The 54,842-nt window shown below is 65.2% G+C and carries 47 protein-coding genes and 1 pseudogene (1 of these 48 only partly in view); 19 read left to right on the top strand and 29 right to left on the bottom strand.

Annotation, left to right across the window (positions count from 1 at the left end; translation table 11 throughout):
- Positions 1-405 precede the first annotated feature (405 nt).
- From deoC to FJ424_RS01815, 5 genes are all read left to right on the top strand, one after another.
- Positions 406-1,452, top strand: a complete 1,047-nt coding sequence (gene deoC / locus FJ424_RS01835; protein ID WP_140660007.1) for a deoxyribose-phosphate aldolase — start codon at positions 406-408, stop codon at positions 1,450-1,452.
- A 228-nt stretch (positions 1,453-1,680) separates the two neighbouring features.
- The gene (locus FJ424_RS01830; protein ID WP_140659684.1) at positions 1,681-4,056 is read left to right on the top strand and encodes an aldehyde dehydrogenase family protein; all 2,376 of its coding nucleotides are present in this window, start codon (positions 1,681-1,683) and stop codon (positions 4,054-4,056) included.
- A gap of 342 nt (positions 4,057-4,398) precedes the next feature.
- Positions 4,399-5,130: an SDR family oxidoreductase gene (locus FJ424_RS01825; RefSeq protein WP_140659685.1), complete on the top strand. Its 732-nt coding sequence runs from the start codon at positions 4,399-4,401 to the stop codon at positions 5,128-5,130.
- Positions 5,131-5,145: 15 nt separating this feature from the next.
- Positions 5,146-5,331, top strand: a complete 186-nt coding sequence (locus FJ424_RS01820) for a hypothetical protein (protein WP_140659686.1) — start codon at positions 5,146-5,148, stop codon at positions 5,329-5,331.
- The gene (locus tag FJ424_RS01815; protein ID WP_140659702.1) at positions 5,331-6,176 is read left to right on the top strand and encodes a fumarylacetoacetate hydrolase family protein; all 846 of its coding nucleotides are present in this window, start codon (positions 5,331-5,333) and stop codon (positions 6,174-6,176) included. The genes FJ424_RS01820 and FJ424_RS01815 overlap by 1 nt, the downstream gene beginning before the upstream one ends.
- 98 nt (positions 6,177-6,274) lie before the next feature.
- On the opposite strand, the gene FJ424_RS01810 is transcribed toward FJ424_RS01815, so the two are convergent.
- From FJ424_RS01810 to FJ424_RS01785, 6 genes are all read right to left on the bottom strand, one after another.
- Entirely contained in the window at positions 6,275-7,273 is a 999-nt protein-coding gene (locus tag FJ424_RS01810; protein WP_140659687.1) for an ABC transporter ATP-binding protein, read from the bottom strand.
- 15 nt (positions 7,274-7,288) lie between these two features.
- Positions 7,289-8,347 carry a Gfo/Idh/MocA family oxidoreductase gene (locus FJ424_RS01805; protein WP_140659688.1) on the bottom strand — a complete coding sequence of 353 codons (1,059 nt, stop codon included), beginning with the start codon at positions 8,345-8,347 and terminating at the stop codon, positions 7,289-7,291.
- A 240-nt stretch (positions 8,348-8,587) separates the two neighbouring features.
- A complete protein-coding gene (locus FJ424_RS01800) occupies positions 8,588-9,427 on the bottom strand; it encodes a carbohydrate ABC transporter permease (RefSeq protein WP_140659689.1) in 840 nt (279 codons plus the stop codon).
- 8 nt (positions 9,428-9,435) lie between these two features.
- On the bottom strand, positions 9,436-10,365 hold the full coding sequence (locus tag FJ424_RS01795) for a sugar ABC transporter permease (RefSeq protein ID WP_140659703.1): 930 nt from the start codon (positions 10,363-10,365) through the stop codon (positions 9,436-9,438).
- 243 nt (positions 10,366-10,608) lie between these two features.
- Entirely contained in the window at positions 10,609-11,868 is a 1,260-nt protein-coding gene (locus FJ424_RS01790) for an ABC transporter substrate-binding protein (protein WP_140659690.1), read from the bottom strand.
- Positions 11,869-11,985: 117 nt separating this feature from the next.
- The gene (locus FJ424_RS01785; RefSeq protein ID WP_140659691.1) at positions 11,986-12,936 is read right to left on the bottom strand and encodes an N-acetylmuramic acid 6-phosphate etherase; all 951 of its coding nucleotides are present in this window, start codon (positions 12,934-12,936) and stop codon (positions 11,986-11,988) included.
- A 201-nt stretch (positions 12,937-13,137) separates the two neighbouring features.
- Here FJ424_RS01785 and FJ424_RS01780 point away from each other — a divergent pair, with 201 nt between their 5' ends.
- The 4 genes from FJ424_RS01780 to nagA are packed head-to-tail and all read left to right on the top strand — an operon-like array spanning position 13,138 to position 16,980.
- Positions 13,138-14,019: an N-acetylglucosamine kinase gene (locus FJ424_RS01780; RefSeq protein WP_140659692.1), complete on the top strand. Its 882-nt coding sequence runs from the start codon at positions 13,138-13,140 to the stop codon at positions 14,017-14,019.
- A complete protein-coding gene (locus FJ424_RS01775) occupies positions 14,016-14,795 on the top strand; it encodes a GntR family transcriptional regulator (protein ID WP_140659693.1) in 780 nt (259 codons plus the stop codon). The genes FJ424_RS01780 and FJ424_RS01775 overlap by 4 nt, the downstream gene beginning before the upstream one ends.
- A complete protein-coding gene (locus FJ424_RS01770) occupies positions 14,792-15,823 on the top strand; it encodes an SIS domain-containing protein (protein ID WP_140659694.1) in 1,032 nt (343 codons plus the stop codon). The genes FJ424_RS01775 and FJ424_RS01770 overlap by 4 nt, the downstream gene beginning before the upstream one ends.
- The gene (gene nagA / locus FJ424_RS01765; RefSeq protein ID WP_140659695.1) at positions 15,820-16,980 is read left to right on the top strand and encodes an N-acetylglucosamine-6-phosphate deacetylase; all 1,161 of its coding nucleotides are present in this window, start codon (positions 15,820-15,822) and stop codon (positions 16,978-16,980) included. The genes FJ424_RS01770 and nagA overlap by 4 nt, the downstream gene beginning before the upstream one ends.
- A 65-nt stretch (positions 16,981-17,045) precedes the next feature.
- Here the strand turns inward: nagA and FJ424_RS01760 are convergent, their stop codons facing one another.
- The 12 genes from FJ424_RS01760 to FJ424_RS01705 form a co-directional block, all read right to left on the bottom strand.
- Entirely contained in the window at positions 17,046-18,572 is a 1,527-nt protein-coding gene (locus FJ424_RS01760; protein ID WP_140659696.1) for a malonyl-CoA synthase, read from the bottom strand.
- Positions 18,573-18,759: 187 nt separating this feature from the next.
- Positions 18,760-19,497 (bottom strand): GntR family transcriptional regulator, encoded by a 738-nt coding sequence (locus FJ424_RS01755; protein ID WP_246677111.1) that lies wholly within the window; start codon positions 19,495-19,497, stop codon positions 18,760-18,762.
- A 256-nt stretch (positions 19,498-19,753) separates the two neighbouring features.
- Positions 19,754-20,428 (bottom strand): ribulose-phosphate 3-epimerase, encoded by a 675-nt coding sequence (gene rpe / locus FJ424_RS01750; RefSeq protein ID WP_140659698.1) that lies wholly within the window; start codon positions 20,426-20,428, stop codon positions 19,754-19,756.
- 392 nt (positions 20,429-20,820) lie between these two features.
- The gene (locus FJ424_RS01745) at positions 20,821-24,699 is read right to left on the bottom strand and encodes a hypothetical protein (RefSeq protein ID WP_140659699.1); all 3,879 of its coding nucleotides are present in this window, start codon (positions 24,697-24,699) and stop codon (positions 20,821-20,823) included.
- Positions 24,700-24,710: 11 nt separating this feature from the next.
- On the bottom strand, positions 24,711-26,672 hold the full coding sequence (locus tag FJ424_RS01740; RefSeq protein ID WP_140659700.1) for a hypothetical protein: 1,962 nt from the start codon (positions 26,670-26,672) through the stop codon (positions 24,711-24,713).
- A gap of 365 nt (positions 26,673-27,037) precedes the next feature.
- Entirely contained in the window at positions 27,038-27,970 is a 933-nt protein-coding gene (locus FJ424_RS01735; RefSeq protein ID WP_140659701.1) for an alpha/beta hydrolase, read from the bottom strand.
- Between the two features lie 216 nt (positions 27,971-28,186).
- A complete protein-coding gene (locus FJ424_RS01730) occupies positions 28,187-28,969 on the bottom strand; it encodes a carnitinyl-CoA dehydratase (RefSeq protein WP_140659946.1) in 783 nt (260 codons plus the stop codon).
- Positions 28,962-31,040 (bottom strand): acetate--CoA ligase family protein, encoded by a 2,079-nt coding sequence (locus FJ424_RS01725; RefSeq protein ID WP_140659947.1) that lies wholly within the window; start codon positions 31,038-31,040, stop codon positions 28,962-28,964. The genes FJ424_RS01730 and FJ424_RS01725 overlap by 8 nt, the downstream gene beginning before the upstream one ends.
- 64 nt (positions 31,041-31,104) lie before the next feature.
- A complete protein-coding gene (locus tag FJ424_RS01720; RefSeq protein WP_140659948.1) occupies positions 31,105-32,268 on the bottom strand; it encodes an acyl-CoA dehydrogenase in 1,164 nt (387 codons plus the stop codon).
- A 4-nt stretch (positions 32,269-32,272) separates the two neighbouring features.
- Entirely contained in the window at positions 32,273-33,418 is a 1,146-nt protein-coding gene (locus tag FJ424_RS01715) for a carnitine 3-dehydrogenase (protein WP_246677110.1), read from the bottom strand.
- A gap of 5 nt (positions 33,419-33,423) precedes the next feature.
- Positions 33,424-34,050: an HD domain-containing protein gene (locus FJ424_RS01710; RefSeq protein WP_140659949.1), complete on the bottom strand. Its 627-nt coding sequence runs from the start codon at positions 34,048-34,050 to the stop codon at positions 33,424-33,426.
- Between the two features lie 14 nt (positions 34,051-34,064).
- A complete protein-coding gene (locus tag FJ424_RS01705; RefSeq protein WP_140659950.1) occupies positions 34,065-34,988 on the bottom strand; it encodes a 3-keto-5-aminohexanoate cleavage protein in 924 nt (307 codons plus the stop codon).
- Between the two features lie 131 nt (positions 34,989-35,119).
- Between FJ424_RS01705 and FJ424_RS01700 the strand changes: the two genes are divergently transcribed.
- Positions 35,120-36,100, top strand: a complete 981-nt coding sequence (locus FJ424_RS01700) for a GlxA family transcriptional regulator (protein ID WP_140659951.1) — start codon at positions 35,120-35,122, stop codon at positions 36,098-36,100.
- Between the two features lie 48 nt (positions 36,101-36,148).
- Here FJ424_RS01700 and FJ424_RS01695 read toward each other — a convergent pair whose 3' ends face one another.
- Both FJ424_RS01695 and xylA read right to left on the bottom strand, forming a co-directional pair.
- The gene (locus FJ424_RS01695) at positions 36,149-36,373 is read right to left on the bottom strand and encodes a hypothetical protein (RefSeq protein WP_140659952.1); all 225 of its coding nucleotides are present in this window, start codon (positions 36,371-36,373) and stop codon (positions 36,149-36,151) included.
- Between the two features lie 171 nt (positions 36,374-36,544).
- Positions 36,545-37,870: a xylose isomerase gene (gene xylA, locus FJ424_RS01690; RefSeq protein ID WP_140659953.1), complete on the bottom strand. Its 1,326-nt coding sequence runs from the start codon at positions 37,868-37,870 to the stop codon at positions 36,545-36,547.
- A gap of 113 nt (positions 37,871-37,983) precedes the next feature.
- Between xylA and FJ424_RS01685 the strand changes: the two genes are divergently transcribed.
- Positions 37,984-38,346 carry a nuclear transport factor 2 family protein gene (locus FJ424_RS01685; RefSeq protein WP_140659954.1) on the top strand — a complete coding sequence of 121 codons (363 nt, stop codon included), beginning with the start codon at positions 37,984-37,986 and terminating at the stop codon, positions 38,344-38,346.
- 197 nt (positions 38,347-38,543) lie between these two features.
- Here the strand turns inward: FJ424_RS01685 and xylB are convergent, their stop codons facing one another.
- The 3 genes from xylB to FJ424_RS01665 all read right to left on the bottom strand — a co-directional run bounded on the left by xylB (position 38,544) and on the right by FJ424_RS01665 (position 42,132).
- Positions 38,544-39,998, bottom strand: coding sequence for a xylulokinase (xylB, locus tag FJ424_RS01675; protein ID WP_140650776.1), 1,455 nt, complete (start codon positions 39,996-39,998; stop codon positions 38,544-38,546).
- 82 nt (positions 39,999-40,080) lie between these two features.
- On the bottom strand, positions 40,081-41,400 hold the full coding sequence (locus FJ424_RS01670) for a tetratricopeptide repeat protein (RefSeq protein WP_181181949.1): 1,320 nt from the start codon (positions 41,398-41,400) through the stop codon (positions 40,081-40,083).
- A 108-nt stretch (positions 41,401-41,508) separates the two neighbouring features.
- Positions 41,509-42,132, bottom strand: coding sequence for a LysE family translocator (locus FJ424_RS01665; RefSeq protein WP_140650772.1), 624 nt, complete (start codon positions 42,130-42,132; stop codon positions 41,509-41,511).
- Positions 42,133-42,464: 332 nt separating this feature from the next.
- On the opposite strand from FJ424_RS01665, the gene FJ424_RS01660 reads away from it, so the two are divergent.
- From FJ424_RS01660 to FJ424_RS01635, 6 genes and pseudogenes are all read left to right on the top strand, one after another.
- On the top strand, positions 42,465-43,133 hold the full coding sequence (locus FJ424_RS01660) for a L,D-transpeptidase (RefSeq protein WP_246677114.1): 669 nt from the start codon (positions 42,465-42,467) through the stop codon (positions 43,131-43,133).
- Positions 43,134-43,368: 235 nt separating this feature from the next.
- Positions 43,369-44,535 (top strand): diphosphate--fructose-6-phosphate 1-phosphotransferase, encoded by a 1,167-nt coding sequence (locus FJ424_RS01655; RefSeq protein ID WP_140650767.1) that lies wholly within the window; start codon positions 43,369-43,371, stop codon positions 44,533-44,535.
- 14 nt (positions 44,536-44,549) lie between these two features.
- Positions 44,550-45,281, top strand: coding sequence for an MBL fold metallo-hydrolase (locus FJ424_RS01650; RefSeq protein WP_140650811.1), 732 nt, complete (start codon positions 44,550-44,552; stop codon positions 45,279-45,281).
- A 186-nt stretch (positions 45,282-45,467) separates the two neighbouring features.
- Positions 45,468-47,006, top strand: coding sequence for a DegQ family serine endoprotease (locus tag FJ424_RS01645; protein ID WP_140650764.1), 1,539 nt, complete (start codon positions 45,468-45,470; stop codon positions 47,004-47,006).
- Between the two features lie 113 nt (positions 47,007-47,119).
- Positions 47,120-47,730: pseudogene (locus FJ424_RS01640) on the top strand (molybdopterin-dependent oxidoreductase).
- Between the two features lie 23 nt (positions 47,731-47,753).
- On the top strand, positions 47,754-48,500 hold the full coding sequence (locus FJ424_RS01635; protein ID WP_140650761.1) for a ferredoxin reductase: 747 nt from the start codon (positions 47,754-47,756) through the stop codon (positions 48,498-48,500).
- A gap of 13 nt (positions 48,501-48,513) precedes the next feature.
- On the opposite strand, the gene FJ424_RS01630 is transcribed toward FJ424_RS01635, so the two are convergent.
- Genes FJ424_RS01630 through FJ424_RS01605 form a run of 6 tightly spaced genes read right to left on the bottom strand, consistent with a single transcriptional unit; the run spans position 48,514 to position 53,806 of the window.
- Positions 48,514-49,986: a nucleotidyltransferase family protein gene (locus tag FJ424_RS01630; protein WP_140650759.1), complete on the bottom strand. Its 1,473-nt coding sequence runs from the start codon at positions 49,984-49,986 to the stop codon at positions 48,514-48,516.
- Positions 49,986-50,663: a glycosyltransferase family A protein gene (locus tag FJ424_RS01625; RefSeq protein WP_140650756.1), complete on the bottom strand. Its 678-nt coding sequence runs from the start codon at positions 50,661-50,663 to the stop codon at positions 49,986-49,988. The genes FJ424_RS01630 and FJ424_RS01625 overlap by 1 nt, the downstream gene beginning before the upstream one ends.
- The gene (locus FJ424_RS01620) at positions 50,663-51,415 is read right to left on the bottom strand and encodes a glycosyltransferase family A protein (RefSeq protein ID WP_140650753.1); all 753 of its coding nucleotides are present in this window, start codon (positions 51,413-51,415) and stop codon (positions 50,663-50,665) included. Before FJ424_RS01620 ends, FJ424_RS01625 begins: the two co-directional genes overlap by 1 nt.
- Before the next feature lie 46 nt (positions 51,416-51,461).
- Positions 51,462-52,214, bottom strand: coding sequence for a glycosyltransferase (locus FJ424_RS01615; protein ID WP_181181946.1), 753 nt, complete (start codon positions 52,212-52,214; stop codon positions 51,462-51,464).
- Positions 52,183-53,259 (bottom strand): serine kinase, encoded by a 1,077-nt coding sequence (locus tag FJ424_RS01610; RefSeq protein WP_140650751.1) that lies wholly within the window; start codon positions 53,257-53,259, stop codon positions 52,183-52,185. The genes FJ424_RS01615 and FJ424_RS01610 overlap by 32 nt, the downstream gene beginning before the upstream one ends.
- Before the next feature lie 37 nt (positions 53,260-53,296).
- On the bottom strand, positions 53,297-53,806 hold the full coding sequence (locus FJ424_RS01605; RefSeq protein ID WP_246677109.1) for a PqqD family protein: 510 nt from the start codon (positions 53,804-53,806) through the stop codon (positions 53,297-53,299).
- Between the two features lie 536 nt (positions 53,807-54,342).
- Here FJ424_RS01605 and FJ424_RS01600 point away from each other — a divergent pair.
- Together FJ424_RS01600 and FJ424_RS01595 are read left to right on the top strand one after the other, a co-directional pair.
- Positions 54,343-54,549, top strand: a complete 207-nt coding sequence (locus tag FJ424_RS01600) for a DUF680 domain-containing protein (RefSeq protein WP_140650748.1) — start codon at positions 54,343-54,345, stop codon at positions 54,547-54,549.
- 71 nt (positions 54,550-54,620) lie between these two features.
- A protein-coding gene (locus FJ424_RS01595; RefSeq protein ID WP_140650746.1) for a DUF680 domain-containing protein crosses the window boundary here: on the top strand, positions 54,621-54,842 show its 5' portion. It continues 12 nt past the right edge of the window; 222 of the gene's 234 nt are visible here — the first part of the coding sequence; its start codon is at positions 54,621-54,623; the stop codon falls past the right edge of the window.

Below are 54,842 nucleotides of genomic sequence, written 5' to 3'. Positions count from 1 at the left end.
CGCCAACTTCATGGGCTTCGTCAAACTCGCCGCTATCGCCATCTGGCTCAAATAGTTAAATCGTCACCACCGCCTAGGGCGGAGCAAGGAGCGGAGCGACGCGCGCAGACCCTAGAATCCATGCCGTTACGCCAAGGCGTTGCGGCGGTTACAGAATTCTGCACCGTTGCACTCTGCGGCAGAGGTCACGGCATGGATACTCCGGTCAAGCCCGAGTATGACGAAGGGATGGGCGTTGCCGCCAATCTCCAACGCCGGGAGCGCCTACCCAGCATGATGTTTTGACCATACGGTCAAAAATCTGCTGCCTGAGCCGCCTTTTTCCGCTATGACCCACTGAAGGACTCGTGAAGCATCGCTTCGCGGGTTATCTTCGGCTGAGGTCGCTGAGTGAAAGGGCAGGAGATGAGCACGATCCGCGAAGCAGGCGCTGGCGCGTCCAAGGTGATGCCGCTGCCGGCGCGCGCTGCCGCCAACACGCCCGTGCCGCTGGAGCACGGCATTGCCCGCAACCCCGGCATGAAGCTCGATCTCGGCTTCCTGGAATCGGTGCGCAGCGTCAACCGCTCGGCGCTGGAGCGCCGCGTCGCGACGTTGACCAAGCGGCGCTCGATCAAAGCCGACAACCAGGCGGCCTGGCTCCTGCGAGCCATCGCCTGCATGGATCTGACAACGCTGAACTCCAACGATACCGACGAGCGCGTGCGCCGGCTCTGCGCCAAGGCGATCAATCCGCTCCGCAAGGATATCGTCGAGGGTCTGGGCATATCAGGCGAAACCATCCGCCCGGCGGCGGTCTGCGTCTACCATCCCTTCGTCGCCACCGCGGTTGACGCCGTGCGCGGCACCGGCATCCATGTCGCCGCCGTCTCGACCGCTTTCCCGCACGGCCTTGCGCCGCTCTCGACCCGCCTGCAGGAGATCGAGGCCTCGGTGAAGGACGGCGCCGAAGAGATCGACGTCGTCATCCCGCGCGGCCTGGTCTACGGCGCCAAATGGCGCGAGCTGTTCAACGAGATCGTCGCCATGCGCGCCGCCTGCGGCGATGCGCATCTCAAGGTCATCCTCGGCACCGGCGACCTCGCCACGCTGCGCAATGTGATGCTGGCCTCCATGGTGGCGATGATGGCGGGGGCGGACTTCATCAAGACGTCGACCGGCAAGGAAAGCGTCAACGCCACGCTTCCCGTCGGCCTTGCCATGGTGCGTGCCATCCGCGCCTATTTCGAGGAGACCGGCTACCTGATCGGCTTCAAGCCGGCCGGCGGCATCTCCACCGCCAAGGTGTCACTGGACTGGCTGGTGCTGATGAAGGAAGAGCTCGGCCGGCCCTGGCTCGAACCGGACCTGTTCCGCTTCGGCGCGTCCAGCCTGCTCACCGACATCGAACGCCAGCTCGAACATCATTTGACCGGCCACTATTCGGCCAACCACCGCCACGCGATGGCGTAGGGCGAAGGCCTTGAGCGCCGAGTTCCTTCGCGCCCCCCTCTGTCCTGCCGGACATCTCCCCCACTTGTGGGGAGATTGGCTGTCATCGATGATTTCGCCAATCGCCGACGTTGCAGGACGGCAGCCGCCAGGCGTGAAGGCTGATCTCCCCCCTTGTGGGGGAGATGTCCGGCAGGACAGAGGGGGGCGCGAAGGATCGCCTGCCAAGACGATTACCAGGAGCATGTTATGAACGTCCTCGAACGCTACCACGCCATGGAATACGGTCCGGCGCCGGAAGCCCGCAACGAGGCCGATGCCTGGCTCGCGGCACGCGATTTCTCCAAGGCCCTGTTCATCGACGGCGCCTGGAAAGCGGCGGCCAGCAGCAAGACTTTTGAGACCAGCGAACCGTCCTCCGGCAAGCTGCTTGCCAAGGTCTCGGATGCGGGCGCCACCGATATCGATGCCGCGGTCGCGGCCGCCGCCAAGGCGTTGCCGAAATGGAGCGCCAGTTCAGGCTACGCCAGAGCAAAAGTCCTCTACGCCATCGGCCGCGCCATGCAGCGTCACCAGCGCCTGTTCGCGGTGCTGGAATCGATCGACAACGGCAAGCCGATCCGCGAGAGCCGCGACATCGACGTGCCGCTGGCGATCCGCCACTTCATCCACCACGCCGGCTGGGCGCAGGCGCTCGAGAAGGATTTTCCCGACCACAAGCCGGTCGGCGTCGTCGGCCAGGTCATCCCGTGGAATTTTCCGCTGCTCATGCTGGCCTGGAAGATCGCGCCGGCGCTGGCCGCCGGCTGCACGGTGGTGCTGAAGCCGGCCGAATTCACGCCGCTCACCGCCATCCTGTTCGCCGAGATCTGCGAGCGGGCAGGCGTGCCGAAAGGCGTCGTCAACATCGTCCAGGGCGGGCCGGAAGCGGGTGCCGCCATCGTCAACCACCCCGGCATCCAGAAGATCGCCTTCACCGGCTCTTCGGAGGTCGGCAAGATCATCCGCAAGGCGACGGCCGGCTCGGGCAAGAAACTGTCGCTGGAGCTCGGCGGCAAGTCGGCTTTCATCGTCTTCGAGGATGCCGATCTCGACAGCGCCGTCGAGGGGCTGGTCGACGGCATCTGGTTCAACCAGGGCCAGGTCTGCTGCGCCGGCTCGCGCCTCCTGGTGCAGGAAGGCATCGCCGAGGCACTCATCGCGAAGATCAAGGTGAGGATGGCGCGGCTGCGCGTCGGCAGCCCGCTCGACAAGAACACCGACATCGGCCCGTTGGTCGACCGCAGCCAGCTCGACCGCGTCAAGGGCCTGATCGCCGAGGGCGCGAAACAGGGCGCAGTCTGCTGGCAGCCGGACGCCGCGCTGCCGACAACCGGCTATTATCATCTGCCCACGCTTGCGACATCTGTTTCGCCGGCTAATATTCTGGCACAGGAAGAGGTCTTCGGGCCGGTTCTGGCGACGATGAGCTTCCGCAACACCGAGGAAGCGATCGAGCTTGCCAACAACACGCGCTACGGCCTGGCCGCTTCGGTGTGGAGCGAGAACATCAATCTCGCGCTGCACGTCGCGCCGCAATTGAAGGCCGGCGTCGTCTGGGTCAACGGCACCAACATGTTCGACGCCGCCTGCGGCTTCGGCGGCTATCGCGAAAGCGGCTTCGGCCGCGAAGGCGGCCGCGAAGGCATGTTCGAATATCTCACCGCCAAGCTGCCGGTCGGCCCGGCCATCAAGCCGGCCGCGGCCGGATCGGCCCAGCCGGTCGAGCAGGCCGACGGCACGGCCATCGACCGCACCGCAAAGCTGTTCATCGGCGGCAAGCAGGTGCGGCCGGACGGCAATTACTCGTTTGCCGTCGCCAGCGCCAAGGGCAAGCTGGCCGGCGAAGTCGGTCTCGGCAACCGCAAGGACATCCGCGACGCCGTCGCCGCTGCCCGTGCCTGCAAGGCCTGGCCGGATGCGACGGCCTATAACCGCAGCCAGGTGCTCTATTATCTTGCCGAGAATCTGTCCGGCCGCGCCGACGAGTTCGCCGCACGCCTTGTCCAACTGACCGGCGTCGCCGCCAAGGCTGCGCGCGAAGAGGTCGAGCAGTCGATCGAGCGGTTGTTCCTCTATGCCGGCCTCGCCGACAAGTTCGAGGGCCGTGTTCACCAGCCGCCGGCCCGTGTCGTGACGCTTGCCCTGCATGAGCCGGTCGGCGTCGTCGGCATCGTCGCGCCCGACAATCAGCCGCTGCTCGGCTTCATCTCGTTGGTGGCGCCGGCGCTCGCCATGGGCAACGCCGTGGTCGCCGTCCCGTCTGAGCGGCATCCGCTTTTGGCGACCGACCTCTACCAGGTGATCGAATATTCCGACATCCCGGCCGGTGCCATCAACATCGTCACAGGCCGCAGCGCCGAGCTGGCCGGCGTGCTGGCCAAACATGACGACGTCGACGGGCTCTGGGTGTTCGCCGACGCCGAGACCTGCGCCAAGGCGGAGGCCGACTCCATCGGCAACCTCAAGCGCGTCTGGACCGGCAATGGCCGCACGCTCGACTGGGCGTCAAGCGAAGCGGCCGGCGAGGCCTTCCTGCGCCACGCCATCGAGGTCAAGAACGTCTGGGTTCCCTATGGCGACTGAAGCCCTTTGCACGAGGCGCGTCCGCAACCTTGCGGCAACGATAGTCGGCGCCGGAGCCGGTCTGGCCGCTGTCGCGAAGGTGATGGCGTTCGGGCTTGACGCTCGGACCAGCGTTCTTTAACGAGAAAAAACATCTTTATCTGTGAAGCGGGACTTAGGCCGCACGATGCTGGCGGTCTGGCACATGACGCCGGGGCTGGCCATCGATAGAGGCGGACGCATTAAGCATTCCAGGAAAAGTGCGAGCGGTTTTCCGTCCGGAATTGCGTCAAAACAAGGAGATAGAGTGTTTCGCCGTTTCCGTGAAACGGCGAAACACTCCAGGCAGGCGAGGAGAAGAACATGGCGTATCTGGCGGGCAAAATGGTCGTGGTCACCGCGGCGGCGCAAGGCATCGGCCGGGCTAGCGCGCTGGCCTTCGCCAAGGCAGGCGCGACCGTTCACGCCACCGATATCAACGAGCCGTTGCTGGCCGAGCTGGGCAAGACGCCCGGCATCAAGCTCCGCAAGCTCGATGTGCTGAACGACGCGGCCGTCGCGTCCGCCTTCGCCGAGATCGGCCGGGTCGATGTGCTGTTCAACTGCGCCGGCTTCGTCCATGGGGGTTCGATCCTCGAGATGAAGGACGAGGATCTCGACTTCGCGGTCAACCTCAATGTCCGCTCGATGATCCGCACCATCCGCGCCGTGCTGCCCGGCATGCTGGAGCGCGGCGACGGCTCCATCATCAACATGGCCTCGCTGGCAAGCTCGCAGAAGGGCGTGCCGAACCGTTTCGCCTACGGCCTGACCAAAGCAGCCGTGATCGGCCTCACCAAGGCGGTCGCCGCCGACTATGTCGCCAAGGGCATTCGCTGCAACGCGATCTGCCCGGGCACGGTCGAAAGCCCGTCGCTGCAGGACCGCATGCATGCGCAGGGCGACTATGAGGCGGCCCGCGCGGCCTTCATCGCCCGCCAGCCGATGGGCAGGCTTGGCACGCCCGAGGAGATCGCCGACCTCGCCGTCTACCTTGCTGGCGCAACCTACACGTCGGGGCAGGCCTATAATATCGACGGCGGCTGGTCGATCTGAAGGATCGGAAAGGGCTTGGCAGGAGATCGGGGTTTCGCATCGATCAGTCTGAAAATCCCTTTCGCCAGATCGCCCGATGCGGCGTTCGCGCTTGCCGGGGATCAGATCGATGGCTACGGTCCGCCCGGCTTTCGCAACGTCACCCCAATCGAAACGAATTTTGCAAAAATGGCTTCAGGCCGCACCTTAGGAGAAGAATGATGAAGTTGTTGCGCTATGGCGAAGCTGGCAGCGAAAAGCCCGGCCTGCTCGATGCGGATGGGACGATCCGCGACCTTTCGGCTCATGTCGCCGATATCGCCGGCACGACGCTCCATCCGACCTCGCTGGAGATGCTCTCGAAGCTCGATCCGAACTCGCTGCCGGTGGTTTCCGGCAAGCCGCGCCTGGGCGCCTGTGTCGCCGGCACCGGAAAATTCATCTGCATCGGCCTCAACTATTCCGACCACGCCGCCGAGACCGGCGCCACCGTGCCGTCGGAGCCGATCATCTTCATGAAGGCAAGCTCGGCCATCGTCGGGCCGGATGACGACGTTTTGATCCCGCGCGGCTCGGTCAAGACCGACTGGGAGGTCGAGCTTGGCGTCGTCATCGGCAAGACGGCGAAGTATGTCTCGGAGGAGGACGCGCTGGATTATGTCGCCGGCTACTGCGTCGCGCACGACGTTTCCGAGCGCGCCTTCCAGGCCGAGCGACAGGGCCAGTGGACCAAGGGCAAGTCCTGCGACACCTTCGGCCCGACCGGCCCGTGGCTGGTGACCAAGGACGAGGTCGCCGATCCGCAGAACCTGAAAATGTGGCTGACCGTCAACGGCAAGACGATGCAGAACGGCTCGACCAAGACCATGGTCTACGGCGTGAAGTATCTGGTGTCATACCTCAGCCAGTTCATGTCGCTGCATCCCGGCGACATCATCTCCACCGGCACGCCGCCCGGCGTCGGCCTCGGCATGAAGCCGCCGGTGTTCCTGAAGGCCGGCGACGTCGTGGAACTCGGCATCGAAGGGCTCGGTCAGCAGAAGCAGACGTTCAAGGCGGACGAGTAACGCAGACTTTCCGTTCTCTCCTTTTGATATTCCGGAAGTGAGAAGGTGGTTCGCGCCTTTCCTCTCCCCCCTCCGGAGGGAGAGGAAAGAAACTCCGCCTACTTCAACACCTTCCCACCCGCCCCGAACCGATACGTCTTCGCCGCATCCGGCGTCGCATAGAGCGTCGCGCCCGGCTCGGCGTTGTAGACGCCGAAGATGCGCACCGTGATCAGCCCGGCCTTCTCGCAGTCGAGATAGAGGTTGGTGTCGGCGCCGAGATGCTCGGCATGCACGACCGTGCCTTTCCAGGCGCCGGACTTCGTATCGACCGTCAGATGCTCCGGCCGCACGCCGACGGTCTTGGCCGTCTCGCCGAGCCTGGCGCCGTCGATGAAATTCATCTTCGGCGAGCCGATGAAGCCGGCGACGAATTCATTGGCCGGCGAATTGTAGAGCTCCATCGGGCTGCCGATCTGCTCGATGCGGCCGGCATTGAGCACAACGATCTTGTCGGCCAGCGTCATCGCCTCGACCTGGTCGTGGGTGACGTAGATCATCGTCGCCTTCAGCCGCCGGTGCAGCTGCGCGATCTCCAGGCGGGTGTTGACGCGAAGCGCGGCGTCGAGGTTCGACAGCGGCTCGTCGAAGAGAAAAAGCTTCGGCTCGCGCACCACGGCGCGGCCGATGGCGACGCGCTGGCGCTGGCCGCCCGACAGTTCCGCCGGCCGGCGCTCGAGATAGGGCTCTAGCGACAGCATCGCCGAAGCGATCTTGATGCGCCGCTCGATCTCGGCCGCCGGCGTGCCGGCCTGCTTCAGGCCCAGCGCCATGTTGTTCTTCACCGTCAGATGCGGGTAGAGCGCGTAGGTCTGGAACACCATGGCGATGCCGCGTTTCGCGGGCGGCGTGACGGAAACGTCCGCGCCGTCGATCAGCACACGGCCGGAGGTCGAGTCCTCAAGCCCGGCGATGACGCGCAGCAGCGTCGATTTTCCGCACCCGGACGGGCCGACGAAGACGACGAACTCGCCGTCCGTCACCTCGAGGTCGATGCCCTTCAGAACCTCGACCGGCCCGAAAGCCTTCTTCACATTCTCGATCTTCAGCGAGCCCACGGCTTCGTTCCTGTTCTAGAGTTTGACGACGTTGCCGCTGCGCACGCTCTCGTCGGCGGCGAGGCAGACGGCGAGCGACTTCACGGCATCGTCCATGTGGCGGGTGAGGTCGATATTGTCGCGGATGGCCTTGAGCAGGAAGGCTTGCTCCAGATCGCACAGCTCCTGATGCCCCGGCTCGGCTTCCATCGACAGCAGATCGTCTTCCCTGACGAATTTACCGTCCGGTCCGGTCTCGGCGCTGTGCAGCCGGATTGTCGAGGTCTTGGTGTGGGTGTCGATGTCGTCGGACTTGACGCCCTCCTTCATCACGATCGACACGCAGCCCTTGGGCGACATCACGTCCTTCACGAAGAAGGCCGTCTCCGAGATCATCGGACCCCAGCCGGCCTCGTACCAGCCGACCGAGCCGTCCTCGAACAGCACCTGCAGGTGGCCGTAATTGTACATCGACGGCGCCACCTCCTCGCTCAGCCGCACCCCCATGCCGCGCACTTCGACGGGCTTCGCATCGGCGATCTGCAGCATCACGTCGAGATAGTGCACGCCGCAGTCGACGATCGGCGACGTCGTCTGCATCAATTGCTTGTGCGTTCCCCAGCTGTGGCCGGAAGACTGCTGGTTGAGGTTCATGCGGAAAACATATGGACCGCCGAGCTTGCGCGCCTCGGCGATCAGCCGCACCCAGGACGGATGGTGGCGCAGGATATAGCCGATCACCAGTTTCCTGCCGTTGGCCTTGGCGGCGTCGACGACGCGCTTTGCGTCGGCAACCGTCGTCGCCAGCGGTTTCTCGACGAAGACATGGCAGCCGGCCTCGAAGGCCCTGATCGCATAATCGGCATGGCTGTCGGAATAGGTGGCGATCGCGGCGACGTCGGGCTTCTCGTCGCGCAGCGCCTCGTCGAACGAGCGTCGGATGTCATAGCTCGAAAGCCCCTCCGGCAGCGGCACGTCGGAACGGTTGACGAGTGCGGCGATCTCGAAGCCCGGATTGGTATGATAGGCCAGCGCATGGCTGCGGCCCATATTGCCGAGCCCGGCGACGACAACGCGAAGGGGTTTATCGCTCACAGACTGCTCCACTTTCTCTTGAGACGGTGTCACCCCACCCGGCGCTATGCGCCGACCTCCCCATCAAGGGGAGGTAGGGCGTTGGCGTGAACATCCCCATCGCCGAAGAAGCTGCTATGAACCGAGGACACTGGCGGTCGAAAATAAAGCGGCGGCCTTCTACCTCCCCTTGATGGGGAGGTCGGCGCGAAGCGCCGGGCGGGGTGAAGCGCAGCCCTATGGAGAGATGGCTGCTACGGCTCACTTGACGGCTCCGGAAGTGATGCCGCGGATCAGCTGCCGCGAGAAGATGACATAGAGGATCAGCACCGGCAGGATCGCCAGCGACAGCGCCGCCAGGATCGCGTTCCAGTTGGTGACGAACTGGCCGAGAAAGAGCTGCGCGCCGAGCGTCACGGTCTTGGTCTCTTCCGAAGGTGCCAGGATCAGCGGGAACCACAGATCGTTCCAGATCGGGATCATTGTGAAGACGGCGACGGTCGCCATCGCCGGCCGCACCAGCGGCAGCACAAGGCGGAAGAAGATCGTGTATTCCGAGAGCCCGTCTATGCGGCCTGCGTTCTTCAGGTCGCTGGACACCTGCTTCATGAATTCGGACAGGATGAAGATCGCCAGCGGCAGCCCTTGCGCCGTGTAGACCAGGATCAGCGCCGTCAGCGTGTTGACCAGCCCGCTCGCCACCATCAATTGCAGGATGGCGACGGTGCCGAGCCTGATCGGGATCATGATGCCGAGCGCCAGGTAAAGACCCATCAGCGTGTTGCCGCGGAAGCGGTATTCCGACAGCGCGAAAGCGGCCATCGCCCCGAACAGCAGCACGAAGAACAGCGAGGCGACGGTGACGATGAGGCTGTTCTGGAAATAGTGGAAGAAATCGCCCTGGCCGAACACCGTGGTGTAGCCGATCAGGTCGAAGGTCTTCGTCGTCGGCGGCGTCAGCGGCGCGCCGAAAATGCCCGCGCGAGACTTGAACGAATTCATCACCACCAGGATCACCGGGAACAGCGCGATCGCCGTGTAGGTCAGCAGGATCGCATGCGCGCCGATGGTGCGGGGAAGCGAACGGGTGGCTGTGCTCATGGCGCGCCTCAGAACTGGTAGCGACGCAGGCGCGTCTGCACGAGGAACAGGTAGACGCAGACGCCGGCGAGGATGATCAGGAACATGATCGTGGCGATCGCGGCGCCCATGTTGGGGTCGCCGACCTGCAGCTGGAAGCCGAAGAAGGCGCGGTAGAGGAAGGTGCCGAGGATGTCGGTCGAATAATTCGGTCCGGCGAGCGCGCCTTGCGCGGTGTAGATCAGGTCGAAGGCGTTGAAATTGCCGACGAAGGTCAGGATCGAGATGATGCCGATCGAGGGCAGGATCAGCGGCAGCTTGATCTTCCAGAACTGCGCCATGCCGGTGACGCCGTCGCATTCGGCCGCCTCGATCACTTCTTCGGGGATCGACAGCAGCGCCGCGTAGATCAGCATCATCGGGATGCCGACAAATTGCCAGACCGACACCAGGCTGAGCGCGGTAAGCGCATATTGCTCCTTGCCGAGCCATGGCGTGAACAGGCTCTTCAGGCCGACGAAATCGAGCAGATGCGGCGCCACGCCCCACAGCGGCGACAGGATCAGCTTCCAGGCGAAGCCGACGATGACGAAGGACAGGATCGTCGGCACGAAGATCGCCGTGCGGTAGAAGGCGGTGAAGCGCAGCCTGGGGCTGGAAAGCAGCGCCGCGAGCAGGATGCCGATCGGGTTCTGCACCAGCATGTGGATGATGAAGAACCAGACATTGTTCCGCAGCGCGTTCCAGAAATTCACCGACCAGTTCGGATCGCCGAACAGCGTGCGGAAGTTGCCCAGTCCGACAAAGACCTGGGACTGGTCTATGTTGCGGAACAGCGAGAGCTGCAGCGTGCCGAACAGCGGCAGGATCATGAATGCGGTGTAGACCAGCACCGCCGGCGCCAGGAAGACGCCGACATGCCAGCGGATCGGTCTTTTCGGTCGCGTTTCTGCAGCCATGAGTTCGGTAGCCATGAGTTCGGTTCCCCGCCGTCTCTGGGTTCCAGTTCAGGTGATGCTAGCTGATGCCCCGATGCACGGCTTGGCTGTCCCCTTCGAGGAGAAAGACAAGGCCAGCGACAGATCGGCTCCGTCTTCCCCGCAAGGTGAGGGTAAGACCGGGAGGCTGCGCCGACAATCGCTATCTGGAACTGTTTGAATGCCGGCCGGGCCCGCGCCCGGCCGGCATCGCAATCGATGCTCCTACTTCGCCGGCTTGTACCAGCTGTCGAGGCCGTCCTGCAGCTTCTTGGCCGCGGCTTCCGGCGTGTCGGTGCCGTTGATCACATTGGCCGATTCCACCCAGGTCTCGTTCTCGAGGTTCGGCGTGCCGCGCGACAGGATCTGGTAGGTCGAGCGGATCGTCGACTTGCACTTGTCGCGCCAGGAAACGAACTCCTGCGCCAACGGGTCTTCCATCTTCACCGGCGAGGAGTTCAGGCTGAAGAAGCCCGGCAGCGCGTTGGCGTAGATGGTGGCGAAATCCGGCGAGGCCACCCAGGACAGGAAGGTCTTTGCCGCATCCGCGTGCTTGGAAGCAGCGTTCAGGCCCATGCCGATGTCGGTATGGTCGGAGATGTAGCAGGTGTCGCCGGCCTTCTCGACCGGCGGCGGGAAGGCACCCATCTTGAACTGAGCCTGGGTGTTGAACAGGCCGATTTCCCAGGATCCGGCCGGGTAGATGGCTGCGCGGCCGAGCGTGAACAGGTTCTGGCTGTCAGGATAGGTCTGCGCCTCGAAGCCGTCGCCGAGATACGGCTTCCACTTGGCCAGTTCCTCATACGGCGCGACCCAGTCCTTGTCGGTCAGCTTCTGCTCGCCCTTGATCAGGGCCGCGCGGCCGTCCTCGCCCTTCCAGTAGTTCGGGCCGATGTTCTGGTAGCCCATGGTCGCGGCTTCCCAGAGGTCTTTGGTGCCCATCGCCATCGGGATGTAGGTGCCGTCGGCCTTGATCTTGTCGAGCACGGCGAAGAACTCGTCGCGAGTAGTCGGCACCTTGAGGCCGAGCTTTTCGAAGGCGTCCTTGTTGTAGATGAAGCCGTGGATGACCGAGGCCATCGGCACGCAGAAGCTCGACTTGCCGTCGTCGGTCTGCCAGGCGGACTTGGCGACGGGCGAGAAGTTCTCCATGCCCGGCAACGAGCTAAGGTCGGCGAGGTTGCCCTTCTTGAACAGCTCGAGCGACTTGTCGAAGGGGCGGCAGGTGATCAGGTCCCCCGCCGAGCCGGCGGCGAGCTTGGCGCCGAGGGCCGCGTCATACTCGGTCGGGGCCGAAGGCGCGAACACCACCTTGATGCCGGGGTTCTTGGCCTCGAAGGCCGGGATCAGCTTGTCCTTCCAGATGGTCAGGTCGTCGCCGCGCCAGCTTTCGATGTTGAGCGTCACGTCCTCGGCCAGCGCCATCCCGGTCGTGCCGAGGATGCTTGTGCCGAGCAGAAGGGCTGTCAGTAGTTTGGTCTTCATCTTCAGTCTCCCTGTTGACCTTTTTCAGGTTCCGTTTTGATGAGAACAGGGGCTCAGCGCCCCTTGCTCCCCTCGCAAGCCCGTTTCACCCCGATGGAAATCGGGATGAAACAGGCCCTACTTCTTTGTTAGGGCATGATCTTTTCCGAAAAGCGGGTTCCACTTTTCGGGATCATGCCCCAGCGCGGAAAGCGCCGGCCGAAGCTTCTGGCCGGTTCCTTCCAGTATCTTCTCGGCCGCGTCGGCGTTGGCGGCGCCGGCGGCGAGCAGAATGGCGGTCTTGACGCCGCCGCCGCTTTCCTCGAGCAGGCGGGCCGCGTCGTCGCGGCTCTTGCCGCTGATGGCGGCGACCATGCGCACGGCGCGGTCGCGCAGCTTGATGTTGTCGGCGGTCAGGTTGACCATGTAGCCGTCATGGACATGGCCGAGATGGATGGCGGTCAGAGTCGACAGCATGTTGAGCGCGATCTTCTGCGCGGTGCCCGCGCCCATGCGCGTCGAGCCGGCGATCAGCTCCGGAGGCGTTTCGAGCAGGATGGCGACGTCGGCTTGCTTGAACAGCGCGGCGCCCCGGTTGTTGGCGATGGCGATGGTGGCAGCGCCCCGGCGCCGCGCGTCCTGCAGCGCCTGGACTGCATAAGGGGTCGAGCCGCTGGCGGAAATGGCGATCAGGCAGTCGCCCTTGCCGATATCGGCCGCTGCGACGGCCGCCGCCGCTTCCCCGGTGTCGTCCTCCGGTCCGCCGGCCAGCGTGCGGAAGGCCTCGTCGCCGCCGGCGATCAGGATGGCGATGCGGTCGCGCGCAATGCCGAACGTGCCGGGCAGTTCCAGCGCATCGGCCAGCGCCATAAGGCCGGAGCTGCCGGCCGCCGCATAGGCGAGCCTGCCGCCGCTCTTCAATTGCTTCGCGATGAGTTCGGCGGCAGCGGCGATTGCCGGAATGGCGCCGTGCACGGCCTTGCTGGCCTCGATCTGGGCATTGGCCAGGAACGCCAGAATGGCTTCGGGAGCCTGGACATCCAGCCCCTCGGCATTCTGGTGGAGCGCTTCCGTGCGCGTCTCGGCCATCCGTTTTCCTCCCAACTGAGCGAACAATACCAAAAAAATACCACTTGTCCACACGCATTAACGAATTTCAGGTAAGGGAAGTCGCTTGCCGGCAAATTATCGTGGGTTTTCAATAAAATACGCCTTAATCTTTTTTGAACCGAAGTTAACTCTTGGCTATTGGTATTTTATTGGTATTATCCCGACCGAGGAGAAAATCGCGTGAAATTCGTGCTTGGCATCGATGGCGGCGGCACCAGCTGCAGGGCGGCCCTTGCGACCGTCGACGGCGCTGTCGTCGGCCGCGCCAAAAGCGGCGCCGCCAACATCCGCACCGATCTCACCGGCGCCCGCGCCAACATCGTCGAAGCGGCCAGACAGGCTTTCCTCGCCGCCGGCCACGATCCGGAGCTGATCCCGCGGACACCTGCCATCCTTGGTCTTGCCGGCGCCAATGTCGGCACCTACCGGCAGCAGCTCGAGGCAATCCTGCCTTTCAGCCAAAGCCGTGTCGAAACCGATGCCGAGATCGCGCTCGAAGGCGCGGTCGGTTCCGGCGACGGCGCCATGGCCATCCTGGGCACCGGCACAGCCTATATGGCGCGTAAGGGCGGAAAATCGCGCGCCATCGGCGGCTGGGGTTTCCAGGTCGGCGACCAGGGCAGCGGCGCCCGCATCGGCCGCGACCTGCTTGAGCAGACGCTGCTTGCCTATGACGGCATCCGTCCCGGCTCCCCCTTGACCGACGCCATGCTCGCCGTCTTCCGCAACAATCCGGAAGACGTGGTCGAATTCACCACCAACGCCAAGCCGGGCGATTTCGGTGGCTTCGCGCCAAAGGTCTTCGACCATGCCGAAAAGGGCGATCTCGTCGCCAACTGGATCCTCGGCAAGGCGGTGGCCGATGTCGAGGCTTCGCTCGGCGCGCTCGATCTCGCCGAAGATGCCCCGCTTTGCCTGCTGGGCGGCCTGGCGCCGCTTTACGCGCCGCGCCTGTCGGCGCGCTATCAGGCGCTGCTGAAAGCTCCGCTCGACGACGCGCTCGGCGGCGCCGTGCAGATGGCCTTGCGCGTCTTCGCCAAGGGTTCGGAGGTCGGCCGATGAGCGCCGCCGACCAGATTTTCGCCATGCTGAAAGAATCCTCGCAAAGCGGCGCGCCGCTTTACCTGCAGCTCAGGCGCAGCATCGAGGAAGCTGTCAATCGCGGCTTGATCGGCCCCGGCGACGCGCTGCCGTCCGAGCGCGACATCGCCAGCAAGGCCGATATCTCGCGCGTCACCGTGCGCAAGGCGGTGCAGGACCTGGTCAAGGGCGGCATCCTCGTCCAGCGCCACGGCTCGGGCACCTTCGTCGCGCCGCGCATGGAGCGCGTCGAGCAATCGCTGTCGCGGCTCACCTCCTTCACCGAGGACATGGCGCGCCGCGGCATGAACGTGCGCTCCGTCTGGCTGGACCGCGGCCTCTATGCGCCGTCGCCGGATGAGATGATGGTGCTGGGCCTGTCTTCGACCGAGCTGGTGGCGCGCGTCGCGCGCCTGCGCATCGCCAACGACACGCCGCTGGCGATCGAGCGCGCGGCGCTCTCGGCCAGCGTCCTGCCCGACCCCGAGGCGATCGGCTCCTCGCTCTATGCGGCGCTGGGCACGACCGGCAATCGCCCGGTACGCGCCGTGCAGCGCATCTCGGCCACCAATCTCGGCGACGCCGATGCGCGCCTGCTGGAAGTGCCGCCGGGGGTTGCCGGTCTGCAGATCGAGCGCATTTCCTATCTGGCGAGCGGCAAGGTGATCGAGTTCACCCGCTCGGTCTACAGGGGCGACGCCTATGATTTCGTCGCGGAACTCCGGCTGACCGGGCCGGGAGAGGAGATCCGGCAATGATGGCAAACACCACCCATATGCGGCGCGAGATCGATGAGATCCCTGAAGCCGCCGCCCGCCTTCTCGACGGCTCGGCTTCGGCGCTGGCCGAGGCGGGCCGCGGCCTGCGCGAGCGGGATCCCCATTTCGTCGTCACCGTGGCGCGCGGCTCGTCCGACCATGCGGCGACCTTCATGAAATATGCCGTCGAATTGACGGCAGGTCTTGCGGTCGCGTCGGTCGGGCCGTCGATCGCGTCCATTTACGGCGCGAAGCTCAGGCTGCGCGGCTCCGCATGCCTGGCGGTCTCGCAGTCGGGCAAAAGCCCCGATATCGTCGCCATGGCCGAAACGGCAAGAGCCGGAGGAGCGCTCACTGTCGCCATCACCAACACGGCCGACTCGCCGCTGGCGCGCGCCTCGGACTATGCCATCGACATTCTGGCGGGGCCGGAACGCTCCGTCGCGGCCACCAAGACCTTCGTCAATTCGGCCGTCGCCGGCCTCGCGCTGATGGCGCATGCGACCGACGACCAGCCGTTGCTGAAGGCGCTCGAAGGCCTGCCTGGCCATTTCGAGAAGGCGATCGCCTGCGACTGGATGGCGCTCGCCGGCGCGTTGGAAAATCCGCGGTCGCTGTTCATCCTCGGCCGCGGCCCATCCTTCGCGATCGCCAGCGAGGCGGCGCTGAAATTCAAGGAAACCTGCGCCATGCACGCCGAGGCCTACAGCGCCGCCGAGGTCATGCATGGGCCGTTGGCGCTGGTCGGACCCGGCTTCCCGGTTCTGGCGCTTGCCGCGCGCGATGCGTCCGAACCCTCGGTCGCCGAGGCGGCCGACGGGCTGACGGCCAAGGGCGCGGCCGCCTTCATCACCTCCGACAAGGCGAAGGCCGCGAAACTCCTGCCGCATGTCGCCACCGGCCACCCGCTGACCGACCCGCTGCCGCTGATCGTGTCCTTCTACGGCTTCGTCGAGGCGTTCGCGCGCCATCGCGGCCTCGACCCCGACACGCCGCGCAACCTGCGCAAAGTGACGGAAACCGTATGAGCGACCGTTTCGCACTCGCCGGCGCCCGCATCTTCGACGGCGCCGATTGGCATGACAACGCCGCCCTTGTCGTCAAGGGCGACGCGGTCGAGGCCATCCTGCCCGCAGGCGCGATTCCGTCCGGCGTTCCGGCGGTCGAGACCGCTGGTGGCCTGCTGGTTCCTGGTTTCGTCGACATCCAGGTCAATGGCGGCGGCGGCGTGATGCTCAACGACCATCCCGACGTCGCCTCGATCGAGACCATCTGCCGGGCGCACGCGCCCTTCGGCACCACCGCGCTGCTGGTGACGCTGATCACCGACACGCCGGCGATCACCGCCGCCGCCATCGCCGCCGGCGCCGAGGCGGCGCGGGAAAAGGCGCCGGGCTTCCTCGGCCTGCATCTGGAAGGGCCGCATCTCTCCGTAGCCCGCAAGGGCGCGCATGATCCGGCGCTGATCCGGCCGATGACCGATACCGACCAGGCCGCGCTCATTGCGGCGTGCAAAGAGCTTCCGGTGCTGCTTACCACGATCGCCCCGGAATCGGTCGAACCGTCCCGTGTCACGGCGCTGGCCAAGGCCGGCGTCGTCGTCAGCCTCGGCCATAGCGATACCGATTATTCGACCGCCAGTGCCTTTGCCGGCGCCGGCGCCACGGTGGTGACGCATCTGTTCAACGCCATGAGCCAGATCGGCAACCGCGAGCCGGGTCTGGCGGGCGCTGCGATCGACACCGGCGGTCTGTACGCCGGCATCATCGCCGACGGCATCCATGTCCATCCCGCGACGATGATCCTGGCGCTGCGCGGCAAGCAGGGGCCGGGCAAGATCGTGCTGGTCACCGACGCCATGGCAACGATCGGCACCGACATGACGTCGTTCACGCTGAACGGCCGCACCATCTACCGCAAGGACGGCAGCCTCAGGCTTGCCGACGGAACGCTTGCCGGCGCCGATCTCGACATGATTTCCGCCGTCCGCTTCGTCCACCGCGTCGTCGGCCTCGACCTCGACGAGGCCTTGCGCATGGCCTCGCTCTATCCGGCCGAAGCCATCGGCCAGGCGCATCGCCTCGGCCGTTTCGCCAACGGCACCGCCGCCGACATTGTCGGCCTGTCGGAGGGGCTGGATGTCAGGAATGTCTGGATCGGCGGCAAGAAGGTTTTTGGGGCGTAACCTCCGCGATTTTCGTCATCCTAGGGTCTGCGCGCGTCGCTTCGAGGCCTGCGGCTCGATAATCGTTAGCCGGCTCCGCGCGCCGCATAGATATCCTTGTACGTCTCGCGCAGCACGTTCTTCTGCACCTTGCCCATCGTGTTGCGCGGCAGCTCGTCGACGAAGATCACCTGCTTCGGATGCTTGTATTTCGCCAGCCGGCCGGCGATGGCGCCGGCAATGTCGGCCGCGCTGATCGCCGATCCCGGCTTGCGCACCACGACCGCGGTGACGCCTTCGCCGAAATCCGGATGGGCGACGCCGATCACCGCGCTTTCCCCGACGCCATCAAGCGCGTCGATCTCGCTCTCGATCTCCTTCGGATAGACATTGTAGCCGCCCGAGATGATCAGGTCCTTGCCGCGCCCGACGATGTGGACATAGCCGTCGGCATCGATCAGGCCGAGGTCGCCGGTGATGAAGAAGCCGTCGTCGCGAAACTCGGCCCTGGTCTTTTCGGGCATGCGCCAATAGCCGGCAAAGACGTTCGGGCCCTTGACCTCGATCATGCCGATCTCACCCTGGGCCAGCGGCCTGGCCGTCTCGGGATCGGTGACGCGCAGCGAGACGCCGGGCAAGGGGAACCCGACCGTGCCGGCGCGCCGCTCGCCGTCATAGGGATTGGACGTGTTCATGTTGGTCTCGGTCATGCCGTAGCGCTCGAGGATGGCGTGGCCAGTGCGCTCGCGCCAGGCCTTGTGCGTCTCGGCCAGGAGCGGCGCCGAGCCGGAGATGAAGACCCGGATGGCGCTGGCCGCTTCGCGCGTCAGGCCGTGCTGCTGCAACAGCCGTACATAGAAGGTCGGCACGCCCATCAGCGCGGTCGCGCGCGGCATCAGCGACAGGATGCGCGCCGGGTCGAATTTCCGCTCGAAGAACATTGTCGCGCCGGCCATCAGGATGACGTTGGTGGCGACGAACAGGCCGTGCGTGTGGAAGATCGGCAGCGCATGGATCAGCACGTCGTCGGCGCCGAAGCGCCACTGCTCCACCAGCACGCGGGCATTGGAAGCAAGGTTCTCGTGGCTGAGCATCGCGCCCTTGGAACGGCCGGTCGTGCCGGACGTGTAGAGGATAGCGGCAAGATCGTCCGGCCCGCGCGCGACATCGCTGAAATCCGTCGCCTGCCGCGAAGCCTGGCTGGCGAGCGTTCCCTGCCCGTCGCGGTCGAGCGTGAGCACCGTCGCGCCGATCGATGCGGCAAGCGGCTCGACGCCCGAAAGACGGTCCGGATCGCACACGATCAGCCTTGGCTCGGCGTCGCGGAAGAAATAGTCGAGCTCCGGCAGCGTGTAGGCGGTGTTGAGCGGCAGGAAGACCGCGCCGGCGCGTAACGAGGCGAGATAGAGCAGCGCCGCCTCCGGGCTCTTCTCGACCTGGACGGCGACGCGGTCGCCGGGCTCGACGCCGGCCTGCGCCAGCGCATGCGCCAGTTGCGCCGACTTCGCCAGCATGTCGCCATAGGTGATCGAACGGCCGTCATCCGTCTCCATCAGCAGCCGGTCTGGCGCCGGCATATGGGAACGGAAAGCGCCGAAGAGATGATTGGTCATGAAATGTCCTCTGGAGCAATTCGAGGAAAGGCGGTTTTCAGTCCGAATTGCGTCAAAACAAGGAGTTAGAGCGGTTCGCCGTTTCCATGAAACGGCGAACCGCTCTAGGCGTACGCCGGATGGCTCATGCGTTGCGCTGCCCGAGCGAATATCAGATTTGGCGGTCGGAGCAAAAACGGCGCGGCAGTTATCTGCGGCGCCCTTTGCTGAGGCCGGCCTTCGGATCATAACCTTGCGCGAAGCGTTCCATGCACATCGCCGCGGTGAGGCGGTAATGATTGAGAAGCGCCTCGACCGCGCCGTCGGCGTCGCCATCCAGCGTGCGCTCGGCAATCATGCGGTGCTCGCCAAGATCGTCGCGTCCCATGCCCGGCGCGTTTTGCGAGATCAGGCGGTAGCGCGAAGCCTGATCGGAAAGCTGATCGCAAAAGCCGATCAACCAGTGCGACCGGCATGCCGCGATCAGCGCGCGATGGAAGGCGCGGTGCAGCTTCTCCCATTCCGGATTGTTGGTTGCCGGGTCTTCCGGTAGGCGGCGCTCGGCGCGCGCGAGGCGGTGCAGGGCCAGCACCAACTGCTCTTCCCATTCGGCGGTGCGGTGCGCAATGGATTCGCGCAGCGCTCGCTCCTCCAGCCAGCAGCGCGTACGCGTCAACTCCTCCAGCTCCGCGGCGCTGACCGGCATCAGGAAGAAGCCGCGTTGGTCGTGACGGCCGAGCAGGCCTTCGGCGGCCAGGCGGTTGAGCGCCTCGCGCACCGGCGAAGCGCCGGCGCCATAGCGGGAAACGACCCATTCGACACGCAGTTTCGTCTCGGACTCCAGAGCTCCGCGCAGCAAGTCGTCGCGGAGTTGCTGGTAGACCGAACTGGCAAGCGTGCTTTTGGCGCCCTTGCTCTCGCCCGGCTCGGTGTTTCCGTTTGTCAATCGAACTCCTGTTGCTTTGCCCCTGGTTTGCCAGGGCCCCGCGGCGAAGCAATTCCCGTACATATATCATACAGCCGGGCAACGGCGCCTCAAGCGGAAGATGACGATATTCGACCTTAAGACAGGTCGGGCCGTCTATTCATTGAATAAAGTAGAATCTCTGGGAAAAGCCGATAATCTTGCGTCGCTTCCTATATCGAACAGTCGTTCAATTGCCGCGGTCATGCAACTCGGGAGAGATGGGGCAGTTATACGTTTAACCGACGGCTCTGTCGGCGGCCTTTCGAATTGCTTCGATATTTGCCCTGTAGGCTTCGACGCCGCCCTTGAAGACGGCGGCGCCCGCCACCAGCACATTGGCCCCGGCCGCGGTCACCAGCGGCGCCGTTTCGGCCGAAACGCCGCCGTCGATCTCGATGTGGATCGGCCGGCTGCCGATCAGCGCCTTGACCCGTTTCACCTTGTCGACGATCGCCGGGATGAAAGCCTGTCCGCCGAAGCCCGGATTGACGGTCATGATCAGGATGAGGTCCAGCCGGTCGAGCACATATTCGATCGCCGTTTCCGGCGTCGCCGGGTTGAGCGAGACGCCGGCCTTCTTGCCAAGGCTCTTGATGGTCTGCAGCGAACGGTCGAGATGCGGCCCGGCCTCGGCGTGAACCGTCATGCCGTCGCAGCCGGCTTCGGCGAAGGCCGCCAGGTAAGGATCGGCCGGCGCAATCATCAGATGGCAGTCGAAGAAGGCCTTGGTGCGGTTGCGGATCGCCTTGATCACCGGCGGGCCGAAGGTGATGTTGGGCACGAAGTGGCCGTCCATCACGTCGAGATGGATCCAGTCGGCGCCGGCCGCCGCGACGGCCTCGACCTCATCGCCGAGCTTGGAGAAATCCGAAGCCAGCACCGATGGCGCGATCAGGGTCTTCTTGCTCATGGCGCAAATTCTCCCGTCAGTCCTGCGCGCGTGGCCGCGCCTGTCAGCGCGATTGCCTAGAGCAATTCCAGGAAAAGTGCGAGCGGTTTTCCGTCCGGAATTGCGTCAAAACAAGGAGATAGAGCGTTTCACCGTTTCCGTGAAACGGTGAAACGCGCTAATGCATGTCGCGCAGAAGTGTGCAGCGGTTTTGCGATAACGACATGCATGAAAACAAAGGCTTAAAGCGCGTCGCGTGAATCCGCTTCAGTGCGACGCGCTAGACCATGATCCGGCCAAGGGGAAGCATGTTCTCGACAGTCGAATCGGTCCGCTTGCCACAGGGCAGTCTTCGATGTGGAAAAGAAAACCCGCCGGATCGCTCCGGCGGGTCTGGGTCTTCAGCCGCAAGATTACGGCTTGAAGTTCTGGATGTTGGCGCCCGCCGGATCCTGCGGCACGCGCCGCGGCTGGCGCTGCGGCACCAGTTGCTGCAGCACGTTCGGGTTGAGCAGGATGCCGGGGTTGATCTCGACGCCCGGCCGCCTGCGGATCGGCGTGCAGTCCGGGAACCGTCCGGCCGTGCCGACCGGGCAGCGCCGCTTGGTCAGCACCGGTTGGCACTGGCCGTCGATGTAGCGCGAGCCTGGCGCGCATTCCTGTTGCGGCTTGCGGCAGGCGCCGTCGCGGATTTCGGTCCCACGCGGGCAGACGCAGTCGCCCCGCTTGTTGTGGACCTGACCGCGAATGGTGCACTGCTCCTGCTTCGGCTTTGGCGGCCTACAGGCCTTGCCCCGCACCTCCAGGCCGTCCGGGCAGGCGCAGTTGCCGTCGGCGTCGCGCACCTGGCCGCGAATCGGGCATTGCCTCGACACGATCGGCCGGCAGGCGCCGTCACGGACTTCCGTGCGGCTCGGGCAGACGCAATCGCCATCGGCGTTGCGGGACTGGCCCCGGATGCGGCACTGGGCGGGCGGCTGCCTGTCGGGCACGCAGGCCTTGGCCACCCGGTCGAGATGCGTGCCGTCCGGGCAGGTGCAGCCATTGCCGTTCGAAGTCGGCACCGCGCCGCGCACCGTGCATTTCGGCGGGATGACCTGGCAGACGCCGTTGACCAGTTCGCCGCGGCGGCAGACGCAATTGCCGTCCTGGTCGCGATACTGGCCGGGACGCAGCGTGCACTGCCGCTCCTGCGGCTCTTCGCCCCGCACGCATTTGCCGTTCTCCAGCTCCGTGCCGCGCGGGCAGACGCAGCGTCCGTCCGCTGTCCGGATCTGGCCTTGCAGCAGGACGCAGCGCGGCGGCACGGGCAGCGGCAGGAGCTTGGTGCCTCCACCGCCTGAGCACTGGCCGTTGCGGAAGGTGGTGCCGTCCGGGCAGACGCAACGGCCGGCCGAGTTCAGCACCAACCCGTCCGAGCACTGGTTCTTCACCTCATGCCTGATGGTGAAGGGGTGGCATGAATAGGCTTTGCCGCGATCGCCCTGGTTGGTGGTCAGGTCGCGCGACAGCACGTCGCCGCCGCCGTGCACCGGCGTGTTCGGAGGAAGCACGCCGACGCAGTTCTGTCCGGTGACCGTTCCCTGCAGATCGGCGAGGCGCCCGTCCTCGGGAAGGATCACGGTGACGTGGTGGGTGTGGCTTTCGCCGGCGCCCAGCGTCAGGTTGGCGATGCAGGATAGAGGCAGCGTCGTCGGCTCCGGCGAGCAGCCGAAGGGCGGGTCGATCGAGGAGATCTGAACGCCTTCCAGCCGGCCGAGACCCTCCACGCCGATCGCATCGCCGATGCGGACTGGACCGGAGAAGGGGTTCGGCCCATCATTCGTGATGGTGATCTCGAACGAGCAGGGTTCTCCCGGCTGGCACTCGGCATCGCCGGTCTTCTCGACGCGGATGGTCGAGGCGCCGCCGCCCTTCGCGCAAGCCTGGCCGATCGGGTAGACGATATCGTCGCCCGGCGCCGGCCCGTAGGAGCCGCGCGCGCAGTTCTCGAACGCGCCATTGCCGCTCACCGTCACGTCGAAGTGCCTGGAGGTTCCGGGTGTCATCACGGCGCCGGGAATCTGGCACGACAGCGTGTTGGCAGGCACTGGTCCGCAGTTCCATTCCGGGCCGTCCGGGGCCACGGTCTGGATCTGCACCGGCGCACCGCCCGACACCAGGGTCGCGGCATCGTTGACCCGCACCGGTCCGGTGGGGGCGGCGGTGCCGGCATTGCTGATGGTGATGCGGCAAGCGACCATTCCGGCGCGCACGAGCTGATCGCCGCCGCAGGTCTTGGTGATGCGCAGGCCAGGCTGGCCGCCATTCGGATGGCGGATGCGCTCGATGGCGCAGGCCTTGTTGTTGGCGAGGTCGACCTCGCCGGGAATGGCCTTCACCTCGGCGCAGTTCTCCACCGTGTCCGGCCGGTAGTTTGCCGGCATCACCGCCTTGACGACGATCGGCGTCGACGCGCCCGCAGGCAGCGAGATGCCGGCATTGTCGCAGCGGAACTGTCCGGGCCCGTTCGGGCCACAGGTCCAGGGCGGGCTCGGCCCGAAGGTCGACGAAGTCGGCGCGCCGCTGGGGTAGGTGTCGATCACCGTCAGCGGCCCGTTATAGGTGCTGGTGCCGTTGTTGATGATGTCGATCACGAAGGTGCACACGCCGTCCGGTGTGCAGACCGGTACGCGGGCGCGCTTCTTCAGGATCAGGTCGACCTTCTTTTCGACCGGCGGATTGCACTGCGGATCGCGGTCGCCACGGCGGCAGATCGGGATCGAAGCGCAGCCGCGGTCGTTCTGCTGGCTGCCGAACAGCGGCTTGCCGCTGGCCTGGTAGTCATAGGCGGCGCAGTTGCGCAGCACGCTGCCCTGCCACCCGCCCGCCGGCTTGAAGCCGAGCTTGAGGTTGACGGAAGCGCCGGGGTTGAGCGTGGTCGGCGGATAGGTGCAGGTCATCGGCGTCGTGCCGGGCACGCAGACCCAGGGCGCGTTCGGCCCGGAGGTCAGCACGGAGCCTGCCGGCAGCATCACCTCGTCGAGCACGATCTTGCCGTTATAGGGCGCGTCGCCGACATTGGTGACGGTGATGGTGAAGTCGCAGCCGCCGGCCATCGTGCAACGCGGCACGTCGGCATGCTTCTCGACCTTGAGGTCCGGCTCCTTGTCCTTCGGCGGGCATCTCAGATCACGCGGGATGACGATGTCTATCACCTGCGTGCAGCAGAGCCCCCAGCCTTCCTTCGGCCCAACATAGGTCTCGATGCCGGTGACGATGAGATGGATGACCTCGCCGGGCGAGGCGCCGATGATCTTCCAGTTCAGCACGCCGCCGCCGACCGGTACCTTTTGCGTGTCGGGAACGATGGTGATGCCGGGCGTCGTCGTGGACACCTGCACCCACTTGCCGCCCATCTCCGGGCCGACCGGCATGTGGTAGATGAAGGCGCCGCCGCCGGGCACGCAGTCGACCGTGCCGTGCTCGACCTTGAAGCATTCCTTGCTGGGAGGTGGCGGCGGGTTGCACTTGGTGACGTCGATATGGATCGTCGTCTTGGCGCCAGTCAGGAAGTCGCCGTCGTCCGGCTTGCTCGGATCCTGCGACGGGATGACGGTTCCCGGGCCGCCTCCCATTGTCACCTTGATCTGGCCCTGGTTGTCGACATTGGCCGGCGCGGGAAACGCCGCCAGGTCGATCTTGGCCAGGATGCGGAAGGTGATGGTGCGTTCGTTCGGCGCGCCCGAACCGTCGAGATCGTCGGAGGAAATCCGGAAATCGGACACCGTCGCCGTATCGTCGGGGTTGGCCGAGCTGCTGATCGTGGCCGCCGGCAGCGCTCCGCCGCCGGCGTCCGTGCCGTCGCCGGTCACATTCACGTTGACGATCTTCAGGCCGTGCGCAAGCTGGTCCTTGAAGTCGATCCTGGCGTTCTTCAGTGCGTTGGCCAAAGCCGGATTGGCGAAGGCTTGCGCATTGCCGCGCAGGCCGAAGGTCAGCGTGTAGTAGACATAGTCGCAGCCGCGCTGGCCGCCCGTCTTGGTGAAGAAGGGCACGATGCGGCCGGGTTCGGGGTTGACGATGCGCGGATTGTCCAGATCGAGCCTGGGCTCCGGTCCGGCGACTTCGGTGAGCTTGGCCGGCCCGGTGTCTTCGGCAAGCGCCGGCAGCGCCGGCATCATGGCGACCGCGATACCGGCCGCCATCAGCCAGCGCGCGCCGCGCCTGGCGTATGACAGGGGTTTCATGATTGTCTCCATGACGGTTTTCGTGTTGCGCGAGGCGAGGTGGGAAAGGGTGAGATTGCTCATCTGTCCCTCCCTCAACGTTCGCAGCTGACGGCTGGCGTTCTGAGCGGCAGCGTCATCTTGCAGCAAGGGTAGTAGCCACCCTTGTCCTGGTCGGACTTGCGGTAGAAGCAGAGCCCGACATTGACGGTGTCGCCAGGATAATGGCCGGTGATGTCGATCGTGTAGGGTTTGCCCGGGACATGCGACATGGGGGTTGTCACCCCGACGCCGGGCGTCCTGGACTGCGCCTTGATCGAATCGCCGCCGAAGCCGGCATGGTCATGGAGATAGAGTTCGGCCCGAAGTCCGCGCGGCGTGCAGTAGTAATGCACGTCCTCGACATCGACGCAGGGCGGCAGATTGCCGGGCGGCGGGAAGTCGGGCGGATAGAACGGAGGCAGATAGCCGCCGGGGATTTCCTCATAATAGCCGGCGCGGCCTTCGCACGGGCGCCAGACCCTGACGTCGCCGACATGGCCTTCGACCTCCGGGTCTTCGAAATAGCCGTCGAAGTCGACGAACCACGAGCCGAAGGGCGGAACGTTCGCCGGCTTGACCAGCGCGCTCGGCGTCAGCTGCACGCCATGCACGGCAAGCGGCCCGCCGGCGGCGAGGCGCTCGGCAAGTTCCGGGTTGTCGCGCAATTTGTCGCCGGTGTTGACGACGGTGTCGGTGCAGACGCTGGTGTCGATATTGCCGTCGGCATCATAGCCATACTGCAGGTCGACGCCGCCGGCCGACTGGCGGTTGCCTTGCGGGAAGCCGACCGCATATTCCTGCGGCACCTCGACCCAGGCCGATTCCGTCGCCGGATCGTCCGGGTCTTCCTGCCAGTAGCGGATCAGCTCGCCTTTGCCGGAATCGGCGAAGCGGCTGTAATCGTAACGGTTTTCGACCGGGCCGCGCTGGGCGAGATACATGAGGCCGTTGTTGTCGAAGGCTATGTCGGTGACGGCGTAATCCTTCTCGGCCTTGACCGTCAGTTCCCAACGCGGATCGCCCGCGAACGTGCCGTCGCGCGCAATGCCGACCGACCAGATCTCGGATTTTTCGCCGACCGAATAATAGAGCCGGCCGCCGTGATAGGAGACCGCCCAGACACGGCGCTCGTCCTGCGTATAGCCCCAGGTCTCGGGGTCTTCGGTATCGAAGGCCGCGCCCTGGATGTCCATAACCGCGCCATCGTCGGCGACGGGGCCAAGCCCATGCGCCGGGCGGCCGGCGACGCCATGGTCGAACGTGTCGATCAGATGGCCGTCGGCGTCGATGCGATGGATCAGGCCGGTGTCGATATCCGAGGCGAAGAACTGGCGGTGGATGGGATCGAAGGCGAGGTTGCCGATGCCCGGTCCGCTATTGGTGTCGATGTCGGCGAATTTCGAGACGGCGCCCGTGATGCCGTCGATCTTCCAGATCGTGCCTGGACCGCCGCCATTCTCGGTGCCGAACTGGCCGCCCATGAAGGTGGCGCCGGCGGCGCCGCGACGCTGCCGCTCCGGACGCCCGTCGTCGTCGGCGTCCGGCGTGACAATCTCGACGCCATGCAGCGAGGTCGCGGCGGCATAAAGATTGGGAATGCCCGACGGCACGCCATCGCGTACGCCGTCGTCATAGGTCAGTCCGAACACCTCGCCGATCTGCCCAGCCGTCACCTCGAAGGGCGGCGGCGTGAAGACGAGCTGGCCCGAGGCAGGCCCGCCGAGATGCGAGACGTCGAAAATGCGCAAGGATGCCCGCGAGGTGTCGATGAAGGTCTCGTCGACCGGATCGGTGCCGGGCGGCAAGCCCTGGTCGAAATCGGGGATTATGGTGCCGGGGAAGCCGGTGACCGCCATCGATCCAGGATAGATGATCTGGGTTTCCTGCGCCTTCGCCACGCCGCCGAGCCAGAGGCTGGCGGACAGCGCCACGGCAAGAATTCCGCTGGTGGATGCTATTGCGCGGCGCAGACGGCCGCCACGAGAACGCAGAAACGAGCCGCGACCGCCAGACATTGAACTCCCCCCGAAGCCGCAGGAAGGAACATCCGGTCTTGTCGCGCCAACCAGGGCAAGGCGCGGCGTTGCGGCACGTTCTTCCCCGATCGAATTGTCTGCTTTCCTCGTCGTGACGATACGCCTGCGCCTATGCAGGGTCAACGGAATCAGCCGAAAGCCCAGCGCGTCCACCCCTTCCCGAAGGCGGTGATCGCGCTGGACTCCCGTTGTTCCCGGAGACCGCGTAGTCTCTGGGTTTCTGGTCATGGGGCTTTCCCTTTCCGGGCCGCACCATTGCGGCGCCTGGCCATCAGTCGCTGTCAGGCAGGGAAAGGTTCATTTGAGGGATAGCGGGGCGGAAAGCGTTGCCCAGCCGCCGGGCGTCACCAGATCCAGTCGCCCCGGCCAAGCGCCGATACCGCCTCGACGATGCGGGTGAAGCTCGTCCGTGCCCGGCCGACCATGTGCCGGGCCCTGAGATAGCCATGCACAAGGCCAGGCTCCTCGAACCAAGTGGCGCGTCCGCCGGCCGCGACGATGCGGTCGCGATAGGCCTCGCCGTCGGACGACAGCGGGTCGCATTCGGCGGTGATCAGCACCGTCGGCGGCAAATTGGCGAAATCGGCGTCGGCGAGCGGGTAGAGCGTGATATCGCCGGTCCGGTCCACGCCGCCGGTGCGGATATGCTTGTAGAAATCGAGGTCGCGCACCGTCAGCATCGGCGCCTCGGCATGGGTGACGTAGGAGCCACGCGAATGGTCGCCGCCAAGGCCGGGATAGATCAGCATCTGGCCGGCCGGCTTCTTCGCATGGCCGCGCGTAGCATGCGCTGTCGCCGCGCAGAGATTGCCGCCGGCGCTGTCGCCACAAAGCACGACAGGGCGGTCATAGGTCCTGGCGGCCCATTCGAAAGCGTCCATCGCGTCATCGAAGGCGGCCGGATGCAGATGTTCCGGCGCCAGCCGGTAATCGACCGAGACCACCTCGAAGCCGGTGCGGGCGCAAAGCTCGGCGCAGACATCGTCATGGCTGTCCAGCCCGCCCAGGATGAAGCCGCCGCCATGGAGATAGAGCACCATGGCGGCATTGTTCGGCGTGGCGTTGCGATAGATGCGGATCGGGATGCCGTTGGCGATGCTTGTCGTCTCGGCGGTCACGCCTTGCGGGTAGCCGGCAAAGAACTCCCGGCACATCCGGTCATAGATCGCGCGCTGCTGGGTTATCGTGTAGTCGATCGTGTCCGGCGGATAATAGGAGTTGGTCTTCTCGATGAAGGCCCAGGTCTCGGCATCGATCAGCGTTTTGTAGTCGGTCATTGCGGTTGGACCGACTGGAGAGGTTCAGCCCGGTCACCCCCCTCTGGCCTGCCGGCCATCTCCCCCGCAAGGGGGGAGATCGGATGTCGCATTTGCCTTCGCCAATCTCCAGCGGGGGAAGGTGAGCGCCGGCGCCGACACTGCCAATCTCCCCCCTTGCGGGGGAGATGCCCGGCAGGGCAGAGAGGGGTGCCTCGCGCCGTCATCTCCGCAGCGTCACTTTCCCTTCCAAACCGGGTCGCGCTTTTCCGCGAACGCCCGGAATCCCTCCATATTGTCTTCGGAGCCATAGAGCGCGTCGACCGTCGGCAACTGCCGGCGTGTCACCTTGTTCATCGCGTCCTGGAAGGTCAGCGCCTCGGCCACGCGCGCCGTCTCTTTGATCGAGGCGAAGACCAGCGGCGGGCCGCTGGCCAAGAGCCTTGCGATCTCCCAGACGCGCTCTTCGAGCTTGTCCTTGGGCAGCACTTCGTTGACCAGGCCCCAGCGGTGCGCCTCGGCGACATCCATCCAGCGGCCGGTGAACAGGAGGTCCATGGCGATGTGGTAGGGGATGCGCTTCGGCAGCTTGATGGTGGCTGCGTCGGCCAGCGTGCCCGCACGGATCTCCGGCAGCGCGAAGGAGGAATGGTCCGAGGCGTAGATGAGGTCGCAGGACAGCGCCAGTTCGAAGCCACCGCCCACCGCCATGCCGTTGACGCAGGCGATCACCGGCTTGTTGAGGTCGCGCAACTCCTGCAGCCCGGCAAAACCGCCGACGCCGTAATCGCCGTCGACCGCGTCGCCGGCGGCGGCCGCCTTCAGGTCCCAGCCGGCGCTGAAGAACTTGTCGCCGGCGGTCTTGACGATCGCGACGCGCAGGTCGGGATCGTCCCGGAACGCCCTGAAGGTCTCGCCCATCAGCCGCGATGTCTTCAGGTCGATGGCGTTGGCCTTCGGCCGGTCGAGCGTGACCTCGAGGATCGTGCCCTCGCGGCGGGTAGTGATGATTTCAGTCATTCTTCTTTTCTCCAAGCACCAGCAGGGCATCCGCGATCCAGGCGCCCTTGCCTTCGGCACAGACGATCAGCGGGTTGATGTCGAGCTCCTCGATCTCGACTTCGTTCTTCTGGACGAAGTCGGCAATGCCGGCGATGGCGTCGATGGCCGCCTGGACATCGGCCTTCGGCCGGCCGCGATAGCCTTCGAGCAGCGGATAGAGCTTCAATCCATGCAGCGCCGCCTCGATGTCGTCGCGCGTCGCCGGCAGCATCAGGGTCACGCTGTCGCGCAGAAGCTCCACCAGCACGCCGCCGGTGCCGAGCGTCATCACCACCCCGAACATCGGATCGCGGGTGAAGCCGACGATCAGTTCGGCGACGCCGTCGCGCACCATGCGCTCGGCATAGAGCCCGGTGCCGAGCGGCAGAAGGTCATGCGCGGCGGCGCTGACGGACTCGGCGTCCCTGAGGTTCAGCCTGACGGCGCCGACTTCCGACTTGTGCGTGACGCCGAGCGCCTTCAGCGCCACCGGGAAGCCCAGCGTCATCGACGAGATCACCGCCTCGACCGCGTTGGAAGCGCGCTCGCCCTTCGGCACCGGCAGGCCGGCCTTGATCAGCCTTTCCTTGGCTTCGGCCTCGTCCGGCGTCACGTGTCTGGCTTCCGACGCGCCCGCGGCCGTGGTGTCGATCGGCTGCGCCTGCGGCTCGCGCCAGGCCCAGCCGATGAAGGCGGCGGCCTGGGCGGCGTCCATGGCCTCCGAAATGCCGAACAACGGCACCATGCCGCGCGCCATCAGCCCGGCGGTGTATTCCTCAGGCAGGTTTTCCGGCAGTGACGAGACGATCGCGCCTTGCGCCTTGTTGGTCTTCAATGCCGCCTCGAAGGCGCGCAGCGTCGCCCACCAGTCGACGTCCGAGCAACGGTCGGGGCGCGGGAAGTCGAGCACTAGCATGTTGAGGTCGAAACCGCCCGACACCATGGCGGTGAAGGTGGCCGTCATCGCCGGCTCGTTGTTCCAGATGAAGGTGTGATAGTCGAGCGGATTGGCAACCGCGACCAGCGGTCCGAGCGTCGATTTGACATGCGCGCGATGCTGATCGATAAGCGCGGGAAAATGCACCCAGCGGCCCTCGGCGCTGTCGGCCATCACGGAGGCTTCGCCGCCGGAGCAGCTCATCGAGGAAAGCTTGTAGCCGGGCAGCGGTCCGGTGATGTGCAGCAGCTTCAGCGCTTCGATGAAGGCCGGGATGGAATCGACACGCGCAATGCCGAGCCGCTTCAGGAACGCGCCGGAGGCGGCGTCCGAGCCGGCCAGCGAGGCGGTATGCGAGACGGTCGCCTGCCGCGCCTGCTCCGAGCGGCCGACCTTCATGGCGATGATCGGCTTCTCCAGCTCGCGGGCGCGCGCCGCCAGCCTTTCGAAGCCGGCTACCGAGTCGAAAGCCTCGATATGCAGGCCGAGCGAGGTGACGCGCTCGTCCTCGATCAGGCCGAGCGCCATTTCCGACAGGCCGGTCTGCGCCTGGTTGCCCGCCGTCATCAGGAAGGCGATCGGCAGGCCGCGTTTCTGCATCGTCATGTTGATGGCGATGTTGGAGGATTGGGTGATGATGGCGACGCCCTTGCCGCCCTCGGCCAGGCGGATGCCGCCATGCTGGTCGGGCCACAACAACGCGCCGTCGGCATAGTTGATCAGGCCATAGCAGTTCGGGCCGATGATCGGCATCTGGCCGGCGGCGGCAACGAGTTCCGCCTGCAGCCGCTCGCCATCCTCGTCATAGGCCTCGGTCTCGAGGAAGCCGGCGGCGAAGCAGACGGCGCCGCCGGCGCCGCGCTCGGCCAGCGCCTTGATCACCTCGATGGTGAGGTGCCGGTTGACGCCGACAAAGGCGGCGTCCGGCGCTCCGGGCAGGTCGGCGACGGAGCGGTAGGCCTTGCGGCCGGCGACCTCGTCCTTGGTCGGATGCACCGGCCAGATTTCGCCGGCAAAGCCCATCTTGATCGATTGCGCCACGACGGCGGCGGCCTGCGCGCCGCCGAACACGGCGATCGATTTCGGGCGCAGGAGACGTTCGAGTTTATGCATGGCCATCTTTTCGTTTGAGCGCGATCTTTCCCCAAAACCGGTCCCGGTTTGGGGTAATCATGCTCTAAGCTCCGAACGGACGCAGCAGCGCCCGCGAAATAATATGTCGCTGAATCTCCGACGTGCCTTCCCAGATGCGCTCGACGCGGGCATCGCGCCAGATGCGCTCTAGCGGCAGGTCGTCCATCAGACCCATGCCGCCATGGATCTGGATGGCTTCGTCGGCGACAAAGGCCAGCATCTCGGTGGCCTTCAGCTTGGCCATCGCCATGTCCTGGTCGGTGACGGTGCCCTGATCGTACTTCCAGCCGGCTTCGAAGACCATCAGGTCGGCGGCCTTGAGCTCCGTCGCCATGTCGGCGAGCTTGAAGGAGACGCCCTGGAACTTGCCGATCTGCTGGCCGAACTGCTGGCGTTGCGCGGCATATTCGATGGCGTGCGACAGCGCTCGCTCGGCGCGGCCGAGGCAGGTTGCGCCGACCTGCAGGCGCGTGGCGCCCAGCCACGAATTCGCGACGTCGAAGCCCTTATGCACCTCGCCGAGCACCTGGGATGCCGGCAACCGGCAATCGTCGAAATCCAGGATCGAATTGGTGTAGCCGCGATGCGAGACGTTGCGGTAGCCGTCGCGCACCGAAAAGCCCTTGGTGCCCTTGTCGACGAAGAAGGCGGTGATCTTCTTGCGCTTGCCGCGCGGCGAATCCTCTTCGCCCGAGGCCATGAAGACGATGGCGAAGTCGGCGATGTCGGCATGCGAGATGAAATGCTTGGTGCCGTTGAGCACCCAGTCCGAGCCGTCCTGCACGGCGGTTGCCTTCATCCCGCGCAGGTCGGAGCCGGCGCCCGGCTCGGTCATCGCCAGGCAATCCCACTTCTCGCCGCGAATGCAGGGGAAGAGGTATTTCTCGCGCTGCTCCGGCGTGCCGGCGAGCAGGATGTTGGAAGGCCGCGCCACGCAGGTCCAGTGCAGCGCGTAATTGGCGCGGCCAAGCTCCTTCTCGTAGAGCAACCAGCTTACTGTGTCCAAGCCGGCGCCACCGACATCGGCCGGCATGTTGGCGGCGTAGAGCCCGGCCCCGATCGCCTTGGCCTTCAATTCGTCGATCAGCTCGCGGCGCAGCACGCCGGTGCGCTCCACCTCGCGCTCATGCGGATAAAGCTCGTTCTCGACGAAGGCCCGCGTCGTCTCGACGATAAGCTTCTGTTCTTCCGAAAGACCGAAATGCATCGCCTCAGCCCTTCTTCTTGCTCTTCTTCGCCTTGTCGGCCTTGGCGGGTTTTGCAGCCTTTGCAGGCTTTTCAACCTTTGCCGGCTTTGCGGCCTTCTTCGTCGGCTTGGCGGCTTTGGCCTTAACGGCGGTCTTGGCGGCCGGTTTCGCCGCCAGCTTGGCGAGCTGCTTTGTATAATCCTTGTGCAGCGCGCCGGCGCCCCAGCCCTTGCCCTTGTTCTGCTTCGACAGCGCTTCCATGATGGCGACCAGATTGTCGTCGCGGATCTTCTCCAGCTCGCGGATCGACAGGCCGTGCGCCTGCTCGTCCGACTGCGTGGCGATCAGGTCGACAAGCTCGTCGTTGAACTCCGGCACGTCCATCAGCTTGGTCCACGGCCATTTCAGGCAAGGTCCGAACTGCGCCATGAAGTGGCGCATGCCGGCCTCGCCGCCGGCGACGCGATAGACCTGGAACATGCCCATCTGCGCCCAGCGCAGGCCGAAGGAATAGCGCATGATGTCGTCGAGTTCCTCGACGGTGCAGATGCCGTCCTTGACCAGCCAAAGCGCCTCGCGCCAGGCGGCTTCAAGCAGGCGGTCGCCGACAAAGGCCTCGATCTCCTTGCGCACCACCACCGGCTTCATGCCGATCGAGGCGTAGAGCTCCTTGGCCACTTCGATCGCCTCGGGGAACGTCTGCTCGCCGCCGACGATCTCGACCAGCGGCAACAGATAGACCGGGTTGAACGGATGGCCGACAACCAGCCGCTCCGGATGCTTCTTCATCGCCACCTGCATGTCGGTCGGCTTGATGCCGGAGGTCGACGAGCCGACAATGGCGTTGGCCGGCGCATGCGCGTCGATCTCGGCCAGCACCTTGTGCTTGAGGTCGAGCCGCTCCGGCACGCTTTCCTGGATGAAATCGGCATCGGCCACCGCCTCGGCGATCGTCTTGGCGAAGGTGAGCTTGCCTTCCTTGGGCAGGCCGCCGGGCAGCATCTGCTTGTAGGCGCGGCGCGCGCCCTTCATCACTTCGCCCACTTTACGCGACGCTTCCGGATCGGGGTCGAAGATCGACACGTCGATGCCGTTCAAGAGCAGCCGCGCCACCCAGCCGGCGCCGATGACACCGCCGCCAATGGCGGCCGCCTTGTTGATGATGCTCATGCTTGTCAGGCTCCGGTTCTCGTCTTGGCTGTATCGGGGTTGGTGAGGGCCACGCGCTCGCCGGCGCGGATCACCGCCGGGTCGTAGGCCTTGCGGGCGAACACTTCGAGCACGAAGGGCCGGAAGAACTCGACCGGCAGCGTCTCGTAGTCGGGGTCGAAGCTTGACTGGTCCCAGCGCTCGCAGAACCGGTCGCAGTCGTCGAAATAGACGTGTCCGGCGAAGCGGTCGCGGGCATGCCGGTTGCCGCCCAGGTGATGCGCGTAATAGAGGCGCTGGAAGTCGCCGTGCTTTTCCACCACCCAGGTGCATTGCTCGCGCACGAAGGGCTTCAGGATCGCGGCCGCATATTCGTCGTGGTTGTAGGGCGCGTAGATGTCGCCGATGTCGTGCAGCAGCGCTGAGACGATCCAGTCGGTGTCGGCGCCATCCTGCCAGGCCCGCGTCGCCGCCTGCAATGAATGGCCAAGCCGGGTGATCTTGTAACCGGAAAGCCCTTCGTCGAGCTGCACGAGCGCGTCGAGCAGCCGGTCGCCGGTCTTGGCGGCATAGTCGATCTCATGGGCGGTCAGGAATTCGTAGTCTTCCTTGTCGCCGTCCTTCATCGCGGTGAATTTGACGGTATCAGCCATGGCCAACGCCCGCCTTACGCCGCGGCCGCGATCGGTGCCTGCTTGGTGAGATTGAGCTTCTTGCGCACTTCCTCAGGCCCGAGCACGCGCGCGCCAAGATTGGTGACGATGCTCGCCGCGCGCTCGACGAGCTGCGCGTTGGTCGCCAGAACGCCCTTGTCGAGCCATAGATTGTCCTCCAGGCCGACGCGGACATTGCCGCCGGCGAGCACCGCCGCCGCCGCATAGGCCATCTGGTTGCGGCCGATCGAGAAGGCCGACCAGTTCCAGGTCGAGGGGACGTTGTTGACCATCGCCATGAAGGTGTTGAGGTCGTCGGGCGCGCCCCACGGCACGCCCATGCAGAGCTGCACCAGCGCATCCGGGTTGAGGACCTTTTCCTCGACCAATTGCTTGGCGAACCACAGATGTCCGGTGTCGAAGGCCTCGATCTCCGGCTTGACGCCGAGCGCCGTCATCATGCCGCCCATGGCGCGCAGCATGCCGGGCGTGTTGGTCATGACGTAGTCGGCTTCGGCGAAATTCATCGTGCCGCAATCCAGCGTGCAGATCTCCGGCAGGCACTGGCGCACATGTTCCATGCGGTTGGTGGCGCCGCCCATGTCGGTGCCCTTCTCGTTGAGCGGCAGCGGCGCTTCCGGCGAGCCGAACACCATGTCGCCGCCCATGCCGGCGGTCAGGTTCAACACCACGTCGACATTGGCCTCGCGGATGCGCTCCGTCACCTCGCGGTAGAGATGCACGTCGCGCCTGGGCTTGCCGGTCTCGGGGTCGCGCACATGGCAATGGACGATCGCGGCACCAGCCTTGGCCGCGTCGATCGCCGAATCGGCGATCTGCTTGGGCGAGCGCGGCACGTGCGGGCTGCGGTCCTGCGTGCCGCCGGAACCGGTCACGGCACAGGTAATGAAGACCTCGCGGTTCATCGCAAGCGGCATCTTGATCCTCCCAGATTCGATCGGCCATGCATGCCACCCAGAAGCGGGAGCCGACAATGGCACGGCGTGCACAGGAATTCATCAAGAATGCCCGACTTGCCGGAAACTGTTTTGCGTTTTACGAAGGTCTCATGATCAAAAGCGAAAAACCGACCATCTTTCGATCCGAACGCGAGCCACTCAAGGTGACGTTCCTGGTGTTCTCGGGCTCATCGATCATGTGCGTCGCCTCGGCGGTCGATCCGTTGCGCGCCGCCAATCGCATCTCGGGCGAGACGCTGTTCGATTTCAAGCTGGTCTCGGTCACGGGCGAGGCGCCGGTGACGACTTGCGGCCTGCCGGTTGCGGTCAGCGGCCGTTTCGACGCGGCCGAGCCGACCGACATGCTGGTCGTCGTCGCCGGCTTCGGCACGCAGAATTACGCCACGTCCGCGCTGCTTGCCGGCCTGCGCAGGGCGGCGCGGGCGGCCCGCGCCTGCGGCGGCGTCGAGGCCGGCACCTGGCTGGTGGCGCGGGCCGGGCTGCTCGAGGGCCGCAGCGCCACCACGCATTGGGAGGATATGGAGGAGTTTTCGACCGCCTTTCCCGGCGTCGACGTGCGGCCGGACCGCTATGTCATCGACGGGCCGGTCTTCACCTCCGGCGGCGCCTCGCCGACCTTCGACCTGATGCTGCATCTGGTCCGCACCCGGCTCGGCATGGCCGCCGCGCTCGATGTGGCAAGCGTCTTCATCTACGACCAGGCGCGCGCCGCGACCGACGCGCAGCCGCTGGTATCGCTCGGCCGGCTCGACGGCTACGACCCGCGGCTTGCCCAGGCGATCCGCCTGATGGAAGCGCATGTCGACCAGCCGCTCACCATCGACGCCGTGGCCAGGCGCGCCGGCGTGACGGCAAGAACGCTGGAAAGCATTTTTCGCAAATCGATCGGCGAGACGCCGGGCGCTTATTATCTGAGGCTGCGCCTCAGCGCCGCCCGCCGTCTCGTCGTCGACACGCGCATTGCCATGGCCGATATTGCCGGGCGGACAGGCTTCTCGTCCGCCGCGGCATTTTCCAGGGCATTTTCGAGAGCGTTCGGCGAGGCGCCGGTCAGGCTTCGCCGGGGGTAGGGTTAAGGCGGCGGCCTTCCGCTCGTTAAGGCGGCGGCCTTCCGCTCGCTATGCGGCGGTCTGCCGCTCGCTCAAGTGGCCCTGCTGCTCACTGGCGCTGTCCATCTGCGAGCGCATCTGTCTCGCAAGACGGATTTCGAAGCGGTTGCTGACGGCGCGATCCCATTCGGTCTTCACGTCGTTCGTCGGCCGAGGCAATGCCATCAGCCGGTCGATGATCGATCCGGTTTCGCCGGACGAGAGCAGGGCGTCGATTTCGCGTTCATGCTGCATATCGGTTCGCCTCCTTCTTCTTCACCCGCCACAGGAGCCACGTTTATACGAGTTCCGTGACGGCTGTTTGAAGGCAAGAGCGGGGCGATTAAGGGGCGGCTCGGGGCAAAACCTTGTCGTGAAGTTCTGCCCCGCGCGAATGCTATACGGTCGGGCATCCCGCCTGAGCGATCAGACGTAGCGGTTGACGATGTTCTCCAGCAGTTCCTGTCGGCCGGAGCGCGGCTGCGGCTCGATCTTCTCCTTCACCACGCGCTCGGCGATCTCCGTCAGCGTGCGCTCGCCCGAGAGCATCGCCTTGCCTTCGGCGGTGTTCCAACCGGCATAGCGCTCGGCGAGCGGACCGGACAGCGCCTTGTCCTCGACCATCTTGGCTGCGGCCTTCAGGCCGCGCGCGCAAGCATCCATGCCGCCGATATGACCGATCAGGAGATCGTCCGGGTCGAGCGACTGACGCCTGAGCTTGGCGTCGAAATTGGTGCCGCCGGTCTTGAAACCGCCGGCCTGCAGGACCTGGTAATAGGCCAGCGCCATTTCCGGCACGTTGTTGGGGAACTGGTCCGTGTCCCAGCCCGACTGGTAGTCGTTGCGGTTCATGTCGATCGAACCGAAGATTCCGAGCGCATTCGCCAAAGCCAGCTCATGCTCGAAGGAATGGCCGGCCAGGATCGCGTGGCCCTGCTCGATGTTGAGTTTTACTTCCTTTTCCAGCCCGAAGCGCTTGAGGAAGCCATAGACGGTGGCGACGTCGTAGTCGTACTGGTGCTTGGTCGGCTCCTGCGGCTTCGGCTCGATCAGTATCGTGCCCTTGAAACCGATCTTGTGCTTGTAATCGACGACGAGATTGAGGAAACGGCCGGCCTGCTCCTGCTCGCGGGCAAGGTCGGTGTTGAGCAGCGTCTCATAGCCCTCGCGGCCGCCCCACAGTACATAGTTCTCGCCCTTGAGCTTCTTGGTGGCGTCGATGCAGCTCTTCACCGTCGCGGCCGCATAGGCGAACACATCCGGATCGGGATTGGTGGCCGCGCCCGACATGAAGCGGCGGTGCGAGAAGAGGTTTGCCGTGCCCCATAGCAGCTTGACGCCGGTCTCGCTCATTTTGGTTGCGAAATAGTCGGTGATCTCGTCGAGGCGCGCCGCACTCTCCGAAAAATCCTTGCCTTCCGGGCGCACGTCGGCGTCGTGGAAGCAGAAATACGGCGCCCCCAGCAGCGAGAACATTTCGAAGGCGACGTCGGCCTTGAGCTTGGCCAGTTCCATCGTGTCGACGCCGCCCGGCTTGGCGAACCAGGGACGGTCGAAGGTCTGGCCGCCAAACGGGTCGCCGCCCGGCCATGCGAAGGAATGCCAATAGGCGACGGCGAAGCGCAGATGGTCTTCCAGCCGCTTGCCGGCGACGACCTCGTCCGGATTGTAGAAGCGATAGGCCAGCGGATTGGTCGAATCCGGCCCTTCATATTTGATTGTCTTGATGTCGCCGAAAAATCCGCTGCTCATGGTTTCCTTCCTCTCCGAAATGGTTTCGCCCGATTACCTCGGGCGTAATTGGTTTGGCGTCCGTGGGGCGCGAAAAGCGTCGTGTCGAAACGGTCCAACGAAGGATGATGATCATGACCGACCTCAACACGATCGCCCGCAACTACATCGCCGCCTGGAACGAGAGCGATGCGGCCCGCCGCAAGGCGCTGCTCGACGCGGCCTTCACCAAGGATGTCAGCTATCGCGACCCGGTCATGCGGGGCGACGGCCACGCCGGCGTCGCGGCACTGATCGACGGCGTGCAGCAGCGCTTTGCCGGCTTCCGCTTCTCGCTGAAGGGTGAGCCGGACGGTTTCGCCAACCGCATCCGCTTCTCGTGGAATCTGGGACCCGAAGGCACGGAATCCGTCATCGAGGGAACGGATATCGGCCTCATCGAGGATGGCCGCCTGAAGAGCGTCACCGGGTTTTTGGATAAGGTGCCGGCGCAGTGAGGCTAATTTCGGAGGGACGGTGCGAGGCACCCCCCTCTGGCCTGCCGGCCATCTCCCCCGCAAGGGGCGAGATCGGACGTCACGCGGACCGTCGCTAATCCCCAACGCCGATAGAAAAGAGCCGGCGCCAAAACTGCCAATCTCCCCCCTTGAGGGGGAGATGCCCGGCAGGGCAGAGAGGGGGGCCTCGCGCAAACTCACGCGGTTACAGCCCGGATCGCCGGATAGAGCGCGCGATAGCACTGGTAGGCATCGGCGAAGGCGCCACCCAGGCTTGCGTCCGGCTCGATCGTCGCATCAGTCGCCGGCGCTGTGCACACGGCCAACGGATCAGCACCCGTCGCGGCGATCAACCCCAGCCGTGCCGCGCCGAAGGCGGCGCCGAAATCGCCGTCGGCAGGGATGTCGACCGGCACCTGCAGCGCGGTGGCGATCGCCTTCAGCCAATAGCGCGAGCGCGAGCCGCCGCCGATCGCGGTCACCCGCGTCAGCTCCGTGCCGGCCTGCTTCAGGGCCTCGAGACTGTCGCGGAAAGCGAAGGCGACGCCTTCGAGCACCGCCTGCGTCAGCACGGCCCGGCTCGATTCATGCGCGATACCGGTGAAGGAACCGCGGATGGCGGAATCATTGTGCGGCGTGCGCTCGCCCGAAAGATAGGGCAGAAAGGTGACGCCCGTCGGCGCCTTCAGCGCATCGCCGAGTTCACGCGTCAGGTCGCCGGCGCCCTTTCCGGTGATTTCCGATAGCCAGTTGAGCGAATCGGTGGCCGACAGGATGACGCCCATCTGGTGCCATGTGTTGGGCAGCGCATGGCAGAATGTGTGCACCGCGCTTTCCGGGTTCGGCAAATAGGAGGCATTCGCTGCAAACAGCACGCCCGACGTCCCGAGCGAAACGAAGGCGTGGCCGGCGCCGACAGTGCCCATGCCGCAGGCCGAGGCCGCGTTGTCGCCGGCGCCGCCGGCAACCGGAATACCCGTCGCGACGCCCCATTTTGCGGCCAGTTCGCTGCGCAGCCCGCCGGCCTTCGCGGTGCCTTCGACCAGCGAGGGCATGTGCTTTTCGTCGAGCGACGTCGCCGCCAGCAATTCGGCCGACCAGCTGCGCTTGCCGACATCGAGCCACGAGGTGCCGGCCGAATCCGACATTTCGGATATATGCTCGCCAGTCAGCCAGAGCCGCAGATAATCCTTGGGCAGCAGCACCTTGGCGACGGCGGCGAAGATCTTGGCTTCGTGTTCCTTCACCCAGGCAAGTTTCGGCGCGGTGAAGCCCGGGAAAACGATGTTGCCGGTGAGCTTGCGGAAGCGCGGATCGGCATCGAGCGCGGCCGCCTCGACATGGCTGCGCGTGTCGTTCCACAGGATGCAGGGGCGCAGCACCTTGTCCGATGCATCGAGCAGGGTGGCGCCATGCATCTGGCCGGAAAGGCCGATGCCCTTGACCGCGGCCAGCTCTTTTGGATGCGAAGCCTTGAGTTCGGCAATCGCCGCCTCGCATGCCTCGATCCAATGCGCCGGATCCTGTTCCGACCAGCCCGGATACGGCCGCGAGACATCGAGCGATCCGTGGCCGGAGCCGATGACCTTCTGGCCGCCGTCGATCAGCAGCGCCTTGACGCCCGATGTGCCCAGGTCGAGGCCGAGATACATGATTTCCTCCCAATGCCGTTAATTTTTTCGGATCTCGAAAAAATCTGGCTTGGCCAGTTTTTAGGGCAAGATCCGTCCCGGGTCAATTCTCTGACAAATCGGCGGCGCGCCGCGCGAACAGCGCCGATAGCGGGCTTTCCGGCCGCGCCAACTGGCGCTCTGCGGTCAAGGCCCGCGCGAGCGCCGTGTCGCCGGCGCGCAGAGCGGCCTCGATCAGCGTCAGGTCGATCACGTCGCGCTGCGCATGGCTGCCGCCGAAACGATGCGCGATTGAGCGGATCGGCCGGATCAGGCGCACGGCCTCGTCGTGATTGCCTTCGCCGAAGGCCTTGATCGCAAGCGTCAGCGGATGTCCGACATCGCGCGTGAAGGCGGCGTTGTCGTCGCTGCCGCGCATCGCTTCGCGCTGCGCCTCGAGCAGCGTCTTGGCCGGCGCCTCCAGTCCCGCGCCGACAAAGGCCATCATCGCATGCGCGTCGTTGAAGGCGTAATTGCCGGCGGCGGCTTTCGGGATCCAGTTGGCGGCGAGCGCCGCCCAGCGGTCGCCGACATCGACGCCGCCCAGAGTGAGGCGCCACAGGATCGCCGAGGCATCGACCATGTTGAGCGCCAATGTCGAGGGGTCGCCATAGATCGGCCCGTCATAGAGCTTGAGCACCTCGTCGGTTTCGCCGAGATCGTAATGGAACAGCGCCAGGTGCCACCAATTGTGGATCTGCAGGAAGCTGTCCTTCGACCAGGCGTCGGGATCGGCGCGCATCCAGGCGATGCCGTCTCGTTGTCGGCTTTGCATTTCCATGACATGCGCGACCGCATGCTGCGCCCAGCCATCGCGCGGTTCGATCTCCACAGCCTGCCGGCCGAAGGATTCGGCACGGGCATAATCGCCCATCTCCTCCAGCCCGAAGGCCAGCATGCCGAGAATGGCGTGGTAGCCCGGCATGCCTTTTTGCCAGGCCGGCAGCGCCCGGCCGATGCGGTCGCGCAGCATGCGCGCATTGCCGGTGAAGAAGTCGATCTGATGCCCCACCTGCAGCGCCAGCGCGTCGTGCGGGGTGTCGATCGCGATGTCCTCGAGGATGCGCGCGGCTTCATGCCAGTGGCCATTGGCGAGATGGCCGAGCGCCGCGACATGTGCCTGTTCGCGCGTGGTGCCGGCAAGCGGCTGCGCCGCCGCATGACAGGATTGCACGACGGCCATCGCCTCCCGCTCCGTTGCAAGGCCGAACAGATAGCCTTTGAACACATGCGCCATCACGAAGCTGGGATCGTCGGCGATGGCGCGGTCGATTGTAGCGACCGGGTCGCCGACGAAGCATTGCAGCTCATGCACGGCGCGGGCATAGGACGGGAACCCGGCTTCAGTCGCGCCCGAGTAAGCCAGGCCGAATGCGTCCTCCATCATTACGTCCTCGCTATCGACGATTTTTCGGTCGGGATCCGATCCTAGAGCAACCCGTACCAACCCGCCAACCGCGGAGACGTGATCTGCCTCGCTTTTGCCCCAGGCCTAGCTGCTGGAGCGCATCGCCACCGTGGCGATGCCGGCGCCGACCAGCAGCGTGCCGCCGGTGCGATTGAAGATGCGGATCGCCTTCGGGTTGCGCACGATCGCGCGGGCCCTGGATGCAACCAGCGCGTAGCCGAAGGCGTTGGCGAAAGCCAAGGTCAGGAAGGTCGTCTCGAAGATCAGCATCTGCGTCCAGAAGTCGGCGTGCCGGTCGAGGAACTGCGGCAGGAAGGCGACGAAGAAGGTGATGCTCTTCGGGTTGAGCGCCGTCACCAGCCAGGCATGCGCCATCATCCTTGCCGCCGAGACCGCGTCGGTGCGCGGCTCGGCCTTCAGCGCGCCGCCGGCGCGGAACAGTTTTATGCCGAGATAGATGAGATAGCCGGCGCCGATCACCTTGAGCACGGTGAACACCGTGGCCGAAGCCGCGAGCAGCGCGCCGATGCCGAGCATCGACAGCGTCATGGCGGTGAAGTCGCCCAGCGCCACGCCCACCGCCATCGGCAGCGCGGTGCGCCAGCCTTGCCCCAGTGCGTAGGAGACGACCAGCAGGATCGTCGGGCCTGGAATGACGAGAAGGATGGACGAGGCGGCGGCGAAGGTGGCCCAGTTTTCGAAGGACATTTCCCTGCTCCTTGAGCGCAAAGAAAAGGATAAATCCTGGGGTGGGCGGGAATGTAAAGAGGCCGTTGGAAAAATCTTCGGCGCCCGTGCCGCAGGCCCATCAGTCGCCGCAACGATCCGTTAGGGTTAAGCCCGGCTTCTGGTCTTTCACCTTTTTTCAACCATGAGTGGCGAAAATGCCTGCGATCCGGCCGGACCGTGCTTCCCGCCGGCAGCGTAGGGTTTGGTGCATGCGCGAGTTGCCGCAAAGTCTGACGCCGCCTTCCAACGGCGCCGCAATCGATACCGAAATTCAGCTTTCCCGCCGCGCCGTGCTTTCCGGCGCCGGCGCCATGGCGCTGCTCGGCCTGGCCGGCTGCAGCACCACCGACACGCTCGACCTGCCGCAAATGCAGCTCGACAACACCGTCACCGGTTCCGTGCCGCCCATGCGCCCGGCGATCAGCGTCGACAAGAACATCACCGGCCCCGACGTCATGTACGCCTCGTTCACCGATGGCGGTTTCCAGGTGCCGGAGGTGCCGTGGCGGAAGGTCAAGCCGCAGTTCCGCCGCCAGATCGTCGTCGACAAGACCGGCGAGGCGCCCGGCACCATCGTCGTCCACCTTGAGGAGCGCATGCTCTATCTCGTCCAGCCGGGCGGCGATGCCATCCGCTACGGCGTCGGCATCGGCAAGGATGGCTTCCGCTGGTCGGGCCGCGCCAACATCCAGTACGGCCGCGAATGGCCGGTGTGGACGCCGCCGCCGGAGATGATCCAGCGCAAGCCGGAATTGGTGAAATGGCAGGGCGGCCAACCCGGCGGCCTCACCAACCCGCTCGGCGCCCGCGCGCTCTACATCTACCAGAACGGCAAGGACACCGGCTACCGCATCCACGGTTCGCCCGAATGGTGGAGCATCGGCCAGGCGATGTCGTCGGGCTGCGTGCGCCTGATCAACCAGGACATCATCGATCTCTACAGCCGCGTTTCCAAGAAGAACCCGGTCGTCGTGGTCTGATCTTTTTCGGGCAGCCTGTGCGGCCGCCACTTTCAGGATCATGCTTCCGTTTCTTCCGTTGCGCGATGCCGCAAGACAGGCGAAGGTGCCCTGAAAGCCTTCGTCTAGAGCCGGATGATTTCAGGTCTGTTCGACCTGAAATCTGAATCCGTCTCCAAATCAAAGAATTAGAGCATGATGTCGTCCGAAAACCGCTTCACACTTTTCGGCATCATGCTCTAGGGAGTGAAAAAGCATGGCTGAAACCTTCGTCATCGCGCAGGGCGGTGGCCCGACCGCCGTCATCAACCAGACCGTCGTCGCCGCCACGCTGGAAATCCGCAAGCGTCATCCCGGCGCCAAGGTGCTGGGCTCGATCCACGGCGTGCGCGGCATTCGCGACGGCAATTATGTCGACCTCTCCGCCATTCCTGAGGACCGGCTGCGGCTGATCGCCGGCACGCCGAGCGCCGCCCTTGGCTCGACCCGCGACAAGCCCGACGCCGCCTATTGCGAGGTCATCCTCAACGGCTTGAAGAAGGCCGGCGCCGACGCCTTCATCTATATCGGCGGCAACGACACGTCGGGCACCCAGCAGATCCTGACCGATGCCGCCGGCGGCTCGATCGCCTTCGTGCACGCGCCGAAAACCATCGACAACGACCTCGAGGAGAATGACCATACGCCGGGCTTCATCTCGGCCGCCGAATTCGTCGCCGGCGCGTTCCTGTCGGTCGATCTCGATTTCCGCGCCCTGCCCGGCATCTATGTCGGCATCGTCATGGGCCGGCATGCCGGCTTCCTCACCGCTGCCGCGGCCGCCTGGCAACTCGATCCCGACAGCGGCCCGCATTTGATCTACGTTCCGGAGCGCGCCTTCTCGGCAAAGCGCTTCATCGATGAAGTGCGCGAGAAGCTGGATCGCCACAAGCGCTGCATCGTCGCCGTCTCGGAAGGCGTCAGCACCGCCGACGGCAAGGCGCTGGTCGAAAGCCTGGTGCCGGCGGACAAGCTCGAGCGCGACCAGCACGGCAACGTCAAACTGTCGGGCAGCGACCTGCCGGCGGCGCTCGAACGCGCTCTGGCCGAAGGCCTGCCGGGCAAGCGCGCGCGAGTCGATGCGCTGGGCTACATGCCGCGCGGCTATATCGGCGCGATCAGCGCCGTCGACGCCAAGGAAGCCTTCGACGCCGGCGCCTTCGCGGTTGCCGTCGCCGGGGAAGGCGGCGGCTCGGTCGCGATCCAGTATGACGGGTCGAAGAGCGTGCTGAAGAAGGTGCCGCTGAAGGCGGTGGCCGGCAAGACGCGCCATATGCCCGACGATTTCATGCAGCCGGACGTCAACCAGCTTTCGGAAGCCGGCATGGCCTACCTGAAGCGGCTGGTGCCGGAAAAATACAAGGTCGGGAAGCCGTTCGTCTGATGGGCGAGCTTGAGATGGGCGACTGGTTCGGCACGGCGAAAGTCGATGCCGGCACGACGATGCTGACCGAGCCCTTCGTGCATGATTTCGTGCGCGCCAATATGTGGCATTTGAAGGGTCGCGACGCGGACCTGCTGGTCGACACCGGCATGGGTATTTGCCGCCTGGCGGCCGAGATCGACACGCCGGCCGGCAAGCCGCTCATCGTCGTCGCCACCCACATCCATCTCGACCATGTCGGCTCGCTGCATGAGTTCCCGCTGCGCATGGGGCCGAAGATGAGCGCTGCGCAATTCGAAAACATGGATGATGCCGTCACCTACGCTTATATGTTTCACAATCTCGACGGCGCCGTCTCGAAGCTGCCGGCTCAGGGTTGGACGGCGGCTGACTATCGCATTCCTCCCGCCCCGCTGAGCCGCGCGCTCGACGAGGGCGACATCGTCGATCTCGGCGACCGGAAATTCCGCGTGCTGCATCTGCCCGGACATTCGCCGGACTCGATCGCGCTTTTCGACGAGACCGACGGCCTCTTCTTCTCCGGCGACGCCATCTATGACGGCATGCTGATCGACGATCTGCCGGATTCGGACCGCACGGCCTATTGCCGCACCATGCAGCGCCTGCTCGACCTGCCGATCCGCATCGGCCATGGCGGCCACGGACCGAGCTTCGATGCCGCCCGGATGCGCGAAATGGCCTCGTCCTACCTGCGCCGCCGGGAGCGGTTCGTAAGCGCCCTCTGAATTAAATCTTCGTAAGGTCGCCTCAAAACCCTAATTATGGCAACTAGGCGTCCTAGATGCGTGTCTGTCGAGACGGCCGGCTGCCATGCACGGCGAGACAGGCAAATTCGGTCATCGGCACGTCGACGGACGATCCCGTGGGAGCGCCCGCGACGCCGGATCAACGCTCGCCCGGACAGAACGACCATGTCACCCTCAAGCATTCTTCGCAGACATCGCGTCGCCGCCCTGTTGGGCGCCGCGCTCATCATTTCGCCCGTCATCGTCTCCTTCGCCCAGAGCAATGCCGGCCTCAGCACCGTGGCCGCGACCACGCAGACGCCCGTCGCCGGCATCACGGCTCCGAACGGCTCCTTCGCGCCGATCATCGCCGTCACCAAGCCGGCCGTTGTCACCATCACTTCGGTGATGAAGGCGCAGCCACAGGACGAGGGCTCGCCGCTCGGCGGCAATGCGCCTTTCGACCAGTTCTTCCAGCAGTTCTTCGGTGACCAGGGCATGCCGATGCCGAAGGCGCCGCCGCAGCAGCAGGGGCAGCGCGCCGAGGCGCTTGGCTCCGGCTTCATCGTCGGCGCGGACGGCACCATCGTCACCAACAATCACGTCATCGACGGCGCAAGCTCGATCAAGGTGACGCTCGACGACGGTACCGAGCTTCCCGCCAAGCTCGTCGGTCACGACGCCAAGAACGATCTGGCGGTGCTCAAGATCAAGGCCGACAAGCCTCTGCCGACCGTCAAATGGGGCGATTCCGACAAGCTGATGACCGGCGACCAGGTTTTGGCGATCGGCAACCCGTTCGGCATCGGCACCACGGTTACCGCCGGCATCGTTTCGGCGCGCGGCCGCGACCTGCATAGCGGACCGTTCGACGACTTCATCCAGATCGACGCGCCGATCAATCACGGCAATTCCGGCGGCCCGCTGGTCGACGTCAACGGCAATGTCATCGGCATCAACACCGCCATCTATTCGCCCAATGGCGGCAGTGTCGGGGTCGGCTTTGCCATCCCGTCCGACCAAGCTGAGAAGGTCGTCGCCAAGCTGATGAAGGGCGGTGACATCGAGTATGGCTATCTCGGCGTGCAGATCCAGCCGGTCACTCAAGATGTCGCCAGCGCCATCGGCCTCGATCATCCGGGCGGCGCGCTGGTTTCCCAGGTCACCGACGGGTCGCCGGCTGCCAAGGCGGGCATCGAGACCGGCGACGTCATCACCGGCTTCGGCGGCCAGGAGATCAAGGATCCCAAGGATCTGTCGCGCGCCGTCGCCGACGTGTCGCCGGGCGCCAAGGAAACGCTCGATGTCTGGCGCAAGGGCAAGGCGATGCAGATTTCCGCCGATGTCGGCCGCAACGCTGACGATCAGAAGACGGCGTCGAACGGCAACCAAGGCCGCAGCCCGTCGGCCGAACAGGGCTTGCGCGTTCCCTCGCTTGGCCTCGGCCTGACCGACCTCACGCCCGATATTCGCGACCAGCTCAACCTTGCCGGCAACCAGCGCGGCGCGGTGGTCGAGCGGGTCAATCCGGACAAGGCGGCTTCGGTCGCCGGCATCCAGCCCGGCGATGTCATCGTCGGCGTCGACCAGATGCCGGTGAAGACCGCCAGGCAGGCCAACCAGGCGATCGCCGAGGCAGGCAAGTCCGGCAAGAGGTCGGTGCTTTTGCTGATCGATCGCGGCGACGCGCAGATCTTCGTGGCCGTGCCCTTCGCCGCCGGCTGACGAACGCATGGCGGCCTGCCGGAAACCGGCAGGTCGCCGAGATTCCTGTTGCCCATGGCGATATCTTCGAGAACACTGCGCCGATCGGTTCTGCCGGCGCAGGAGATGTCTCTATGGTGACCCGTGGTTTCTTTTCCGGACGGCGTCCTCCTTCCGACACCGACGCGCGCATTCCGCCCGGCCAGTTCTGGAGCAGGGTTTCCCGGTTCTGTCGGCCGGGCCGACGCCGCGGGTGCGCTCCGAGGACTGGTCCTTCACCCTCAAGCAGGGGCCACGGCCGATCAAGAAATGGAACTGGGCCGAATTCAACGCACTGCCGCAGAGCAAGATGACGCGCGACATCCATTGCGTGACGGCATGGACCAAGTTCAACACGCCGTGGCAAGGCGTGATGATCGACGACATCCTTGCCGACGCCGGCATCGAGCCGCCGACCGCCTATACGCTGGCGCTGTCCTTCGACGGCTATTCCACCAATGTCCCGACCAAGGACCTTGTCACCGGCAAGGCGATGGTGGCGCTGCTCTATGAGGGCAAGCCGATCACATCAGATCATGGCGGGCCGGCGCGGCTCCTGGTGCCGCATCTCTATTTCTGGAAATCGGCCAAATGGGTGAACGGGCTGCAGTTCACCGAACGCGACGAGCCGGGCTTCTGGGAGCTGCGCGGCTATCACATGTATGGCGATCCCTGGCGCGAGCAGCGCTATTCCAGTGACCCGTGAGGGCGATCTGTGAGCAGCAATCGATGACCGCCGAGCCGTCGCCGCAATCGCCCTGGCAGGCAGCCATGATCGCCCGCATCGAAAAGCGCACGCCGCGCGTCACCAGCTTCTGGTTCCAGCCGTCGCGGCCCTTCGCCCATCTTGCAGGGCAGCATGTCGACATCAGGCTGACGGCGCCGGACGGCTATCAGGCGCGCCGCTCCTATTCCATCGCTTCGGCGCCGGAAGCAGGTGACGGCATCGAGCTCGCGATCGAACGGCTCGACGACGGCGAGGTCTCGCCCTTCTTCCACGACGTGGCGGCGGTCGGCGACGAGATCGAGCTGCGCGGGCCGCTGGGCGGCCATTTCATCTGGGAGGAGAGCGACGGCGGGCCGATCCTTCTGGTCGGCGGCGGCTCGGGCGTCGTGCCGCTGATGGCGATGCTGCGCCATCGCACGCTGCGCAACAATGCGGTGCCCGTCGCGCTGGTGTTCTCGGCGCGGGTCTGGGACGAGGTGATTTTCCGTGACGAGCTGGTCGGCCTCGACGATCGTCGCGACGGATTCGATCTGGTGCTCACGCTGACCCGCGAGCCGGCCAGGCGGCCCTCCGACTATTCCCGGCGTGTCGACGCCCGCATGATGGCTCAGGCCATCGAGCGTCTGCCGAAGACGCCGAGGCTCGCCTATGTCTGCGGCTCGAATGCATTCGTATCGGCCGCCGCCGACGCGCTGATCGGCGCCGGCGTTCCGGCGGGGTTGATCCGCACCGAGCGTTATGGCGTCTGAGGCGAGCCTCGTCTCAGCCGGGTCGGGAGAATGTTGCCGAAACGAGCTGGAAAGGCAGCGCGCCATAGGTGGCGACGGCCTGCTCGTTGTCCCAGACGCGAAACTGTCGTGACGGCCGCGCCTCCAGCACCAGGGTCCGTCCCGTCCGGTCAAGCTTCACCTTGCCGCGAAAGCGCAGCATCCGCTCGCCGCCGGAACGGCTGATCGCCATCGAGCGCAGCCGGGCCACGTGCCGGTCGCCCGCATTGATCTCCATTTCGATGCGTCGCCTGACCGGCGGAACGACGATGCGCACGACGAGAACGAGCATCATCTCGCCGGCTTCGCCCCGCGGTTCATCCAGGGTTTGCGAGAGCACAAATGCAGCAGGCCGGCCGGCTGCCTTCGCCGCCATGGATTTGCCGCGCCACACGATGTCCGGCTCGGTCTGCTTCAGCCGGCCTTTCTTGCGCCGCAGGCGCAGCTGCTTTGCAAACCCCCGCGACAGCCAGGTCAGCGCGCCGAAATCGGTGCGCGGCTTGGCCTGCAGGACGGACGACAGGCGCGCCGCGCCGCGCCGGTCGGCCATGCCCACCACCTGCGCCAGGACGGCTTCCGGCACCGCGATGCCGATCTCCAGCGCGAGGTAGGAAAGCGCGACCGCCGCGGCGACGGCGAGACCGCGCCTGGCGATGACGTCTAGGAATAGCGCCCAGTCGACATCGCCGCCTTCGATGGCCACGGTGCAGTCGACCAGCCAGTCGCTATGCGTATGCGCGTCGAGGCCGCCATGCGCGATGGCGAGCGCGATGCGGTCGGCGGGCGAAGGGACGACCACGCTGACGTCGCTGAACCTGGCGGCAATCGCGCGGCGCCAGATCGCGAGGTCGTCCTCGGCGTTCTGCTGCGAGCCGTCATAGGCGAGCTGATGCAGGTCGATGTCGCCATAATTGCCCTTGAAGAAATTCATCGAGCGCAGCGATGCCAGCCTTGTGCGCAGATATTGCGGGGAAACGCCGGTGGCGATCTGCCAGCCGCGGTCGCGCAGCACATCGAAAGCCGGCTGCATATCGTCCGGCCGCACCAGTATGTCGATGTCATGCGCCACGCGCCCGCGCTGCGCGGCGGCGTCGAGCGCAACGCGGCTGGCGCCCTTGATCAGCATAACCGTGCAGCCGGCATCGACCATCGCCTTCAACGCCGGCTCCGCCTCGCGCATGGCCATGCGCGACTTGGTCCAAAGCATCTTCTGCAGGCCGACGAGGCGCGGATAGGCGGCGTGGCCGGCAAGCTTGCGTCCGAACCTGTCGGAAATCGCGGCAAGCAGCCGGTGTTCCCGGAAGGAGACGTGATCGATGTCGTTCTCGTCCAGCCACCTTTCGGCGCAAAGGCGCGCCGCCTCTTCGTCGGGCAGAAGCACTGCCTTCAGCAATTGGTCGAGCGAGCCGGTCGGCCAGGACCAGCCATAGTCTGGAAAACGCTTGCCGATGCGACGGATCTTCGCCATCAGCTGGAGCTGGCCTTGCTTTGCGCCCGTCGCAGCATGGCCAGCCGTGCCACTTCCAGGTAGCCGCGGTCGCGTGCCGTATCGCGCCCGTAGGACAGGCTTCCCGGCCTGATGCGTCGCAGCGCCAGGATGTCAGACATCATGTCGAGGACAAACCCGCTTTCCCGCGCCCGGGCGATCCAGTCGATCATCTCGCCACGGCCGCCCGGCGGGTCGATCATCGGTCCGACGCTCTCCGCGGCCGCTCGGCGCATCAGCATCGTCGAGCGCGACCAGCCGGGCGTTGCGGCCGGGGCCATCGCATCGGGCTCTCCGTCGCGAAAACTGCGTATATGGGTGAAGACCCCCGATGTCCCGGGAAGCCGTTCGAGATGGGCAAGCTGCGCCGCGATCTTTCCGGGCAGCCAAAGGTCGTCGGCGTCGAGCGTGGCGATGAAGGGCGTCGACAGCGCGGCGATGCCGCGGGTGGTCGCGCTGCCCGGCCCGGCATTGTCCTGCCGCAAAAGCTTGAGCGGCAGGTCGATGCCGCCGACAGCAGTGGCAATATCATCGGTCGAGCCGTCGTCGACCACCACGACCAGCTCGGGCCGCGCCGTCTGCGCCGCCACTGATCGCAGCGTCTCGACGATCGTGGCGCTGGCGTTGTAGGCAGGAATGACGACGCCGTATCCGCTCATCACATGAACCGCCAGTCCGCGAGTTTCTTCAGTTCGAAAATGCCTTCGATCGGCTTGAGCGACGGGTTGGCCCTGCGGCGCTTCATCGATTTGTAGATCGCGCGCATGAACTCGCGCGACTGGACGTCTTCCTGCCTCGTCATGTTGCCGGCGTGCCGCCGGTAATAAAGCGCCAGCGTGTCCGGGAGCAGGTATCGGGGGCCGACCTCGAAGCTGCGCAGCAGAAAGTCCGTATCTTCGGCCTGGACGAAGTCCTCGTCGAAACCGCCGAGCCGGTCGACCAAACGGCGCGAGAAGATCGCGGCCGACAGATGGATGCCGCGAATGGTGATGCTGTTGCAGTCTTGTGCCGGCTCCAGCATCTGGTCATCGATCCTGTCGACCAGCATCATCCTGGAATAGGTAAGATCGAGAGCGGGATCCTTCCGGAAAAGCTCTATGTCGGCGGCGAAGCGCCCGGCTGGCGAGATGTCGTCGGAATCCAGAAAGGACACCAGCTCCGCCTCCGGCTCGAGCTGTCTCAGTCCGCTGTTGCGCGCCCGGGTCACGCCCATGTTCTCCTGCTGAAACAGCCGGATGCAGGATGCTTCGTCCATCATCGCGCGCACGGCTTGAGCCGAACCGTCGGTCGAGCCGTCGTCGATCACGACGATGTCGAGATCGACGGCGTCGCGCTGTCTTAGCAGCGAGCGGAGCGCTGCGCCGACGTAAGTCTCGCGGTTGTGAACCGGCATGATCACGGAGAGCTTCATCCGTGATCCCCGAACTGTCTTGTGTGGTCCAGCCCCCCGGCGTCCATCACATACCCTGCCAGCTGGGTGGGCTCTTATACTCGAAAATGCCCGGAGCCTCGCGCAGCGACGGATCCGCCCTGCGCCGCCGCATCGCTTTGTGGATCGCCCGCAGATGGTCGCGGAGCCTGCCGTCATTTTGCCGTGTCGCGTTTCCTGCATGACGCCGGTAGTAGATCGCGACGTTGTCCAGCAGCTCGTAACGGGGACCCGTTTCGAAGACGCGCAGCAGATAGTCTGTGTCCTCTGACAACTCGAACTCCTCGTCGAACCAGCCGATACGATCGACAAGCGCCCGGCCGAACAGGGCGGTGCATAGCGAGAGCCCGCGAAGCGTCAAGATACGGCCGTTCGCGGCCGGCTCCAACGTCTCGTCGTCGATCCGGTCGACCAGCGTCATCAGCGAGTAGGTCAGATCGAGGCCGGGATGCGTTTCGAAATGAGCGAGGTCGGCCTCGAACCGGCCGGGAAGGGAAATGTCGTCGGAATCAAGGAAGGACACGAAGCCGGCGTCCGCCGGCAATTGCCGCAGACCGGCATTGCGGGCTCGGGCGACACCCATATGAGCGTGTTGGAACAGGCGTATGCAGGCGTTCTCGTCCATCATCGCGCGAACCGCCTCGGCCGAACCGTCCGTCGAGCCGTCGTCGATCACGATGATGTCGAGGTCGACGGCGTCGCGCTGCCGCAGCAGCGAGCGCAGGGCCGGGACGACGAAGCGCTCGCGGTTATAGACCGGCATGATCACGCTCAGCTTCATCGGGCGCCCGCGCAAGGAAATCCGCAATCGTGCCGGCGATCTCCTCCGGATGCGTCCCGAGGTAAAGCCGGTAGCATGGCAGCAAGCGTGTGAGATCGCTGAAGAAGCGAAACCCGCTTTCCCGCTCGCCAGGCATCTGGGCAATGCCGGAGGGCGCCAGCGCGATGAGCGCATCCTTGCGCGAAATCGGTGCGATCGAACTCGTCTTTCCGCCACTGACATGTGGCACCATCAACGCAGAAATGTCCAGACTCGCGCGTACTGGCCGAGGCGCGATCTCGTTAATGTGAAAGGCATGCTTGCCTTGCCAGTTGAGCGGTCGGTCGGTTCCCAGCCGCCTTCCCAGCCCGAGTCGGGCGAAACCCTGCGGATCCTGTTTCAGGATCGAAAACAGCGGTCGCGCGGTCACGCCGCCGGAAAGGTCGATCAGCACATAGTCGTCGCCGACGCTGTCCAGCCCGTTGAGCAGTCCCGCAACGACGGTTCCGGATTTTCCCGCGCCCCCGGCGCCGGCCAGCAGCACGCCCTTGCCATCAAGGCCCAGCGTGCCGGCATGGGCAAGGCGCATGCCGCCTGCGGCGTACTCCCAATGCAGGAAGGCGCGCAGCGGCGCCCCTTGCTCCCAGGGCGGAAACGCGTCGGGGGACCGCATCAGCTGGACGCCGATCCGTCGGTCGGGGTCGTAGACCTGCCAGAAATCCAGATCGTGGTAATGATGGCCGCGCAACCCCGTCTCGGCGAGTTTCTGGGCAAAGCCGTGTTCGGTGAAATGCGCATCGTCCCAGCGTGCCGGCACCGGCATGCCGCCGACGCCTGGATGGCCGATGAAGACATGGCATTGACGGGAGTCCCGCGGATCGCCGCCGGCTTCGATGAAAGCCTGGCCAAGGGCATCCGCGAGCGCGCCGGGCTCAAGATGCGCGATCAATTCCAGCCCTGGCAGGCGGACAGTCCGCTGGACCGGGAATTGCCCGGCCGCGCTCTCGGCGGCGGCAAGGAGGAAGCGGGCGTAGTCCGGCAGGGTCTCGAGCGTGACGCGTGGCATGGTCTGTTCCAGCCTGACCTCGCCCTTCGCCGGTCGCTCAGGAAACCTGCTTGACGGCCGGCCAGCCGAGCGGTTCCTCGACTTCGTGGATCGGATCGACGGTGATGAGGTCGGCAAGATCGTCATGGACGCTGACATTGAGCGGCTCGCACGCCGCCGCCAGCGCCGCCGGCAAATCGTCGGAAGAGGGCAGCGGCGTCGCGCCGGAAGGCGCCAGCAGCCCAAACTCGACCAACTGCCCAATGAACGACTCGAGCGCGGCGGCGTCGATCCTGGCAGCGCCCGCCGCCGATCGGATCAGCGCCTCGGTACCGACACCCGAGGCCAGCGCCTGCCATACCTTGCTGCCGGAATCGGAGAAGCCGAAATACTTGCCGTTGGAGAGGTCGAGCACGACAGCCTCGCCGTCGAAGGATTCGAAGACAATGTCCTTGCTCGCAACGGCATAGACGTCGGAAAGAGGCATGTCGTTGACCCCGCTGCAATTCCAGCCGGCGGCTGCGCCGGTCGTATCGTTGCCTGACCCCTGGACAACGCCTGTAAACACTCGGTCCTTGCTTTGCAAGGCAAGGCGTGCCGGCGCCACCGCGACCTTTCGGGGTTTAGTTCGCGGTTCGAGTCTCGATATCGAGCGTCGACTAGGGGGACAGCCGCGGCGCTTTCGGCACGAACGGCGCTTTTGGCCTTCGGTCGGAACACGGGCCCGATGCGGGCCGAATCGGCCCTTGGAACGGGGGTAGAATGGTTAATAGTATCGAAAAGTGACTATTAGGAGATTCTAAAATCGAACTGAACGGTTCGTTTCTGTTGACGGTGCGTGCAGGATGGTGTGAACGTCGGTGCTCCGATACATTTGGTGAGCCAACCGCCAAATTGGAATAAGATATTGATTTGATTCAACAAAAATAAAGTCATAGGCATGCTTATGAAAACTTCAAGATGCGGATTCATGGTCCAGACGGAAAAACTTCGTGATTGGAATCCGGCAGTCGGTTCACCCAAATCAGCGTTGTCCGAACGACGCGATTTCATTCCCAAGACACGCCGCTAGACGGACTGACTTAAGATACTGGAGTAGTAAAAATGAAAAAGATTGTTCTCACTGCCGCAGCCCTTCTGGCAATTTCTGGCAGCGCCTTCGCTGGTAGCGACCATTACAACCCGAACGAAGCCAATCAGGCGGCCGCCAAGGTCGACTCTTCCTACACGGCTTCGGTCCACCAGCCTGCGCCGGCCACTCAGCAGCCTGCCACGACGGGCGCCGACCACAACCTGTTCGGCAACAACTAACAACCGACCTTGAACCGGCGGCGGGCCAGCCCCGCCGCATCGGTCGGATCACAAGATTCAGGAGCACTGAAATGAAGAAGATCGTTCTTGCCACGGCCGCCCTGTTGGCCGTTTCCGGCGCTGCTTTTGCCGCGGAGAGCGGCCATACCGGTAACGTAGGCGCCAGCCAGACGGCTCCCGCCGTCGACACCACGCGCACGTCGTCGATCAATACCGACTCGACGGTCTACAAGCTGTTGAACTCGTCGAACGACGTTCACAAGTCGGCCCCTCAGGGCAGCGACCGTAGCCTC

Origin of the sequence: Mesorhizobium sp. B3-1-8 (assembly GCF_006439495.1) — a bacterium.
Classification (GTDB): Bacteria; Pseudomonadota; Alphaproteobacteria; order Rhizobiales; family Rhizobiaceae; genus Mesorhizobium.
This window is presented reverse-complemented; position numbering and strand designations above follow the sequence as displayed.

What these genes read in the sequence shown, in the direction of transcription:
- deoC (WP_140660007.1), top strand. Translation starts at nt 406, where the DNA reads ATGAGCACGATCCGCGAAGCAGGCGCTGGCGCGTCCAAGGTGATGCCG.
- FJ424_RS01830 (WP_140659684.1), top strand. Translation starts at nt 1,681, where the DNA reads ATGAACGTCCTCGAACGCTACCACGCCATGGAATACGGTCCGGCGCCG.
- FJ424_RS01825 (WP_140659685.1), top strand. Translation starts at nt 4,399, where the DNA reads ATGGCGTATCTGGCGGGCAAAATGGTCGTGGTCACCGCGGCGGCGCAA.
- FJ424_RS01815 (WP_140659702.1), top strand. Translation starts at nt 5,331, where the DNA reads ATGAAGTTGTTGCGCTATGGCGAAGCTGGCAGCGAAAAGCCCGGCCTG.
- FJ424_RS01800 (WP_140659689.1), bottom strand. Translation starts at nt 9,427, where the DNA reads ATGAGCACAGCCACCCGTTCGCTTCCCCGCACCATCGGCGCGCATGCG.
- FJ424_RS01795 (WP_140659703.1), bottom strand. Translation starts at nt 10,365, where the DNA reads ATGGCTGCAGAAACGCGACCGAAAAGACCGATCCGCTGGCATGTCGGC.
- FJ424_RS01790 (WP_140659690.1), bottom strand. Translation starts at nt 11,868, where the DNA reads ATGAAGACCAAACTACTGACAGCCCTTCTGCTCGGCACAAGCATCCTC.
- FJ424_RS01785 (WP_140659691.1), bottom strand. Translation starts at nt 12,936, where the DNA reads ATGGCCGAGACGCGCACGGAAGCGCTCCACCAGAATGCCGAGGGGCTG.
- FJ424_RS01775 (WP_140659693.1), top strand. Translation starts at nt 14,016, where the DNA reads ATGAGCGCCGCCGACCAGATTTTCGCCATGCTGAAAGAATCCTCGCAA.
- FJ424_RS01770 (WP_140659694.1), top strand. Translation starts at nt 14,792, where the DNA reads ATGATGGCAAACACCACCCATATGCGGCGCGAGATCGATGAGATCCCT.
- nagA (WP_140659695.1), top strand. Translation starts at nt 15,820, where the DNA reads ATGAGCGACCGTTTCGCACTCGCCGGCGCCCGCATCTTCGACGGCGCC.
- FJ424_RS01760 (WP_140659696.1), bottom strand. Translation starts at nt 18,572, where the DNA reads ATGACCAATCATCTCTTCGGCGCTTTCCGTTCCCATATGCCGGCGCCA.
- rpe (WP_140659698.1), bottom strand. Translation starts at nt 20,428, where the DNA reads ATGAGCAAGAAGACCCTGATCGCGCCATCGGTGCTGGCTTCGGATTTC.
- FJ424_RS01745 (WP_140659699.1), bottom strand. Translation starts at nt 24,699, where the DNA reads ATGAGCAATCTCACCCTTTCCCACCTCGCCTCGCGCAACACGAAAACC.
- FJ424_RS01740 (WP_140659700.1), bottom strand. Translation starts at nt 26,672, where the DNA reads ATGTCTGGCGGTCGCGGCTCGTTTCTGCGTTCTCGTGGCGGCCGTCTG.
- FJ424_RS01735 (WP_140659701.1), bottom strand. Translation starts at nt 27,970, where the DNA reads ATGACCGACTACAAAACGCTGATCGATGCCGAGACCTGGGCCTTCATC.
- FJ424_RS01730 (WP_140659946.1), bottom strand. Translation starts at nt 28,969, where the DNA reads ATGACTGAAATCATCACTACCCGCCGCGAGGGCACGATCCTCGAGGTC.
- FJ424_RS01725 (WP_140659947.1), bottom strand. Translation starts at nt 31,040, where the DNA reads ATGCATAAACTCGAACGTCTCCTGCGCCCGAAATCGATCGCCGTGTTC.
- FJ424_RS01720 (WP_140659948.1), bottom strand. Translation starts at nt 32,268, where the DNA reads ATGCATTTCGGTCTTTCGGAAGAACAGAAGCTTATCGTCGAGACGACG.
- FJ424_RS01715 (WP_246677110.1), bottom strand. Translation starts at nt 33,418, where the DNA reads ATGAGCATCATCAACAAGGCGGCCGCCATTGGCGGCGGTGTCATCGGC.
- FJ424_RS01710 (WP_140659949.1), bottom strand. Translation starts at nt 34,050, where the DNA reads ATGGCTGATACCGTCAAATTCACCGCGATGAAGGACGGCGACAAGGAA.
- FJ424_RS01705 (WP_140659950.1), bottom strand. Translation starts at nt 34,988, where the DNA reads ATGCCGCTTGCGATGAACCGCGAGGTCTTCATTACCTGTGCCGTGACC.
- FJ424_RS01700 (WP_140659951.1), top strand. Translation starts at nt 35,120, where the DNA reads ATGATCAAAAGCGAAAAACCGACCATCTTTCGATCCGAACGCGAGCCA.
- FJ424_RS01695 (WP_140659952.1), bottom strand. Translation starts at nt 36,373, where the DNA reads ATGCAGCATGAACGCGAAATCGACGCCCTGCTCTCGTCCGGCGAAACC.
- xylA (WP_140659953.1), bottom strand. Translation starts at nt 37,870, where the DNA reads ATGAGCAGCGGATTTTTCGGCGACATCAAGACAATCAAATATGAAGGG.
- FJ424_RS01685 (WP_140659954.1), top strand. Translation starts at nt 37,984, where the DNA reads ATGACCGACCTCAACACGATCGCCCGCAACTACATCGCCGCCTGGAAC.
- xylB (WP_140650776.1), bottom strand. Translation starts at nt 39,998, where the DNA reads ATGTATCTCGGCCTCGACCTGGGCACATCGGGCGTCAAGGCGCTGCTG.
- FJ424_RS01670 (WP_181181949.1), bottom strand. Translation starts at nt 41,400, where the DNA reads ATGGAGGACGCATTCGGCCTGGCTTACTCGGGCGCGACTGAAGCCGGG.
- FJ424_RS01665 (WP_140650772.1), bottom strand. Translation starts at nt 42,132, where the DNA reads ATGTCCTTCGAAAACTGGGCCACCTTCGCCGCCGCCTCGTCCATCCTT.
- FJ424_RS01660 (WP_246677114.1), top strand. Translation starts at nt 42,465, where the DNA reads ATGGCGCTGCTCGGCCTGGCCGGCTGCAGCACCACCGACACGCTCGAC.
- FJ424_RS01655 (WP_140650767.1), top strand. Translation starts at nt 43,369, where the DNA reads ATGGCTGAAACCTTCGTCATCGCGCAGGGCGGTGGCCCGACCGCCGTC.
- FJ424_RS01650 (WP_140650811.1), top strand. Translation starts at nt 44,550, where the DNA reads ATGGGCGACTGGTTCGGCACGGCGAAAGTCGATGCCGGCACGACGATG.
- FJ424_RS01645 (WP_140650764.1), top strand. Translation starts at nt 45,468, where the DNA reads ATGTCACCCTCAAGCATTCTTCGCAGACATCGCGTCGCCGCCCTGTTG.
- FJ424_RS01635 (WP_140650761.1), top strand. Translation starts at nt 47,754, where the DNA reads ATGACCGCCGAGCCGTCGCCGCAATCGCCCTGGCAGGCAGCCATGATC.
- FJ424_RS01630 (WP_140650759.1), bottom strand. Translation starts at nt 49,986, where the DNA reads ATGGCGAAGATCCGTCGCATCGGCAAGCGTTTTCCAGACTATGGCTGG.
- FJ424_RS01625 (WP_140650756.1), bottom strand. Translation starts at nt 50,663, where the DNA reads ATGAGCGGATACGGCGTCGTCATTCCTGCCTACAACGCCAGCGCCACG.
- FJ424_RS01620 (WP_140650753.1), bottom strand. Translation starts at nt 51,415, where the DNA reads ATGAAGCTCTCCGTGATCATGCCGGTTCACAACCGCGAGACTTACGTC.
- FJ424_RS01615 (WP_181181946.1), bottom strand. Translation starts at nt 52,214, where the DNA reads ATGAAGCTGAGCGTGATCATGCCGGTCTATAACCGCGAGCGCTTCGTC.
- FJ424_RS01610 (WP_140650751.1), bottom strand. Translation starts at nt 53,259, where the DNA reads ATGCCACGCGTCACGCTCGAGACCCTGCCGGACTACGCCCGCTTCCTC.
- FJ424_RS01600 (WP_140650748.1), top strand. Translation starts at nt 54,343, where the DNA reads ATGAAAAAGATTGTTCTCACTGCCGCAGCCCTTCTGGCAATTTCTGGC.